Below are 53,913 nucleotides of genomic sequence, written 5' to 3' on the forward strand. Positions count from 1 at the left end.
CTGGTGGGACCACCTGGCCGCGGTGGCCGACACCAACCGCGACGACCGCGTCGACATGGACGAGATGCTCGCCCTGGTCGACCAACTCCCCACCATCCGGGGCACGGTGACCGCCACGGCGGACACCGTCTTCGACGCCGTGGACGAGAACGGGGACGGCCGGATCTCCCGCGAGGAGCACCGCCGGCTCATCGACGTCTGGCACGGCCGGACGGTGGAGACCGAGGACGTCTTCGACCACCTCGACCTGGACGGGGACGGTTTCCTGAGCCGGCCGGAGTTCGCCCTGCTCTGGGCGCAGTTCTGGATCAGCGCCGACCCGTCGGAGCCGGGCAACGTGATGTGCGGGCGGATTCCGGCGCAGTAGTCCCGGCTGTCCCGACCTGGCCGACCGGCGGCTGCCGCACAATGGGTGGGAGGCAGGGGCGGGGGCGAGCGGGTGCCAGGGGGCAGCATGATGATCGGCGACCAGTTGAGGCGTACGGCAGAGGGCCTCGGAGTCGTACTGCCCGAGCCGGATCCTGCGTTCTCGGGCATCGCGAAGTACGGCGACGAGGGGACCGGCCGACAGGTGACGGTGCTTCCGCCCTGCGAGCCGATCGAGGGCTCACGACGGCGGGAGACGTATCCACCCGGTGAACAGGACGGGGGCTTCTGGACGGCCCTCGGGAGCCACGGCGTGACCATGGCCGGTGGATGGATCGCAGAACCGGCCGAAGTGGTCAGGGCGACGGCGGTGTGGCTGAGCGGGGCAGGGCTGGCGGAGACTCGGGCCCGGGCCCCGCGCATCTCGTTCCGCCCGTGGGCCTTGGCACACGAACAGGAGCCGCTCGGTGCGGTCGAGTTGGTGTGGCAGGTCAAGCTCGACAGCCTTCACACCTCGCAGCGGGGCCGGTTCACTCGCCACGGAGCGCTGTTGACGGCGGCATACGCCCAGCCGGCGCTCCGCCGACTGACTCCGATCACCAGCCACTTGAACGTCTGGTTCACCACCAGGATCGAGCCTTCCGACAACAGGCAGGTCGGGTTCGGCCACTGGGGAGGGCTGGTCGGGTGCGGCCTGTTCCCGCACGACGAGCGGCGGTACGGGGTACGTCGCAGCAGCGGGGAGTTGGTCGGACGCACCGAGAGTCCGGAAGAAGCCGTCGCCCTCGTGGTGGCCGGCCTCTCGGAGGGGCTCGGACTGGTGTGACCTTCCCCCCGACCCGGCGAACCGTACCGACGTCCGGTGGGCCCGGTGCTCGGACCGCACGGGTAGCGTGGCCGCATGACGATGCGGGTGGTGTCGCTGGTGCCGTCGTTGACCGAGGCGGTGGCGGCTACGGGGCGGGAGCTGCTGGTCGGGGTGACCGACTGGTGCAGTGAGCCGGCCGACCTCGACGTGGTGCGGGTCGGGGGGACCAAGAATCCGGACGTGGCGCGGATCGTGGGGCTCCGGCCGGATCTGGTGATCGCCAACGAGGAGGAGAACCGCGCGGCGGACATCGCTGCGCTGCGGGCGGCCGGGGTGGCGGTGCGGGTGACCGAGGTGCGGTCGGTGCCGCAGGCGTTCGCGGAGTTGGGCCGGTTGCTGACGGAGGATCTGGGGCTGGGGCGGCCCGGGTGGCTGGCGGAGGCCGAACGCGCCTGGGCGGACCTGCCGGACGACGGGGGCGGCCCCGGGCTGCGGGCGGTGGTGCCGATCTGGCGGCGGCCGTGGATGGTGCTGGGCCGGGACACCTTCGCGGGGGACGTGCTGCGCCGGCTCGGCGTCGAGCTCGTCCACGCCGACCACCCCGAGCGCTACCCGGCCATCCCGGTGGAGCGGCTGCGCGCCGAGCGGCCCGACCTGGTGGTGCTCCCGGACGAGCCCTACCGCTTCACGGCGGACGACGGGCCCGAGGCGTTCCCGGGGGTGCCCGCAGCGCTGGTGAGTGGCCGTCACCTCACCTGGTACGGCCCCTCCCTGGTCGAGGCCCCGGCCGTCCTCACCGCCGCGCTCCGGGGCGCGCGGCCGGCCGGCTGAGGGCCGTCACGTCGGCAGGACCGGGGCGCGCGGCATGCTGACGCTCTGCTCGGTCGGGAAATGGGGGACGTTAGTGGCCGGGTTGCGGTGTGAGGCAGTCCGCTGGGTGGACGACGAGCCGTGGCCCGGGGTGGTCGAGTCCGGTTCACCGCTGCGGCGGGGCAGCGCTGGTCACTGGTTGATGAGGCCCCGATCTTCGCGGCGACGGGTGGGCTCGGCCCCGACACGGCGTATCCGGTGGCGGTCACCGTGGCCTGCACCGTCGCCGAGGACGACGGCCTGACGGGGAGCGGTGGGCTGGTCACGTCTCCACCTCGCCGCACGGGGTCGGCACGCCGGACAGGCGCGAGGAGTTCACGGTGAGCAGCTCATCCCTGAGCGCGGGGCCGTGGTCGCGCCGACCGGCGGGGGCGGGCCCGGCGGCCGGGGGCGGGACGCCGTGGGCCAGAATCGAGAGCATGGACGTCCCCGAACTGCTGGAAGCAGCCTCCCTCCTGGTGCCCGAGCGGATCGCCACCGAGAACGACCTCACGGTGGGCGACGTCTGGGAGTACCTCGCCCACGACGAGTGGGAGGTGGCCCTCGGTCTGCTGGAGGAGCTCGGCGACGTCCACGCGCTGCCGCCCGGATTCTGGGAGGGCCTGGCCACCGCCGCCGAAGAGCTGCGGCTGGAGCGGAGCACGGCCTGGTGTCACTGGCGTGCGTACGAGGCCCGCCACGGGATCATCCGCGCCCGCCTCACCCTCCGCCCCGCCGCCGAGGCGACCCGGCGCACGCCCGTCGCCGGGGCCGGGGTGCTGCGACCGATGTGGGACATCGGTGACCGGTCCGCCGACGGCGGACCGGTGCTGCACATCGCCCGGCTCTGGGTGGAGTACGCACCCGAGCTGGAGCCCGGCGGGCAGGCCCCGGTGCGGCTCGCACCGCTGGACGCCGCGCGGTGGCGGCGGCTCCGGCCCGGTCAGGAGATCACCATGCACGAGGTCCGGTCGGTGGCGGGCACGGCCGTCATCCTGGAGGCCGGGCCGCCCCCGGCCACCTCGGCCGGGTGAAGGCGGGCCACCGAGCAGCAGCCCCTTCGGCGGGGCACGATCACCCATCCCAGGAAGGTGCCGCACCGCATGAACGCCACGACCGCAGCCGACCCCACTGAACCGCCGATCCGGATCGGCGCGCTCGCGCCGCTCTCCCGCCCCGGCTGGGTCGAGGCGGGCCGGCACCTGATCGCCGGAGCCGAACTCGCGGTCGAGGAGGTGAACGCCACCGGCGGAGTCCGCGGGCGGCGGCTGGAGTTGACGGTCCGGGACACCGCAGCCGACCCGCAGCGCGCGGAGGCCGCGGTGACGGAGCTCGCCGGGCTGGGGGTGACGGCGATCGTCGGCGAGTACCACAGCGTGGCCGCCCGGGCCGCCGCCGCGCGGGCCGATCGGCTCGGTGTGCCGTTCCTCTGCTCCTCGGCCGTGCTGGACGCGCTCACCGACGGTCCGACCGACTGGGTGGCCCGGCTCGCGCCCGCACAGTCGCACGCGTGGCGGGTGTACGGGGATCACCTGCTCGCCGCCGGGCACCGTCATCTCGCCGTGGCGGTCGAACCCAGCGTCTACTGGGCCGCCGGCACCGCCCTCCTGCGCACCGCGTTCGAGCAACGCGACGGCGTGGTGAGCGAGTTCGACGCCCGCGCGCTCGACCTCACCGCCGTCGCCCGGAGCGGCGCCACCGCCCTGCTGCTGCTCTGTGGCTTCCCCGACCCGGCGGTCCCGGTCGTCCGCGCCGTCCGGCGGGACCCCCGTCTCGCCGGGCTGCTGATCGGCGCACCGGCTGGGCAGCCGGAGTTCGCGGAGTGGGCCGGGCTACTCGGCGCGGACGGTGACTCGGTGCCCTTCCTGCGCTACCTGCCCGAGCGTCCCGGCCCCCGGCAGGCGAGGGTCGAGTCCACGCTCCGTCAACGGCTGGCTGCCGCACCCTCGTTCGTCGCCTTCGAGGGCCACGACGCCGTCACCGTCCTCGCGGGAGCGCTCCGTGGCCACGGGGCGGACCGCGCCACCGTCGCCGCCGGGTGGTCGGGGCTCGCGGTGGACGGCACGCGCGGCACCGTCCGGTTCTCCCGGGTGCCCGGCGTCGGCGTCCGCCAGTGGGCCTGGCCGCCGGTACAGGTGGCGGAGCGGGACCCGGCATTGCCCGACGGCTTCCGCGTGCTCCGCACCGGCTGAGCCGCAGGACCCGGGCCGCAAGAGCCGGGCCGCCGGACGAACGGGCCGCCGGTCGAGCGGGCCGCCCGGCAGCAGCTCTGACGGTCGGTGAGGCGCCCTTGACGGGCGGACGGTCGAGGGTGGAACGTCGGGCGGGCTGCCCGTCCGGGCGGGGCCGCAGCGGGAGGGGACACCGTGGAACGCGAACCGATGGACGTGGCCACCTACACCGAGAACGCCCGGCGCGGCCCCTGCTTCATCTGCCGGTTCGTCGCCGGGGACCCGGAGTACGCGCACGAGGTCGTCCACGAGGACGAACACCACCTCGCCTTCCTCGACAAGTGGCCCGTGCTCCCGGGCAAGTTGCTGGTGGTGCCGAAGCGCCACCTGGAGCACGTGGTCACCGACCTGAGCGAGCGGGAGTACCTGGATCTCCTGGCGACCGTCCGGCTGGTGGCGCTCGCCGCCGAGGAGGTCCTCGGCGGCGAGCGCACCTACCTGTTCTCGCTCGGCTCACAGGACGGGAACAGCCACCTGCACTGGCACATCGCCCGGCTCCCGCACGGAGTGCCGTACGAGCGGCAGCAGTTCGAGGCCCTCGGCTTCGAGAACGGGGTGCTCGCCTACACCCACGACGAGCGGGCCGCCCTCGCCGAGCGGCTGCGCAGCGCCGTCGCGGCCCGGCGGTGAGCCGGGCGCTCGGGCTCAGAAGGTCAGCACCGTCCGGTGGTGGCCGCCGGGGACGGCCTGGTAGCCGAGGGTGGAATTGACGGACAGCATCGGTGAGTTGGCGGCCTCCACCTCGGTCCTGATCCGGCGGACACCGGCCTCGGCGAGGTGGTGGGCAGCGGTCAGTTTGAGCGCGCCGGCCAGGCCCTGGCCACGCCAGGATCGCCGGACGGCGGTGTACGAGACGTGAGCCAGGCCTCGGGACTCGGTCTGCTCGACGACGGTGGCGCCCGCCAGGCCGTCCTCGGCCAGGCCCAGGAAGATCCAGTCGGGGCGGTGGCCCGGACCGTCGAGCACCTCCTCGCGCCAGTCGGCGAAGTCGGGCAGGGCGTCGACGAAGCCGGGGTTGTCGGGAAGGGTCTCCAGGTAGAGCCGGTGGAGGGCCCGGGCCGCCCGCTCGGGGTCGGGTTCGGCGGCGAGGGTGGTCAGTCGGACGCCCGCCGGGGGCGGAGGCAGCGGTAGGCGCAGCGGATCGAGCACCGCCTCGGCGACGCGGCGCCTCGCTCCCCCCGCTCCGGCACGGACCCCGATTCGACCACCCGCGGTCACGGCCGTGTGCCGCACCGCGCTGCGCTCCGGACCGCTCGGCGGACTTCCCGGTGGACTTCCCGGCGGACCGCTACGGCGCGAGCGGTTCGAGCAGCCGCTCGCGCAGGGCCGCCACGTACTCGTCCCCGAGACCGAGCGGCCCGGCCAGGTAGCCGGCCACGGAACCGTGACGGGCCGTCAACTCGGCCAGGAAGGACCGGATCAGCGCGGCGGGCGCCTGGCCGTAGCCGGGCCAGAGCGGACCCGGGCCGTACTTGGCCTGCCAGTCGGCCGCCAGGGCGTCGGTGGCGAGGTTGGTCAGGGCGAAGTCCTCCTCGACGGTGGCCGGGGGGACACCGAGCACGGTGAGCACCAGGGCACCGACGATGCCGGTGCGGTCCTTGCCGGAGGCGCAGTGGAAGACGGTGCGGCCGGCCGCCGGGTCGGCGATCACCTGGAGGGCCCGGCGCAGTTCGGCGGTGCCCTCCTCGGCCACCTCCAGGTACTTGTCCACCAGGTAGACGGCCGGGTCCACGTCGGCGCCCAGGGCCGCCTGGTCGTAGGGGTGGTGCTCGATGCTGTGGTTGTGGAAGGTCAGCCCGGGGAAGTCCGGGACGCGGCCACCGCGCTCGATCTCCCAGGGGTAGCGCAGGTCGATCACGGTACCGATGCCGAGGGCGGCGAACCGGGCCAGGTCGGCTTCGGTGGTCAGCTTGCCGAGCGAGTCCGAGCGGTAGAGGGTGGCCGGCCGCACCCGTCGGCCCTCGGTGGTCGTATAGCCGCCGAGGTCACGGAAGTTGCGCAGCCGGTCGAACTCCAGGTGTCTGATCATGGTCCCCACCCTAGGGGCCACGGCCACCGACCGGCAGGGTGCGGAAAACCGGACGACACCGCCCGAACCGGGGTGTTAGCGTCCGAACCCATGGACCCACTCACCGAGCCGCAGATCCGTGCCTCCTTCGTCAACTGCACCAAGGGGGAGGCGGGTCGGCTCAACCTGCCCCGGGGGCTGGCCGAACTCCCCTGGGAGCACCTGGACTTCCTCGGTTGGCGGGACCCGGGCGCGCCGGACCGGGCCTATCTGGTGGCCCCGTCCGAGGACGGCCCGGTCGGCGTGACGCTGCGGGTGCCGACGGTGCGGCGCTCCTCGCTGAAGAGCAACCTCTGCTCGCTCTGCCTGACCTCGCACACCGGAACCGGCGTCGCCCTGCTCGCCGCCCGCCGGGCCGGGGCGGCCGGGCGGGAGGGCAGCACGGTCGGCACCTACGTCTGCGCCGACCTGGCCTGCTCGCTCTACGTCCGGGGCCGCAAGCGCACCGCCTCCGCCGAGCGGGTGGCCGAATCGCTGACCGTGGAGGAGCAGATCGCCCGGACGGTGGCCAATCTGGACGCCTTCCTGGCCCAGGTGCTCCGGGGCTGAGCCCCCGCTCCGAGCGGGCCGGTGACCACACTCCTGACCTGGGGCGTCGTGATCCGGGGGTCCGGCACCCGGCCGCCGGGCGGGCCGATAGGGTACGGGCACCACGACCCATTCCAGGAGGGGCAGACATGGCTGACATCGAGAACGCCAAGCAGGTCTTCGCGCGCTTCGACGCGGACGGCGACGGTTTCATCACCGCTGCCGAGTACAGCAAGGCGATGGCCGAGCTCGGTGACCCCTACGTCACCGAGACGGTCGCCCAGGCGGTCATCAACAAGGCCGACACCAGCAAGGATGGCCAGCTGAACTTCGAGGAGTTCTGGGCCGCCCAGCAGGCCTGAGCCCACGCGTGAGCGCCCGGGCCCCGAGGCGTCGAGCCTGGGGCCGCGGGCGCACGTCACGTCCGGCGGTGCTGTCGGCCTCACTCCTGCACTCCCCCTGGGCGCAGCGGGGGCCGACCGTCCGTCAGCCCAGCGCACCCACCGGTGTGCCGGGCAGTCCCGCCACTGCGGCCGGGCCGGTCTCCCGGCCGCTGCCCTCGGCCGGGGCGGCCCCGCGCAGCACGTAGTACTGCGGTGCCATCGCCGTCTCCCGCCCCGGGAGCGCGGCGACCACCGCGCGGTGCACCTTGGCCGGGGTGAGCGGCCGGTCACCCGCGTCCAGCCAGGCCGTCAGCCGGCCGTCCCGGACCGCCACCTCGGCCGCGAGATCGGCACCCAGGGCGTCCGCGAGCAGGGTGCGCACGGCCGCCAGGTCGATCCGGCTGCCGTCCACCTCCTCCCACTCCCCCACCCGCACGCGGCGCTCCAGGCCGGTCAGCTCGGTCAGCCGGGAGAGCTCCACCGGGCCCTCGGCCACCGCCGCGACCAGCTTCAGCAGGCCGCAGGCGAAGAGCTCGCTCTCCTGCCGGTCGAGCACCTGCGGGCAGGTGTGCAGGGAGATCTCCACCACCTCGCTGACCCGCCAGATGTTCATCATCACCCGCACCGGCACCGGCTCGTCCGGGTACCAGCTGAGCTCCGGCTCGGCGGTCGGCAGCGGCCTGGCCCGGGCGGCGGCCTCGGGGACGGTCAGGCTGAGGTCGTTCACCACCACCTGGCGGTTCCACCGGGCGCCGCGCTGGTGGGCCGCGTCCTCGACCAGCTCCCAGATCCGGGGCGCGTCCAGGGTGCTGTGCCAGTAGCCGGCGAAGGCGGCGGCCTTGGTCCGGCCGATCAGCTCGTCCAGGTCGCCCACCCCGGCGTCCAGGGCGATCAGCGCGTCCTGGGCCAGGGTGCCGACGTGGGTGGCGAGTTGGGCCCGGTGCCGGTTGGCCGAGAGGGCCGCCATGGCCAGCTGCGGCTGGTCGGCCCGGTGCGCGACGAGGGCGGCGAAGACGCCGAGCAGCACGCTGGAGTGGCTGGCCCCGGTGCGGGCGCAGGCGGCTTCGAGCTGCCGGGCGGCCTCCTGGGACCGGATCGCCAGCGTGGCCAACTGGTCGGCCGGGCCGGTCAGTCCGGAGTCGGCGAAGACCGCCGCCGGACTGGTCAGCAGGATCTTCTCCCAGTGCTTCAGCGAGGCGGCGGTGCGGCGGCGCCCGGCCGCCGAGTGCTCCGCCTCGGCGATCTCCAGCGGGGTGGGCGCGCTCAGCGCGGCGAGCTCCGCACCGGAGAGCAGGGTGTACCACTCCTCGAACAGGATCGAGGTGGCCGCCCCGTCCGCGCTGGTGTGGCAGACCACCACGGCCAGCCGGGCGGGCTGCCCGTCCTGGGTCAGCAGGGTGAAGCGGAGCGGGAAGTCGGCCGCCAGGTCGAACGGCCGGGGCCGGTCGAGCCGCGCCAACTCGTCTGCCTTCGCGTCGAGTTGGTCATCCGGGCCGGCCTCCACCAGGGTGACCTCGAAGCTGCCGGCCGCGTGCACCGCCTGCCGGCCGTCGACCGCGAAGGTGGTGCGCAGCGACTCGTGCCGCTCGGCGAGGCGGCGCAGCGCGCCGAGTGCCTCCGGGACGGTCGCGCCCGGCGGGACGGGCCACACCGCGTGCTTGTTGATCTGGTCGGGGTCGTCCCGGCGGATGCACAGGATCATGTTGGCCTGGCCGAGGGTGACCGGCCCCTCGCCGGTGCTCGTGCCGTCGTACCGGACGGTGACCACGGTCATCGGTCGGCCCCGGCGGCCTGAGCGGTGGCGGACACCGCGCCGGTGAGCACGGCGCGGACCGGCGCGGGCCAGTCGGCCGGGTGCGGGCCGTGGGCGTGGATCAGGGCGAGCGCGATCCGCTCCAGCCCGAAGGCGGCGCAGGCGGTGTGGCCGGCCTCGCCGTCGGCGGTGAAGGAGAAGACGGTGCCGAAGGTGTCCTTGTGGCAGTTGGCGGAGGCGATCGCCTGGACCAGCCCGTCGGCCACCTCCACCCGCAGCTCGTACTTCAACTCCTGGGCGCGCTGGGCGGCTTGGAAGACCTTGCGGGCCCGGCCGAAGAACGGGTCGTCGGCCACCTCCACCGAGACCTTGAGGTCCATCGCGCGCAGCCACTCGGCCACCCGGGCCAGCCAGGCGGAGCGCCAGTCCTCGCAGTGCTGCTGGGTCCCGGCGGTCACGTACTCGGACATCCGGAAGCTGCGCAGTCGGCCGGGCTCGGCGCTGCCCTCCTGGCGGAAGCAGTGCGCGGAGACCGCGAAGCGGGCGGGAGCCGCCAACTCCCGTCCCTCCAGGGTCGCGTAGACCGGGTAGCAGGCGGCGGGGAGCAGCACCAGGTCGCCGATCCGCTGCTCGCGGTGCCAGTCGGGGGTCTCGGCCAGCTCGCGCCACTCGGCGGGGGTGCCGGTGAAGCTGTGCACGGTGCCGAGCAGGTGCGGGAAGGCCTTGGCGTAGCCGGCCCGCTCCACCAGGGCACGGGAGATGACCGGCGGGATGGCCAGCCGTTCGAAGGGCTCGTCGGCGCCGAGCGCCTCGATGCCCAGGCGCAGGTCGGCGATCAGGCGCTCGAAGCCGGCCGAGTAGAGCACCACACCGGGGGTGTCGGTGGGCAGCAGGGTCGCGGCTTCCGCCGTCCGAGGGTCAGCCGTCCGAAGGTCAGTCATCCGCTGTACCTGTGTTCCTGATTGGGGTGCGGTCGGGGAAGTGGAGCGGGAACGCTCCGCCGTGGGCTCCGGGACGGGGCCGACGGCGCGGGGTTCACGGAGCGCGGTTCACGGCTCGGGGTTCACGGCGCGGGGTTCACGGCTGGTGGAGCTCGGCGGTGCGGCCGGTGCGGCGGTCGGTGCCCCGGACCAGCAGCGGGCCCTCGCCGTGCCAGCCGGCGAGCACCGCCGTCCAGGCTCCCGTGAGCGGCTGGCCGGTGGTGGCGTCCGCCGGGGGCGGCGGCTCGGGGTACGGCCAGGACGAGCGCCAGGCCTCCGGACCCGGCGCCGGCGCCGGCCTCGGCGCGGACTCGCTCTGATCGACCGTCAGGGTCCTGGTGTCATCCGTCTGTTCACAGAGCAGCAGGACCCCCTCCGCGTGCTCGGGCAGCTCGACCGGCCCGGGTGGCCGGTAGTGCAGTGCGGGTTGTTCCAGCAGCAGCACCAGGGCGCGTTCGCAGGCGCCGGTCCGGGCGTAGCGGTCGGCGATCCGTAGGGCGGTGAACGGGCTGAGCGGCCCCTGGTCGCCGATCGCGAAGGCGAGCGGCTGCCCGGGGCAGGCCCGGCTGAGCCGCAGGGTGTTGGCCAGGCCGGGCTGGACGTCGGGGACGTCGAAGGCGAGCAGCAGCAGATCGGCCGGGCGGTCCTCGGTCAGCCGGTCTCCGGTCAGGGCCAGGTCGTCGAGCAGCGCCTCGCCCATCTCGGCGTAGGTGTGGCCGACGCCTTCGGACAGCAGGTCCTCACGGAGCGCCAGCCCGTAGGGGCGGGCCTGGTCGGCGGCGAACCGTCGGAGGTCCGGATCGAGCGAGGCGGCCGAGCGGCCGTCGAAGCGGCGGTGCACGGCCCGGCTGATCCGCAGGCCGCCCCGGCCGGTCGGGCGCGGCTGCACGGCTCAGTCCTCGGTGATGGTGTGGCCGGCCACGAAGTCGGCGAGGCTGGCGACCGAGCGCAGGTCGTCCTCGCCGATCTCCTCGACGTCCACCTGCACGTCCAGGGCCTCCTCCAGTTCGAGGATGAGCTCCAGGGTGCCGGCCGAGGTGAGGCCCAGGTCGTCGAACAGGCAGGCGTTCTCCGGGATTTCGGTGAGCTCGCGGCGGAGCACCCGGGGCAGCAGGGTGCCGATGCTCTCCAGCACCCGGCCGCGCAGGACCGGGTCGAGGGCGGTCGTGGTGTCGTCCATCGTGTACATCCCATCGGAGGTGGCGGAGCAGCGCGGTGTGGTCAGCGCGGGCGGACGTGGGAGCACCCGGAAGTGAAGGGGCTCGGCCGGTCGGTGGCGGACGACCGGCACCGGGCGGGCCGGTGCCGGGCGGTCAGTGCCGGACGGTCATCGCCGAGAAGGTGGCGCCGAGGCCGGAGGCCGCGATCATGTACCGGTCACCGGGGCGGAGCAGGCCCTTGGCGACGGCGGTGTGAAGGTTGATGAACCCGTCTGCGGCGAAACTGTGCCCGACTGTGGGCACGTTGTCCAGCAGTACCCGCTCGATCGGCAGCTTCAACTCCCGGCTCAGGCGCCGCCAGGACACCTGGTTGACGTTGTGCGGCAGGATCAGCGCGAGCTCGTCGAGCTCGATGCCGGCCCGCTCGGCGGCGGTCCGGATCACCTCGGCCATGGTCTCGGGGTAGGCCCGCTGGTAGCGGCTGAGCAGCTCCGGGTCCTCGGCGAAGCGGCCGTCGAACTCGCCGAGCTGGCGCACCGCGTAGGACAGCACCTCGCCGGGTCCGCCACCCGCCCGGACCAGGCAGGCCGCCGCACCTTCGGCGAACACCGCCGTCTCCGGCACGAGTTGGGCGTCCGGAGTGAAGGTCTTCTCACCCGTCAGCACCAGGGCGAGGGCCTGCGGGTCCGGGTCGGCGGCCAGCAGGCGGCCGGCCAGGTCCACCGCCAGCAGGCTGCCGGCGCAGGCGTGGTGGGAGATCGAGAAGTGCTCGGCGTGGCCGAGCCCGAAGCGGCGGAGCAGCTCGGGCATCGGGTCCAGCGGGTACGGGAGGGCCACCGGCATGCTGCGGGCGTACAGCACGTGGCGGACCAGGTGTTCCCGGCCGCGCAGTTGGGTCAGGGCGCCGAGGGCGCCGGCCAGTAGGTCGTACAGCGTCCCGTCCGGATCCAGGCACACCTGGTCCAGGCCGTGGAAGCGGCGGAAGAGGGAGATTTGGCGCGGGGTCAGTCCGATCCGCTCCCCGACCGCCTCCAAGGGCACGGCCGGGCCGGGTAGGTGGACGGCCACTGCCTCCAGTGCGGTCACCGGGCTAGTATTCCCACGCCCCGCGAGCCGCACAAGATGTGTTTCGACTCTTCGGCCGGAGCCCCCCAACCCCCGGAGACCTTTCTGATGGATCGTCATACCCCTGTGACCAGCAGCTTCCTGTTCGTCGTGCCGCCGTTGGCGGGGCACGTGCTGCCCACGATTGGTCTAGGCCGCGAGTTGGCCGAGCGCGGCCACCGGGTGGCCTGGGCGGGCTCCGAGCTGGTGCTGCGACCGCTGCTCGGACCGGACGCCCGGGTGCTGCGCACCGGGTCACGGCTGTACCGGCCGCAGGGCGGCTCGGGGCGCGAGGCCCTGGAGTCGCTCTGGGACGGCTTCGTGGTGCCCTACGCCCGCTTCACCGCGAAGGCGCTGGACGCGGCGGTGCGCACGGAGCGGCCGGACGTGCTGGTGGTGGACCAGCACGCCCCGGCAGGCGCCCTGACGGCCCATCGGCACGGGCTGCCCTGGGCCTCGCTGGCACCCGGGCTGATGGAGCTGGGGCGGCCCTTCCCGGAGGCCGAGCCGTGGATCGGGGAACGGCTGCGCGGCCTGTGGCAGCGGGCCGGCCTGCCGGCCGGGGAGTACCACGACCCGCGCTTCTCCCCGGACCTGCTGCTGGCCCTGACCGGCGCGGCCCTGGTGCCACCGGCCGCCACCGCCCCGGGCGAGGCCGCCCCCGTGCTGGTCGGCCCGGTGCTGTCGGCCCGCCCCGCGCAGACCGACTTCCCGTGGGAGCGGCTGGACCCGACCCGCCGTCACCTGCTGGTCAGCACCGGCACGCTGGCCGACGACGTCTCGGTGGACTTCCTGCACCGGGTGGCCGCCGCGCTGCACCTGCTGGGCCCGGAATGGCCGGCCGTGGTGGTGGCGCCGCCGGAGCTCTGGACGCTCTTCCCGGCCTGGTCGGTCCCGGTCGAGCGGGCCCCGGTGCTCGAACTGCTCACCCGGGGGCGGCTGTCGGCCCTGCTCGGCCACGGCGGGCTGAACACCACCGGCGAGGCGCTGGTCCACGGCCTGCCCGTGGTGCTGGCACCGATCCGGCACGATCAGCCACTGGTGGCCGAGCGGGTGGCGGCGGCCGGCGCCGGACTCCGGGTGGACTTCGCCAGGGCCACCCCGTGGCAGCTGGCGGAGGCGGTCCGCGCGGTCCACCAGGAGCCCTCCTACCGCGCGGCGGCCGGGCGCCTCGGCCACGAACTGCTCGCGACGGGCGGTGCCCGCACGGCAGTTGACCACCTGGAGCGGCTGGCGTCCGACAGGCGGGATCCGGCCACCGACCTGGTCCAGACCATTGTGGCGGGCCCGGCCGACCCCCTAGGGTGACGCCCGGGGCCCGCTCCCCCGGCCGCCGTCGCGCTGCCCGGGTGTCCGGCCTGCCCCGGCGTCGGCCGCCCCTGCACGGCCGACCCCCTCCACACCCTGTCGGCCCACCCCTGTACGGGAGTTCTGGCTTGATCGAGACCACGGGGCTGCGCAAGTCCTACCAGTCCCGCAAGGCCGCCGCCGTCGACGCCGTGCGCGGCCTCGACCTGTCGGTGGCGGCCGGCGAGATCTACGGCTTCCTCGGGCCCAACGGCGCCGGGAAGACCACCACCCTGCGCATGCTGGCCACCCTGATCCGTCCCGACGGCGGCTCCGCCGTCATCGCCGGGGCCGACCTGCGGGCCGACCCGGCCGGGGTCCGCCGCCGGATCGGCTACGTCGCCCAGGGCGGCGGCACCGCCGACACGGTGACCGGCCGCGAGGAGCTGGTGCACCAGGCCCGGCTGTACGGCTCGTCCAAGGCCGAGGCCCTGAAGCAGGCCGAAGGGGCGCTCGCCGCCTTCGAGTTGGCCGACTTCGCGGACCGCCCCTGCCAGACCTACTCGGGCGGCCAGCGTCGCCGGGTGGACATCGCGCTCGGCGTCATCCACCAGCCCGCGGTGCTGTTCCTGGACGAGCCCACGGTGGGCCTCGACCCGGCCAGCCGGGCGGGCGTCTGGGAGGAGATCCGCCGGCTGCGGGCCGAGGGCATGACGGTCTTCGTCACCACCCACTACCTCGACGAGGCCGACGCCCTCTGCGACCGGATCGGCATCATCGACCACGGCGGCATCGTCGCCGAGGGCACCCCCGAGGAGCTCAAGCAGGAGGTCTCCGGGGACGTGGTGGTGCTCACCGGCCTGGACGCCGACGACGCCGCCAAGGCGCTGGCCGACGCCCCCTACCTGCACCGCACCGAGACCCCCGCCGAGGGCGGCCTGCGGCTCTACGTCCGGGACGGCGCCACCGCCATCCCGCAGCTGCTGCCCGCCCTGGCAGGGGCCGGTCTGACACCCGCCACCGTGCAGCTCCAGCGCCCCAGCCTGGACGACGTCTTCCTGGCCCGCACCGGCCGTTCCCTGACCTGATCCCGACCGCACCTCCTGGAGCCCTTCCCCGATGAAACTCGCGCGTGACACCTGGCTGGTGTTCCAGCGTCAGGTGCTGCTGATGTGGCGCACCCCGGTCTGGCTGGTCGTCGGCATCGTCCAGCCGCTCTTCTACCTGCTGCTCTTCGCCCCGCTGCTCAAGGGCGCCCTGGGCGCCGGGAGTTACGCGGAGGCCTACCGCGTCTACGTCCCCGGTCTGCTCGCCGTGCTGGTCATCTTCGGTGGCCTGTTCTCCGGCTTCAGCCTGCTCGGCGAGCTGAAGGCGGGCATCGTCGAGCGCTCCCGGGTGACCCCGGTCAGCAGGCTCGCCCTGCTGCTGGGCCGGGCCATGCGCGAGGTCGTGGCGCTGCTGGCCCAGGCGGTGGTGATCACCCTGCTGGCGCTGCCGTTCGGTCTCACCGTGGGCCTGCTGGACCTGCTGCTGGCCTTCCTGCTGCTCGGCCTGCTGGCGCTGATGACCTCGGCGATCTCCTTCGGCATCGCCCTGCTGGTGCGCAACGACGCCGCGCTCGCCCCGGTGGTGAACACCGCCGCACAGCCGATCGCGCTGCTCTCCGGCACCCTGCTGCCGCTGGCGCTCGCCCCGCAGTGGCTGCGGTCGATCGCCGAGTGGAATCCCTTCTACTGGGCGGTGGAGGGCATGCGCTCGCTGTTCTCCGGCGCGGTCGGCGACGCGGTGGTCTGGCAGAGCATCACGGTGATCGCTCCGCTGGCCGCGCTGGCGGTCTGGTGGTCGGCCCGGCTGTTCGCCGAGCGGGTGCGCTGACCCGAGTCGTGCCATGACGGAGGGGGTGGGAGCCGATGGCTCCCACCCCCTCCGTCATGTCCTTCAGGCACCCGCCTCGGCGCGGACGAAGTCGGCCAGCCGGGCCACCCCGTCGGTGATCTGATCGGCCGTCAGCGCACTGATGGAGAGCCGCAGACGGTGCTCACCGCCGCCGTCCGGGTAGAAGTCGGCCATCGGGGTCCAGAGCACGCCGTACTGGGCCGCGCAGCGCTCCATGGCCGCCGTGTCGGCGGTGAACGGGACGGTGAGGACGGTGAAGTAGCCGCCCTCCGGCTCGTTCCAGCCCACGCCCAGCCGTTCGCGCTCGGCGGCCGGGAAGTGCCGCTCCAGCTCGGCCAGCAGCCGGTCCAGGCCGGCCGCGTAGTGCGCCACCGCCCCGGCGTTGGCCTCGCGCAGGCGGAAGTCGTGGGCGATCAGCAGGCCGCCGATCACCGCCTGGCTGAGGGCCGGGGTGTTCACGGTGGTCATGCTCTTCAGCTTGGCCAGCTGGTCGGCCAGCAGGGTGGTGGAGCCGTCCGGGGCCCGAACCACCTGATCGGCGATCAGGTAGCCCAGGCGGGCGCCGGGGAAGCAGGTCTTGGCGAAGGAGCCGAGGTGCACCACCCGGCGGTCCCGGTCCAGTGCCTTGAGGGTGGGACGGCGCTCGCCCGTCCGGGAGAAGAAGCCGTAGGGGTCGTCCTCCAGGACCAGCAGGTCCTGCTGTCCGGCCACCGCGAGCAGCTCCTCGCGGACGGACGTGGGGAGGCTGGTGCCGGAGGGGTTGGCGAAGTCCGGCACCACGTACAGCGCCCGGGGCCGGCGGCCCTCCGCCCGCAGCCGCCCCGCGATCGCCGCCAGCGCCACCGAATCGCCCTCCGGGACCGGGACGGTGGCGATGTCCAGCAGCCGGGCCGCGCCGGTCACGCCGACGTAGCAGGGCGAGCTGACCAGCAGCACGTCCTGCGGGCCGGCGCAGAGGGCGCGCAGCACCAGCAGCATGCCCTCCTGGGCGCCGACGGTGACCACCACCGAGGCCGGCTCGACCGTCAGGCCCTCGTCGTTGGCCAGCGTGCGGGCGATCAGGTCCCCGATGATGCCCTTGGTCGGTCCGTACTGGAACAGCGCCGTGCGCACCTGCGCCTCCGTCAGACCCCGTCCGCGCAGGTGGTCGAGGTAGACCTCCAGGTGCTTGGCGACCTGGTCGGTCTCGAAGAAGCCCTCGTGCGGGCGGCCGGGGGCGAAGGAGAGCGCGTCCGGGTAGCGTTCGGTGACCTCGTTCAGGAAGGTCATCGCGTCCAGCAGCGGATCGGCGAGCGAGCCGTGCAGCTCGCCCGGCAGCAGGTCCCCGCTCATGCCAGCGCCTCCCGCAGCCGCTCCGCCGCCCACTCCTGCGCATCGCGGCCCGCGTCCAGCACCCCCGCCATCGCGAAGAAGCCGTGCACCATCCCCTCGTAGCGACGCAGCTCCACCGGCACCCCGGCCGCGCGCAGCGCCTCGGCGTACGCCTCGCCCTCGTCCCGCAGCGGGTCGTACTCGGCGGTGATCACCGTGGCCGGCGGCAGTCCTGACAGGTCGTCGGCCCGCAGCGGTGAAGCCAGCGGCGAGTCACCGTCGGCCTCCGCCTTCAGGTAGTGGCCCCAGTACCACTCCACCGAACGGCGGTTGAACAGCAGTGGGTCCTCGCTCTCCAGCAGCGAGGCGGTGGCGGCGTGCCGGTCGGTGTTGGGGTAGACCAGCAGCTGGTGCCGGAGGCCCGGTCCGCCGTCCGCGCGGGCCAGAAGCGTCAGCGCGGCGGCCAGATTGCCGCCCGCACTGTCTCCGCCCACCGCGATCCGGGCCGGATCGACACCCACCTCGGCGGCGTGCTCCGCCAGCCAGCGGGCGGCGGCGGCCACGTCCTCGACGGCCGCCGGGAAGGGGTGCTCCGGCGCCAGCCGGTAGCCGACACCGACCACGACGCAGCCCACCGCGTTGGCCAGCCGGCGGCAGATCGCGTCACCCGTGTCCAGCGATCCCAGCGTCCAGCCGCCCCCGAAGAGGTAGAGCAGCGCGGGCAGTTCGGCCGCCGTGCTCGGGCGGTAGAACCGCAGCGTGAGCGGCCCGCCGGGGCCCGGCACGGTCAGCTCGCCGACCTCGTGCACGGCCTCGGGGCTGCCGCCCGCCGCCTGGATCGAGGCGAGGTCGGCGGCCCGGGCGGTGGCCAGGTCGAGCGTGTAGAGAGGGGGGGTACCGGCTTCGGCCCGGCGGGCCCGCAGGGCCAGGACTTGCGGGTCGAGTGGCATCGCTTCGCCCAACCTTCCTTCGGGGAAAGGGAACTGACGGGAAGTGGGGACGGGTTCGTCAACGGCGGGGCCGCTTCTCCGTCAACTCCGTCGCTGCACCTCGACATAGATGGTCTCGTCACTGCGGAACGCGGTGTCCAGATCGGCGATTTCGGTGAGCAGTCCGACACGGTACGCGCACAACCGGACGGCTTCGGCGTCGAATCCCGCCTCGGTCAGCACGTAGGTCAGTTCCGCCTGGTCGTAGATCCACCGGTGACCGTAGTAGGCGAAGATCTGGTTGATCAGGAACGCCTTGCGGTCGGGCATCGGCGGACCGAAACCGAGCTTGCTCAGCCGGCGGCGGTGGCGGGTCAGGAAGCCGTCGTCCTGCACGTAGGAGGTGAGGTACTTGGCCAGGTCAGGGGTGGTGATCCGGAGCAGCCCGCCCGGGGCGAGCACCCGGTGGCACTCCTTCAGCCAGTACAGCGCGACGTTCAGCGGCACGTGCTCGATGAGGTGTTCGGCGTAGATCCAGTCGACCACGCCGTCCTCGAAGGGAAGAGGTCGGGAGATGTCGAGTTGGGTGAAACAGCGATCGCCGTCCACCCGGTAAAGGGTGCCCGACTCACTCACTGCCGTGGCACTGCGCAGTGGCGTGAGATCGGAACCGAGCCCGTTCGGGTGATCAGTGCGGAAGGCGGCGAATTCGATTCCGGTGAGCCCGAGCTCCTGGAATTCCGCGCGGGTGCGCGGAATTCCTTCCGCCATCGGTTCGAGTTTCTCGCAGACCGCCACTCCGGCGCTGAATCCGTCCAGGGTGACCGCCAGGGTCTCCGGATTCTCCCAGTCCCAGCCTGCAAATCGGTTCACGGTGGTTCGCGCCTCTCCTGCTCTCGACGGGCCGTCAGCCATGCACAGGTCAAGCCGGGTGCGAGCCACTGACGGGGCGGGGTCGCCGGAACGGCGGCAGCACGGCTGCGCACGGCGGACCCCGGGCTCGGCAGCGTAGGAGCCGCAACCCCCATTGGTATAGACCTTGACCCGGTCAATCGTCCTGTGCCAGGGTCAGGGATCGCGGAATTCAGTCCGTCGAAAGCGAACCGCTGCCAATCTTGTCGCCCCGATTCGTGGAGTGGCGTTGTCCGGTTTCTCCACCGATACACACCCGCATTCCGATGCACCGGAAGGCTGGGTCGATCGCTTCCTATTGGCCGGCCCCGGTCAAGAAGTCTGTCTCCGGTTCGAAAAGCCGGTGACCCGTACCACCCTGCGCTCGCTGGTCGAGCTCCGGCAGGCCGAACTGGCCGCCGCCGGACTCGGTGCCGGCGGTTCGGTGGCCCTGCGGCTGCCGCCCTCGCTCGGGTACGTCAGCGTCCTGCTGGCCGCCTGGCGCCTCGGCGCCCAGGTGGCCCTGCTGGACCACCGGCTGACCGAGCACGAGACGGCGGCGGCGCTGACCCGCCTCGCCCCTCAGGTGCTGGTCGAGGCGGACCGGCCACCGGCGGCGGGGCTGCGCGGCTTCAGCGAAGCGGAGCCGGTCGTCACCACGCGACCGGACGGCCGCGCCGCGCAGTCACCGCACGCGCTGGTCCAGTTGAGCTCCGGCTCGACCGGCCCGTCCAAGGTGATCGCCCGCACCGCCGGTGACCTGCTGCGCGAACTCGACTGCTACCGAACCCTGCCGGACTTCCCGAAGGCGGGCAGCCGCACCGTGCTGCTCTCCTCCGTGGTCCACGTGCTGGGCCTGGTCGGCGGGCTGTTGCACAGCCTGCACGCCCGGGTCCGGCTCACCGTCCCGGAGCGGATGACGGCGGCCGGCATCCTGGCCGCGATCGCCGAGGAGGACCTGCCGACCACCGTGATCGGGGTCCCCTTCCACGCCGAACTGCTCGCCGGGGTACGCGTACCCCGACCGCTGCCGCACCTGACCAGGATCGTGGTCGCGGGCGAGCTGACCAGGCCCGGCGTGGCCGAGGCGGTCCGCGACCGCTACGGTGTGCCGCTCGGCACCATGTACGGGATGACCGAACTCGGCGTCATCGCCACCGATCTGACGGGCACTCTTGCCCCGAGCGTACGCCCGGTCCCCGGACTGGAGCTGCGCACCGAGGGCGGCGAGCTGCACATCCGCCGCCCCGACTCCCCCTACCTCGGGCTCACCGATCCGACCCGCTGGTCCGACGGCTGGCTGCACACCCGGGACGCCGCCGCGTACGACGCGGCGAGCGGCCTGCTCACCGTGCAGGGCCGCCGCGACTCGCAGGTCTCGATCGGCGGGCTGAAGGTCGACCTCACCGAGGTCGAGCACACGCTGACCGCTCTGCCCGAAGTCCGGGAGGCGGTCGTGGTGTTCGAGCACGGCGCGGTCGAGGCGTACCTGGTCCCCACCGAGGGGGCCGGGGCCGAACAGATCCGCGCGGGCCTGGAGCAGAGGCTCGCCGGATACAAGCGCCCGCGCAGGCTGGCGCTACTGCCGGCCCTTCCCCGTACCGCCACCGGCAAGCTGCTGCGCGACCCAGCCGGGCTGCGCGCCGCCGCCGCGGCGGTCTGACCCACCGCACCGGACCCCCGCCACACCCGCCGCCGCCCGGCCGCCGAGACTGGGCAGTGGCTGGGCAAGTCCTGTGCGTCTCCTGTGAGTTCCCCTGTCCCTCCGATCGTCTACGGAGCCCCCCGATGCAGGACACCATCCGCGAGTTCGTCCTCGCCACGCTCACCGCGATGAACTACGACGTCTCCGAGGTCACCGGCGACACCGACCTCGGCCCGGCCGGCCTGGACCTGGAGTCGCTGGCCCTCGCCGACCTGGCGGTCCAGGTCGAGGAGCAGTACGGCGTCCGCTTCGAGCTGGACGACATGGAGGGCACCGCGCTGATGACCCTCGACGAGTTCACCGCCGACGTGGCCAAGCGCGTCGCCGCTGCCGGCATCCCGGCGTGAGTGCCGCGCCGCCGCCCGACCGGGCGGAGGTGCTGGCCGTGCTGGCCGCCTTCGGCGGCCGATCCCCGGAGACCGTGGACGAGGAGCTGGGTTCGCTCGAACTCACCTGGCTGCTCGCCGAGTTCGAGCAGCGCTACGGCGAGCTGGCGTACTCGGACGAGGCCCTCGACACGGTCCGCACGGTGACCGACGCGGTGGAGCTGCTGCGATCGGCCGTCGTGCCGACCGAGGACGGCCTCGCCCCGGGCGCATCGGCCGAGGGTCTCCCGAGCGAAGGCGTCCCGGCCGGGGGCGTGCGGTCGTGACCGGTACCCAGGTGGCGGTCACCGGGATCGGTGTCCGCTCCGCCTTCGGGGCCGGGCTTGCCCCGCTGGTCGCCGCCGCCACCCGGGGCCTGCCGGCCTTCACCCCGGTCGGCCGCTTCGACGTGACGCACCGCCAGGCCCACCGGGCCGCGCTGGCGCCGGGCTCCCCTGTCCTCGGCGAAGCGCTCCCGGCCGTCCTGACCGAGGCCGTCACACAGGCCGGCCTGCCCCCGCACGAGCCACCCGGCCCGCTGCTGCTGGCCCGACACGGCGACCCCGTGACGGCGGCGGCCTGCCGTCCGGTGCACGAGCGCTGGGGCCGGGGCCGGGTCTACACCGGGGCCTGCACGGCCGCCGGTTCGGCGGTGGCCGACGCCGCCGCGCTGATCACCCACGGCCGGGCCGAACGCGTCCTGGTCGCGGCCGGCTACCTGGTCGAGCCGGACACCTTCGCGGTCTTCGACGCCGGCCGGGCACTGGCCCGGGACGGCGTGGCCCGCCCGTTCAGCTCCGGGCGCACCGGGCTGCTGCTCGGCGACGGCGTGGTGGCAATGGTGCTGGAGTCCGCGCAGGCGGCCCGGCGGCGCGGCACCGAACCGCTCGCCCTGATCGCGGGCTGGGGCCGGGCCGGGGACGGGTACCACGTCTGCCGCCCGGTGCCGGACGGTTCGGGCCTGGCCCGGGCCGTACGGGCCGCCCTGGAGCGGGCCGGTCTGACCCCTGGTCAGGTCGGCTACGTGAACGCCAACGCGACCGGCTCACCGCTGGCCGACCAGGCGGAGGCCCGGGCACTGGAGTCGGTCTTCGGCCCCGGTGGCGGCCCTCCCGTCAGCTCCACCAAGTCGGTGCACGGCCATGCCCTGGAGGCCTCCGCCCTGCTCGAACTCGCCGTCACCATCGGCGCGTTGCGCGAGGGCCTGCTCCCGGTGAACGCCGGGCTGCTCGGGCCGGACCCGGAGTGCGCCCTCGATCTGGTCGGCGAGGGCCCGCAGCGGGCCGCACCGACCCACGCGCTCAGCCTCAACTCCGCCTTCGGCGGCGCCAACACCGCACTCCTGGTGGCCGCCGCGTGAAGCAACTCGCCGAGGGGCGCTGGCCCGAGCCGCAGGACGGGGCACTCCCCCGACTGCCCGGCTTCGCCGACTCCCCGTTCAACCCCCTGGTGGTGGCCGCCGCCGACCGCTGCCTCGGGCAGCACCGCGCGGCGCCGCGCACCGCCCTGCTCCTCGCCAGCCACAGCGGGGACCTGGGCACCGCCGAGGCGATCACCCGCGCGGCGGCCGGCGAGCGCCGGGTGCCCCCGCTGCTCTTCTTCCAGTCCAACCCGAACGCGGTACTCGGCCACCTGGCCGCCCGCTGGGGCCTCACCGGCCCGGTGCTGGCGATCAGCCCGTCCAGCGCCACACCGGGAGAAGTACCGGGGGAGGCACTGGAGTTGGCGGATCTGCTGCTGCTCGACGGCGACGCCGACGAGGTGCTGCTGATCGCCGCCGAGCAGGCCGATCCGGCCGACCCCGGCCACGCGGTGGCCGTCCTGCTCGCCCCCTGAGCCCGACGGCCCGGAGCCACACCCCGCCGGACCATGCAGCACCCCGCCGGACCACGCAGTACCGAGCAGCACGGCACAGCACAGCACCGACCCGAGCAGCCATCAGCAGTCCCGAGTAGTCCCGACCCTCATCCGACGCCGTCCGCCCGGGCGGCACCGCACCCGGTGCTTCCCCCGTGCGCCCGGTGCGGCCTCCAGAAGGGAACCCCTGCCCGTGAGCATTCGCAGCATCCGCGCCCGGCTGGCCGCAGATCCGGCGCTCGGCGCCGGTAACGTGCTGGCCACCCGGATCGCCCTCGGCGAGGGCCTCGACGAGCCGCTGCTGACCTTCGACACCCCGGTCGACGACCACGCGGCCTGGCAGCCCTTCACCCTGCGCGAGCTGGACCTCGCGGTCCGCTCCCGGGCCGCCGCGCTGCACGGCCTCGGCATCGGCCGCCGCGATCCGGTGGTGGTCTGGTCGACCGCCGCCGCCGACCACGTGCTGACCTTCCTCGCGGCGGCCCGGCTCGGCGCCATCCCCGCACTGCTCAACCCGAACCTGGACGGCGAGAAGGCCGCGCTCTACATCCAGCGCCTGCGCGCCGTCGGCATCCTGACCGACGCCGAGCACCGCGAGCGGCTGGCCGGCCGGGACGCGGGCGCCCCGCTGCTGCCGGACATCGCCTCGCTCGGCCTCGGCGACCCGGCGCAGGCCCCCGAGCCGTACCGGCACTGGGGCGGCGACCCGGTCGCGATCACCCACTCCTCCGGCACCACGGGCCTGCCCAAGGCCGTGGTGCACTCGCACGACAGCCTCTACGCGGCGATCCGCTACCGCCTGGCGCTGCCCCGCCCGCAGGGCTCCGAGCGGATGCTCTCCGCGCTGCCCGCCCCGCACGCCGCCACGCTGATCATCTCCAACCTGGTGATGAGCCAGCACGCCCAGCTCGCGGTGCTCTCCAGCCAGACCGGCGCCGGGGTGCTGGACGCCATCGAGCGCTGGCAGCCGGGCGGCGTGATCGGCTTCGCGGCCACCTGGGCCGACCTGGCCCGGCACGACCTGAGCGAGCGTCAGCTGGACTCGGTGGCGCTCTGGTGGAACACGGGGGACTGCGCGCACGAGGCGCACATCCGCCGCCTGATCGCCACCGGCTCCCGGGAGTCCGTCTCCCGCGAGGGCCGGGTCCGCGAGCCGGGCTCGGTCTTCGTGGACGGTCTGGGCTCCACCGAGATGGGCCACTCGCACTTCTTCATCAGCCACAGCAAGGACAGCAACCGCTACGGCCGCTGCGTCGGCCGCCCGCACGCCTTCGTGGACTGCGCGGTGCTGGCCCCCGACGGCTCCGAGCTGGGCCCGCACGAGGTGGGCGAGCTGGGCACCAAGTCGCCCACCCTGGCGCTCGGTTACTGGAACGACTCGGTCACCACCTACCGCACCCGGGTCCGCGGCTACTTCCTGACCGGCGACCTGATGTACCGGGACGAGGAGGGCTACTACTACCACGTGGACCGCGCGGTGGACTCGGTCGACCTGGGCGGCGGGCACCGGCTCTTCACCTCGATGTCCGAGGAGCGGGTGCTCGCCGCCTGCCCCGACGTGCTGGACTGCACCGTGGTCGCGGTCCGCGAGGACGGTGCGGTGGTCACCGACGTGCTGCTCCAACTGGTGCCCGGCGCCGACCCGGAGGCCGACCGCACCAAGGAGGTGACGGCCGCGCTGGAGGAGCACACCGCCGCCACCGTCCGCCGGGTGCTGGTGGTGCCGGACGAGCGGATCCCGCTCGGCCCGACCGGCAAGGTCCGCAAGATCCTGCTGCGCGAGCAGCACCTCGCCGAGTCGGCGGCGGCCTCCGCCGCCCTCGCGGGGAGCACTGCCGGAGCCGCGAGCACCGCCGGGACCGGGAGCACTGCCGGAGCCGCCGAGTGAGCGCCGTCGTCACCGGCCTGGGCCTGGTCACCCCGCTCGGCCGGAAGGCCGACGAGGTCTTCGACGCGCTGCTGGCCGGCCGCAGCGGCATCGTCGCGGTGCCGGAGGGGCACGCCGCGCACGGCTGGCTGCCGTTCGCCGGGATCGCCCCGCACATCGACGGCACCGAGGTGCTGCCGCCGACCGAGATCCGCTGCGTCGACCGCTTCGTCCTGATGGCGCTGGCCGCCGCCGACGACGCGATCGCCGACGCCGGCCTGGAGGTCGGCCGGGACGTGGCGCCGGACCGGATCGCCGTGGTGATCGGGACCGGCGGCGGCGGTCTGGAGACCTTCGAGCAGCAGTCGCACGGGCGCGTGCAGCGCGGCCGGCCCGCCGTCAGCCCGTACCTGCTGCCGGGCATGCTGTCGAACATGGCGGCTGCCCGGGTCGCCATCAAGTACGGTGCCCAGGGCTACAGTTCGGCTCCCGTGACGGCCTGTGCGGCCGGCGCCCAGGCGATCGCCGAGGGCCTGCGGCTGCTCCGGGCGGACGAGGCCGACGTGGTGGTCTGCGGCGGCAGCGAGTCGTCCCTGCACCCGACGGTGGCCGCCGCCTTCGACAACGCCCGGGCGCTGGCCCGGGGTTGGCCGGACCCGGCGCTGGCCAGCCGGCCGTTCGACCTCAAGCGCAACGGCTTCGTGCTCGGCGAGGGCGCCGGGGTGCTGGTGCTGGAGCGGGCCGAGCACGCCGCCGCCCGGGGCGCCACCGCGCACGCCGAGCTGCTCGGCTGGGGCGGCACCACCGACGCCCACCACCCGACCATGCCCCGCCCGGACGGCGCCGGGGCGGCCGCCGCGATGCGGGCCGCGCTGCGCAGCGCCGGGCTGGCCCCGTCCGACATCGGCTACGTGAACGCGCACGGCACCGGCACCAAGCTCGGCGATGTGGCCGAATCCGCCGCGCTGAACGCGGTGTTCGGCGACCACCGGCCCGCCGTCAGCTCCACCAAGGGCGCCACCGGCCACCTGCTCGGCGCGGCCGGCTCGGTCGAGGCGGTCATCTCGGTGCTGGCCGTCGAACGGGGCCAACTGCCGCCCACCGTCAACCTGCTGGAGCCCGACCCGGCCTGCGCACTGGACCACGTCCGGCAGCCGCGCGAGACCCGGGTACGGGCCGCGCTGTCCAACTCCTTCGCCTTCGGCGGGCACAACCTCAGCTTGATCTTCGGCGAGCCGTCCACCACCGGCCGTCATCAGCAGCCTGGAGAGATCCGTTGACCGTCCAGAGCATCGCCCACGTCGAGTTCCACTGCGCGGACGCCGACCGCTTCGCCGCCGATCTGGCCACTGCCTTCGACTTCACCGTCACCCCGGCCCCGGCCGAGCCGGGGGTGCGGCGGATCTGGCTGAGCCAGGGCACCATCCGCTTCCTGCTGACCTCGGCCGAGCAGCCGGACCACCCGATCGCCCGGTACGTGGCGCGGCACGGCGACGGGGTCGCGGTCTTCGCACTGGCCTGCACCGACCCGGCCGCGGCGCTGGACCGGGCGGTCGGCGCCGGGGCCCGGCCGCTCTCCCCCGGGCTGGTCTCCGGCTTCGGTGACGTTTCGCTGCGCTTCGTCCCGGAGAGCGACGAACCCGCCGACGAGCACGGCCTGCTGGGCTTCCTGGACCACGCGGCACTCTGCGTGCCGGCCGGCGAGCTGGGCGCGGCGGTGCGGTTCTGCGAGGAGGCGCTGGGCTTCCGGCGGATCTACGAGGAGTACATCGAGGTCGGCCGGCAGGCGATGGACTCCAGCGTGGTGCAGAGCCCCTCGGGCCGGGTGACCTTCACCCTGATCGAGCCGGACTCGGCCCGGGAGCCAGGGCAGATCGACACCTTCCTAAACAACCACGAGGGCGCGGGCGTCCAGCACCTGGCCTTCCACACCGCCGACATCGCCACCGCCGTCCGGGAGTTCGGCGCACGCGGGGTGGGCTTCCTGTCCACCCCCGACGCGTACTACGAGCTGCTGCCGACCCGGGTCGGACCGACCAGCGTGCCGGTCGAGACGCTGCGCGAGCTCGGCGTCCTGGTGGACCAGGACCACGGCGGCCAGCTGTACCAGATCTTCACCCGCTCGGTGCACGAGCGGCGCACCTTCTTCCTGGAGCTGATCGAGCGTCAGGGCGCGGAGACCTTCGGCTCCGCCAACATCAAGGCCCTCTACGAGGCCGTCGAACGCCAGCACGCCACCACGGCCAACTGAGAGGAGCCGGAGCCATGACCGACGCCACCGCGCACGAGTTCAGCCTCACCGAGGCGGAGCGCGCCCTGCTGCCCACCCCGGAGGAGCTCGACCACTACGCCGAGCACGGCTGGTACCTGTCGAAGAAGCTCTTCACCGACGAGGAGCTGGACCTGCTCCAGGACGCCACCGACAAGTACTACGAGGGCCACCGGGACCGCACCCTGCCGGTCCGGCCGCCGAAGCTGGCCTCCTGGCAGCCCTCGGACGGCCCCGTCCAGCGGCACAACGACTACCTCCACTACGAGAGCGAGACGGCCGGCCGGATCCTGCGCAAGCCGCTGCTCGGCGCGGTGGCCGCGCTGCTGGCCCGCACCGAGGAGATCCGGGTCTTCCAGTCCACCCTGATCCTCAAGCCCCCGGTGGCGGGCGAGCCGAGCAATCTGGTGCCCTGGCACTTCGACAAGCACTACTGGCAGACCAGCACCTCGGACCGGATGCTGACCGCCTTCATCCCGTTCCACGACTGCGGGGTGGAGAACGGCACCATCACCATGGTGGACGGCAGCCACCGCTGGCGGGAGCTGCCGGCCGGCGAGGACTCCAGCCGGCACTTCGCCGAGCGCGACAACTCCGAGCTGGACCAGCTGCTGGACGACAACGCCGCGTTCAACGGCGTCGAGGTGGTCAAGGTCCCGATCGAGATCCCGCGCGGCCACGTCAGCTTCCACCACTGCCGCACCTACCACGGCAGCGGCCCGAACCTGGCCGCGTACCCGCGCCGGGCGGTCTCGCTGCACCTCCAGGACGGCGCCAACGAGTACCGCCCGTGGGCGAAGGCGGACGGCACGCCGGTGGTCTACAACCACGACGTGCTGGTGCGCCGCACCCCGGACGGCCGCCCGGACTACGCCGACCCGGAGTTCTGCCCGCCGATCTGGCAGGGGTCGGTGTGACGACCACGCACCCCCCGGCGGCCACGGACCCCACGACCACCACGGACCCCACGACTGCCGCGCATCCCTTGGCCACCGAGCGGGACCGGTACCGGATGGTCCGGCTGATCCGGGGCTTCGAGGAGCTGGCCCTGGAGCTGGTGCGCACCGGGGACATCGTCGGCGGCACCCATCCGTACATCGGCCAGGAGGCGGTGGCGGTCGGGGTCTGCTCGGCGCTGGAGGCGGGCGACCAGCTCACCTCGACCCACCGGGGCCACGGCCACGTGCTCGCCAAGGGCGCCGACCCGGCCCGGCTGCTGGCCGAACTCACCGGCCGGGAGACCGGGTTGAACCGGGGCCGGGGCGGCTCGATGCACGCCGCCGACCTGTCGCTGGGCATCCTGGGCGCGAACGGCATCGTCGGGGCGGGTGCCCCGATCGCGGTCGGCGCGGCCTGGGCGGCACGGCTGGCCGGGCAGTCCCGGGTGGTGGCCAGCTTCTTCGGCGACGGCGCGCTCAACCAGGGCGTGGTGCTGGAGGCGTTCAACCTGGCCGCGATGTGGCAGGTGCCGGTGGTCTTCGTCTGCGAGAACAACGGCTACGCCACCACCCTGCCCGCCTCGGTGGCGGTGGCCGGCAGCGCGCTCGGCCGGGCCGAGGCCTTCGGCATCCGGGCGGTGGCAGTCGACGGGATGGACACCGAGGCGGTCCGGGAGGCGGCGCTGGACGCGGTCGCGTACGCCCGCTCGGGGGCCGGCCCGGTCTTCCTGGAGTGCACCACCTACCGCTTCGAGGGGCACCACACCATGGAGCGGCGGATGCGGCTCGGGTACCGCTCCGAGGAGGAGCAGGAGAACTGGCGGCTGCGGGATCCACTGCATCACGCCGCAGCTCTGCTCGGCGACACCGGGGAGGTCGACCGCGAGGTGGCCGAACTACTCGCCCAGGCCAGGGAGTTCGCGCTCTCCTCCCCGGCTCCCGAGGTGTCCGGCGCGGCCGACCACCTGTACGCCAGCGGCCTGCGGCCGAGGGCGGGGGCGCTCGGATGAGCTGGCTCTCGTACACCAAGGCGCTCAACCGGGCGCTGACCGACGCGATGGCCGAGGACGACTCGGTGGTGGTGCTCGGCGAGGACATCGGGGCCGGGCTGGCCGGGCCGACGCTCGGGCTGCAGAAGCGCTTCGGCGCGGGCCGGGTGGTGGACACCCCGCTCTCCGAGCAGGGCTTCACCGGGATGGCGGTGGGGGCGGCGCTGGCCGGGCTGCGGCCGGTGGTGGAGTTCCAGATCCCCGCGCTGCTCTTCCTGGTCTTCGAGCAACTGACCAACCAGGCGCACAAGTTCTCGCTGATGACGGGTGGTCAGGCGAGCGTGCCGCTGACCTGCCTGGTGCCGGGCTCGGGCTCCCGGGACGGCTGGGCGGGGCAGCACTCCGACCACCCCTACAGCCTGTTCGCCCACATGGGCGTGAAGACCGTGGTGCCGGCCACGCCGACCGACGCCTACGGTCTGCTCCGCTCCGCGATCGCCGACCCGGACCCGGTGGTGGTCTTCGCCCCGGCCGCCGCACTGGCCGTCCGGGACGACGTGACCGGTGAGCTGCCGGCCGTCCCGCTGGGCTCGGCCCGGATCCACCGCGCGGGCACCGACGTCACGGTGGTCGCGGTCGGCCACCTGGTGCACGACGCACTGGCGGTGGCCGAGGAGTTGGCGGCGGAGGGGATCTCGGCCGAGGTGCTCGACCCGCGCACGCTGCACCCGTTCGACTGGGACGCGCTCGGCGCCTCGCTGGAGCGGACCGGGCGGCTGGTGGTGGTCGACGACTCCAACCGCAGCTGCGGCATCGGCGGCGAGATCCTGGCCACCGCCGCCGAGCAGTACCGGCTGGTGGCCCCGCCCCGGCGGATCACCCGCCCGGACGGCACCGTGCTGCCGTTCGCCCGCGAACTGGACCGCGCCCTCCAGCCGGGCCGGGACCAACTCCGGGACGCGGTGCGGGCGGTGGTCAAGCAGGAGGCTTCCCGACTGCGGTGAGACCGGGGGCGGGCGCGTCCGCACTCTGGACAGATACTGACGGGTACATGTACAAAAGCTGTCCCGGCTGCGTCCGCCCCCTCGCCCTCACCCGTACAGCGCGCCCCTCCGCCGTGCCCAGCGCCACCGTGCACAGAGCACCACCATGCACAGCACCACCATGCCCGGCACCACCGTGCCGTCGCGCCACCGGTCGCCGCCGAAGCTGCACACTGCCCCCGCGTCCCGAGGAGCACCATGCACTTCCGCACGCGTACCGCCGCCGTCGCCACCGTCGTCGCACTGGCCGCCGGCGCCATCACCGCCGCCGCCCCGGCCACCTCCGTGAGCCGGGACGGCGGAGCCACCCAGGCCCGCACCGTCCGTGACGTGATCACCGACGCGGACGGCACCCGGCACGTCCGCTACGACCGCACCTACGCCGGACTCCCGGTGCTGGGCGGCGACTTGATCGAGCACCTGGCCCCGAGCGGCGCACTGCGCTCCACCGACCGGGCCACCGAGGGGTCGATCGCGGTCGCCTCCACCACGCCGAAGGTCTCCGGCGAGAGCGCGGGCTCGCAGGCCGTCCGCGAGCTGTCCCGGGCAGCCGGTGCCGAGGGGAAGGCGGTGGGCAGGGCCCAGGCCCAGCCTCAGCTGGTGATCGACGCGCTGCACGGCGCACCCCGGCTGGCCTGGCAGACCACCACCACCGGGCAGGACTCGCTGGGCAATCCGGTCTCCCGCACCGTTCTGCTGGACGCCCGGACGGGTGAACAGATCGACGCCTGGGACGCGTTGGAGACCGCCGCCGGCGACGGCCAGTCGCTGTACAGCGGCACCGTGCCGCTGCAGACCACCGTCTCCGGCTCGACCAACCAGCTGAAGGACCCGACCCGGGGCAACACCTACACCGGCGACGCGGCCAACAAGACCGACCTGTGCTTCGGGTCCATCTGCTTCAGCCGGGCCCCCGCGACGCTGTTCACCGACGCCGACAACCACTGGGGCAACGGCGCCACCACCGACCGCGCCTCGGCCGCGGTGGACGCCCAGTACGGCACCAACGTGACCTGGGACTACTACAAGACCGTCCACGGCCGCAACGGCATCGCCGGCGACGGCAAGGGCGCCTACAACCGGGTGCACTACGGCAGCAACTACAACAACGCCTTCTGGGACGACAGTTGCTTCTGCATGACCTACGGCGACGGGGACGGCAACGTCTTCGGCCCGCTGGTCGCCCTCGACGTGGCGGGGCACGAGATGTCGCACGGCGTCACCTCGCGCACCGCCAAGCTGGTCTACTCCGGCGAGTCCGGCGGCCTCAATGAGGCCACCTCGGACATCTTCGGCACCCTGGTGGAGTTCTACGCCGGCAACGCCAACGACCCCGGTGACTACCTGATCGGCGAGGAGATCGTGAAGCCCGGCTTCGGCAAGGCCGCGCTGCGCTTCATGGACAAGCCGTCCAAGGACACCAAGTCGGCCGACTGCTGGAGTTCGAGCGTCGGCAACCTGGACGTGCACTACTCCTCGGGCGTGGCCAACCACTTCGCCTTCCTGCTGGCCGAGGGCAGCGGCGCGCGGGTGGTCGGCGGCGTCTCCTACGACAGCCCGACCTGCAACGGCTCGACCGTGAACGGCATCGGCCGGGACAAGCTCGGCAAGATCTGGTACCGCGCGCTGACGGTCTACATGACCTCCGGCACCACCTACGCGGGGGCCCGCACCGCCACCCTGAAGGCCGCCACCGACCTCTACGGGGCCGGCAGCACCGAGTACGCCGCGGTGGCCGCCGCGTGGTCCGCGGTCGCGGTCAACTGACCCTGCTGCGGCACCCGATCGGCCCGGACCGGCTCGCGGTCCGGGCCGAAGTGCTCGGTCAGGCGGTCCAGCAGACGCTGGAAGTTCACGGTTTCCTGCTCGTTCAACGTATCGGTCCGCATCCCTGAGGGTTCGTTCGTTCGACCCTGCGATGCTCTCCCGAACGGCTCAACAGCCGATAAACGACACGCCGTTCGAACCGGAACCGATCAATCACACATCAGAACCGGCCGAGCACCCGGTCGACCGCGATCTCGATCGCCACCCGGGCCGGGTTCTCCCGGGGCGCCCGGTACCGCGCGGTGTACCGCGCCACCGCCTCGGCCACCGCCTCCGGTTCGTCGCGCACCACCGCCCGGCCCTCCAGGGTGCACCAGCGGGCACCGTCCACCTGACAGACCGCCACCCGCAGCCCGGCCGGACCGGCCGCCAGCACGTTGCGCACCTTGCGGCTGGAGCCGCTGCTGATCACCCGGGCGGTCCGGGTCTCCGGGTCGTAGGTGACGCCCACCGGGGCCACGTGCGGCGTGCCGTCGGGGCGCAGCGTGGTGAAGGTGGCCAGGTGCCGCTCGGTCCAGAACGGGAGGAAGCCGTCGCCCAGCGCGGCGAGATCGTGAGACATGCTCCGCATGCTACGGGGCCGCGCGCCGTCCGGGTCGTGACACCCCTGTGGCAGCTCCGTTGCAGCTCAGGACTGCTCCCCGGGCCCTGCGCAGGGTAGCGTCTGCTCGTCACCCGCGCTGTGCGGGCGGCGCCGGCGCCGTCGGGCGCCACGGGGAGCCGGGCGCGGGAGTGCCACGGGGAGGAGACACGGTGCGGGAGTTCGCGGTCGAGGGGTTCGCGGCCTGGCCGCCGCAGGGCGGGGCGAAGCGGCGCGGCAGGGACCTGCGGGAGAAGACGCCGCGCGAGGCGCACGCCTGGTTCGAGCCGCCGGCGGACCGGCCGTCGGTGGTGGAGTCGGTGGAGTCGGCCAACGCCGGACGGCTGCAGTCGCTGGTGCCGATCCGGGTTGGCCGGATGGCCGCCTCGCCGTTCGCCTTCCTGCGCGGCTCGGCCGGGCTGATGGCGGCCGACCTGGTCTCCACGCCCACCAGCGGCCTGACCGCCCAGCTGTGCGGGGACGCGCACGCGGCCAACTTCGGCCTGTACGGCGACGCCCGGGGCCGGCTGGTGATGGACATCAACGACTTCGACGAGACCGTGCCCGGCCCCTGGGAGTGGGACCTCAAGCGCCTCGCCGCCAGCCTGGTGCTGGCGGGCCGTCAGGCCGGGGCGGACGAGGACGCCTGCCGCCGGGCGGCGTTCGACGCGGCCGGGTCCTACCGGCGCACCATGCGCCTGCTGGCGGGGCTGCCGGCCATAGACGCCTGGAACGCGGTGGCCGACGAGCACCTGGTGACCTTCGCCGAGGCGCAGGACCTCCGGGTGGTGATCGAGGGCGTGGCGGAGAAGGCGCTGCGCAACACCAGCGCCCGCTTCGCCTCGAAGTCCACCGTCCAGGAGCCGGACGGGCGTTCGCGCTTCGTCCCGGCGCCGCCGGTGCTCCGGGCGGTACGCGACGAGACCGCCGACCTGGTCGCGGCCTCGCTGTCCGGCTACCGGGAGACGGTGCCGGTCGAGCTGCACCCGCTGCTCTCCCGGTACAGCGTCCAGGACGTCGCCTTCCGGGTGGTGGGCACCGGCAGCGTCGGCACCCGCTCGTACGTGGTGCTGCTGCTGGACCAGCGCTCGGAGCCGCTGGTGCTCCAGGTGAAGGAGGCCCGCCCGTCCGTGCTGCTGCCCCACCTGGCGCGCGCGGGCTACCCGGTGACCACCCGGGTGACGCACGAGGGCCAGCGGGTGGTGCTCGGCCAGAAGCGGATGCAGGTGGTCACCGACGTGCTGATCGGCTGGACCACGGTGGACGGACTCCCGTACCAGGTACGGCAGTTCCGCAACCGCAAGGGCAGCGTCGACCCGGCCGCGCTGCAGCCCGCACAGCTGGACGACTACGGCCGCCTCACCGGCGCGCTGCTGGCCCGGGCGCACGCGCACACCCTGGACGCGGCGGTGGCCGCGGGCTACTGCGGCAAGAACGAGGCACTGGACGAGGCGGTGGCCGCGTTCGCGGTGGCCTACGCGGACCGGACCGAGGCGGACCACGCCGAGCTGCTGGCGGCCGTCCGCTCGGGCCGCCTGGCGGCCGAGACCGGCATCTGACGACCTCCCAGCTCACCGTGGGGGCACACCCGTTCGCAGGTGCGCCCCCGCGGCTTGTCCCCAGCGCGCGCTTGGTGTTCTTCGACAGGTGACCTTGAGCGTTTGGCAGGCGATCTTGACCGTCAGGAGGTTTCTGCTTTTGACCGGATCGGGGCGTGGCGGGGTTCCTGCGCGGGCGGAGGGCGGTGCCGTGCCGGCGGACCAGGGATGGGACGGCCCCTGGTACCGCGTCCGCACGGACCGCTTCGAGGCGTCGTTCCTGCCCAGCACAGGCGAGGCCCTGGACGGCGTCTGCAACGCCGACGTGGAGGTCCGGCTGACAGCGGACGGCTCACGCTGGAGCGCGACCGTGTTCACCCTCGCCGAGGTCGGACGCCTCGTGGAGAGGTGGTCCCGGACCGGCGAGGCGCTGGAGGGCCGCTCCTTCTGGTGCTCCGACGGCCTCGTCGTCCGGGAGCCCGGCATCGACAGCAAGACGCAGGTGCTGGCCGGCCTGCTCGACGACGGTGAGTTCACCCAGGTCCTCCAGCGCCTCCACGACGAATGACCCCCACGCTCAGTCGGCCGGATGGGCGGTCACGATCTTCTGACACTCGGTCAAGATCGCCTGTCAGAGGGCATCCGATGCCGTGTGACCGTCTCATCGAGGTTTGATCCGTCTCATCGGGGTTTGACGGCTGGGGGTTTGTCTCATCGAAGGTTGATATGGCAGTCCGGGTACGGTACGGGGATGATCGAGGATCTTCCCGCTGGTGACGGTGAGCCGGATGGGCTGCTGCTGGCCGGCTACTTCGTCGCGGTGCCGGCGTCGTCGAACGGTTCGGCCGTGCCCCGCAGGCCGGGGCTGACGACGGCGTCCGACTGCCGGGCTGAGCGACTGCCGGAGGACGGGCGCTGGTTCGCCAGCGCCCCTGAGGCGCTGGCGGCCTGTCGGCTCCTGCCGGTCCCCGAAGGAGCCCGCCTCTACGCCCTGTTGGTGCCATCCGGTCACGCCGACGGCCTCACGGCCGACATCCGCGCTGACGGCACGGACGAGCCGGTGCTCCTCGGAAACCTCGGCCGCCACTGCCGTGTGCCGGCCGGGGAGCTCGCCGAGGGCGGGCGCGAGATCGGCTGGGAGGTGCTCAGCTACGACCTGGGCCAGGTTCACACCTGGCTGTGCAATGACCTGCAGCAGGACGGCGCGCGCGAACTCGGCGTGACGACCGACCCCGACCGTGTCCTGCTGCCCGACCGGGAAGCCGCCGCTCTGGTCGCCGCCTGGGCCAACGCCCGGGGTGACACACCCGGCACCTGGTACCCCGCCGCCCTGATCGAATGGGAGTCCCCCGTAGTGGGCCGGGAGTCGACGGGCGCAGACGCCCCGACGCCTGTCGGCTCCCGGCCCTGGTGGCGCCGGATCTTCTAGAGCCCGGCCCAGCCCGAGCGACGTGGCGGAGGGCGGTCCGTCCCATGGGAGTTGGACCGGTTGGTAGGGCTGCTCGTCGTGGCTGACGTGGAGGGACCGGCCGGTGAGCCGCCAGCAGATGCTGTGCCTGGTCAGTGCCCACACAGTTGGACGGCTTGGATTCGGTGCGGACGTGCCGATGTGACGATCAGTGACTCGCCGCTGGGGACGGGTACGGGCGGGCGCAGCCTGCCCTCGTGTCGCTCAGGGCAGTCGTACCGCCTCGACAACGGTGTCGTTCAGCAGCGCCTCGATGAGGGCCGGAGGCCCGGCGACCTTGGTGGCCCACAGGTCGTAGTCGGTGCACAGGACCCATGAGCGGTCTTCGGCCCAGAGGTTGGTCGGGCTGAAGTCGGCCAGGTCGGCCTCGGGAACGTCGTAGAGGAGCTTGGCGTCACCGAGACGCCCCACCCGCACATGGAGGTTGTCGAAGTCTTCGGCTCCGAGCGTCAGCGGGTTGTAGTAGATCAGGCAACGGGTGTCCGGGCCTGCGGGACTGTGCGCGGTGAGGATGTCGATCAGCCGGATCCAGCTCTCACGGTCCAGGCTCCCCTCGGTGGGAGGGGCGATGCCCAGCGGCCAACTGCCGTTCCTTTTCACCGAGGGGAAACAGCGGAAGCAGGGCCGCAGCCCGTCGGGGACGACGGGGTCGCCGGTCCGCCGGGCGAGTTCCGCCCAGCGCAGCCGCCGCCAGCCGGGGCCGGGGTGCTCGGCGCGGCCCAGGCCGCCTCCCGTGGCGACGCCCACGGCGTCGAGGTCGATGCCCGCGACAGTGTCGCGCGGCGCGCTCCCGTCCGCCAGGCGTGCCTGGCGGTACTCGTGGTGCGACACGTCGCCCGGCCCGTGCTCGTGTTCGTACATGGCATTGAGCACCCAGGCCGCATCGGGCATCGCCGGCGGCATGAACCCGGTCAAACCGTCGCCGCACAGCTCAAGCAGCCAGTCCGTCGCGCCGATCGGCGCGAGCGGCCACATGTCCGACAACAGGTTCGATTCCGCAGGCATGGGTTCATGATCTCAGGTGCGGCCACGGGCCACGCGAGCCACCAAAATCATGCCGCTGCCCCGCCACTGGGCACGTTCCCGTGTACGTGGCCGGGCGCCGGGAGGTGCACCTCGACTGACCGGCATGTTCGAGGATGAAGGCGCCTGAACGGGCGGTCCAACTCGCCTGCCCATCAGTCAAGGCCGTCCGTCAAAGGTCACCGGCGTCCTCTGGCAGGCGATCTTGACGGAGCCCGTCGGCGCGCGCGGGCTACCCGGTGACTGCCTGGGCGACGCACGAGGGCCAGCGGTTGGTGCTCGGCCAGAAGCGGATGCAGGTGGTCACCGACGCGCTGAGCGGCTGGGCCACAGCGGAGGCGGACCACGCCGAGCTGCTGGCGGCCGTCCGCTCGGGCCGCCTGGCGGCCGAGACCGGCATCTGACGACCTCCCAGCTCACCGTGGGGGCGCACCCGTTCGAAGGTGCGCCCCCGTGGCTAGATCCCAGCGCGCGCTTGGCTGGTTCGCCCCCTACCTGACACGGTCTACGGGGCCTACGGTCAGTGGTGGCCCGGACCCGCTCCGTATCAGGGAGTACACCCCCCATGACCACTGCACCCCTCATCCCGCTGCACTGCCTGCGCCACCTCGAAGCGGGGCCGCCCCGCCAGGCCGCCCTGCCGACCGGCACCCCGGTCTGGCTCTGCACCCGGCACGCGGACGTCCGCCAGGCGCTCACCGACCCCCGGCTCGGCCGCGCCACCCTCTACGCCGAGGACGCCCCGGCCGTCACCCTGACGCCGAACATCCTCGACGTGCCCGGCACCCTGATCAACCTGGACGGCCCGGAGCACCAGCGGCTGCGGCGCACCGTGCAGCGGGCCTTCACTCCCCGGGCGATCGAGCGCTGGCGCCCGTGGGTCACCTCGGTGATCGACGGCCTGCTGGACGAACTCGCCGCCCAGGACGGCCCGGTGGACGTGATCGGGGCCTTCACCCGGCCGCTGCCGGTCGCGGTGATCAGCCGGCTGATGGGCCTGGACGGGCTGGACATGAGCCGGCTCGGCCACTGGAGCGACCACGCGCTCTCCGCCTCCGCCTACACGGCCGAGGAGATCCAGACCGCGATGGGCGAATTCGCGGGCTTCTGCCACCAGTTGGTGACCGACCGGCGGAAGAACCCGGGCGACGACCTGGTCAGCAGCCTGGTGCAGGCGGCCGACGAGACCGAGGGCGTCACCGACGAGCAGGTGATCATGCTGGTGCTCGGCCTGGTGGTGGCCGGCCACGAGACCACCATGACCACCCTGGGCAACGCGCTGGTCTACCTGCTCGGCCGGGACCGGGACGCCTGGGCGCGGATCGCGGAGAGCCCGGAGGCCGCTGCCACCGCCTCCGAGCAGGTGCTGCGCACCATCCCGCTGGGCGACCGCGACAGCTTCCCGGGGCTGCTCCGCCGGGCCACCGAGGAGTTGGAGATCGGCGGGGTGACCATCCCGGCCGGGGCGATCGTGGCCGCCGACACCGGCTCCGCCAACAACGACCCCGCGGTCTACCCGCCGCTGCCCGAGGACGGCAGGCGCGACCTGTTCTCCCCCGTCGGCACCCCGAGCCTGACCTTCGGCGCCGGCCCGCACCACTGCCTGGGCGCCTGGCTGGCCCGGATGGAGCTGGAGGACGGGCTGCACCGCCTGGCCGCCCGCTTCCCGGCCCTCGAACTGGCCGTCACCGAGCCGGACATCGACTGGCGCACCGGCCTGCTCACCCGCAGCCCGAACACCCTCCCGGTCACCTGGTGACCGCCGCCACCGGCCCGCTGGAGACCCGGGTCGACCGCACCCGCTGCGTCGGTACCGGCGCCTGCGCGGCCACCGCACCGGCCGACCTGACGCTGACCGCCGACGGCCGGGCCCAGACCCTGCGCCGCTCCCCGAGCGACCTCGAACTCATCACCGAGGCAGCCGAGTTGTGCCCGGTGGAGGCCATCACCGTCCACCGCGCCGACACCGGCGAGCAGGTCGCCCCGCTGTACTGAGCCGAAACGCGCCGGGCCGACCGCACCGAGCCCGGCGCGTTGAGCCGGCTTCACCGAGACGAGCGCGGTGGCTCCGGTGTGCCCTGCGGCGCACCGGAGCCACCGCGCTTCGCCGTTCCCGGCCCGACGGCCCCACCGACCGGATACCGTGCCCGCATGACCGTGAGCTTCGAACCGGCCGTCCGTGAACGGCTGCTGGCCCCCCACTTCTGGTACGTCGGCACCGTGAACGCCGACGGCTCCCCGCAGGTCAGCCCGATGTGGGTGGACCTGGAGGGCGACGGCGAGCTGACCTTCAACTCCTCGGCCGGCCGGGTCAAGGAGGAGAACCTCCGCCGCGATCCGCGCGTCTACCTCTCGCACGCCGACCCGGCCGACCCCTACGACCGGATCCAGATCAGCGGTGTGGTCAGCCGCTTCGTCGAGGGCCCGGAGGCCGTCGAGCGGATGGACCGGCTGGCCCGGAAGTACCTCGGCACCGAGCGGTACGAGTGGCTGGTCCCCGGCGAGCGGCGGGTCGCCGTGGTGGTCCGTCCGCTGAAGGTCCGTCACATCGTCGGGGTGGAGCCCTTCCGCGCCGGCCACGGGCAGGCCTGACCGCACGAAGCGGTCTTCCGGGAACTCGTGAGGCGGCCGTGACCGCAGGCCCCGCGCGCCTCGGTGAGGTCCCTCAGCCGGCCGTCACCAGCGCGGCCAGCGCCTCCGGGGCGCCGCGCCCGCCCCGGATGCCGGGGAAGGCGTTGACGTCCACGATGACCGGCTCGCCCGCCACCTCCAGCACGTCCACGCCGTAGACGGTGAGGCCGAAGGCCGGGCCGCAGCGCAGCGCCAGCTCGGGGTAGCGGGGCCGGTGGTCGACGGACTGCCGTGCCCCGGGGGCGAGTTCGGAGCGGCGCAGCTCGCCAAAGACCTGCTCGCCGACCACCCAGAGCTTGTGGTCCCAGCCGTCGCCGGGCAGGAAGGGCTGGTGCACCACGGGCTCGCCGGGCCAACGGGCCGTCAGCTCCGCCAGCTCCCCCGCGTCCCGGGCCTTGGCGACCAGGTCCAGTTTGCGGCTGTACCGGCTCTTCACCACCAGCGGGAAGCGCGGCTCCGCCAGCGTCTCCACGAACGGCAGCCCGGCCGCCGTGGCGGTGGCCGCCATCCACTCCCGGTCCTGGCAGTTCCCGGTGGCGGCAGCCGGGTTGACCACTCGGGCGCCGGCCCGCTCCAGCTCCCGGGCCAGCCCGAGCGCCGCCGGGGTGCGCGCCTTCAGCAGGTAGACCTCGGCCGGATCCGCCGGGTCGGGCGCGTCCCACTCCACCCGGTGCCCCGCGGCGGTGAGCAGCGCCGCCGTGCCGGTCAGCAGCGGATGCTCCGGATCCCGGCAGATCACCCCGATCCTCACAGCAGGGCACCCGCCACCGGGACGACCGCCCGGGGTGCCGGCACGGAGGACCCGCGCCGGGCCAGGCCGAGGATCGCCCGGGCCACCCGGGGCACCGCGTCCGGCACCTGACGGAAGCTCGGGAAGTCGTTGACGTCCACCACCACCGGGCCGTCCGGGCCGAACACCACGTCCACGCCGAACAGGTCGAGCCCGTACAGCTCCCCGATCCGGTGCACGATCCGGGCCACCTCGGCGCTCAGCGGCACCGCCCGCTCGCGCTTCTCCCCCGCCACCAGCGGGGAGGTCCGTTCGGTGGCGAACAGCTCGCCGTCCAGGCTGTAGACCTTGAGGTCGATCCCGGAGTTGCGCACCCAGGGCTGCGCGATCAGCATCCCCTCATCTGCGAACTCGGCCTCCAGCTGGCCGAGTTGGTCGATCGAGTCGACCCGGCGGACCGCCCGGCCCCGGCTGCCCTCGGCCGGCTTGACCACCAGTGGGTAGTAGTCGCCCGGGATGCCGGCCAGGTCGGACGGCCGGGCCGCCGCCCAGGTCGGCGGCACCGGCAGGCCCTGCCCGGCGGCCCGGATCGCGGCCGAGACCTTGTCCCGCACCACCCGGATCGCCCGGGCGTCGTTCACCGTGGTCAGCCCCGCCGCCGCAGCCGCCTCCAGCAGGCCGAGGCCCGGTCCGCCGGAGACCGTCTTCAACACCCAGAGGTCATGGCTGCCCGCCCGGACCAGCCCGTCCAGCGCCAGCAGCGAGCCGCTGGGCCGCAGCACGTCCACCCGGTGCCCCCAGTCCGCCAGTTGCCGGACCACGTCCCGGGGGATGCCGTCGTTCCGGTACAGCTCCTCCACCAGGAAGCAGATCCTCATCCGCCTCGCCCCCTACCCGCCAGCCGTCTCGTCGTCAGAGAACGCCCAGCTTGCCATGAATCGGGCACCCCAAGATCATTCACCCCGTAAGGAATCGGCCACAGACCTGCCACAGTCCGCCCTCCAAGGTCACGGCTTCGTCCCGAGCCGACCCCGTTCCGGGCTGGTCAGTGCCTGCTGTCCGCCCCGCCCATTACCCTTTCTTGGTAATAGGCCCACCTCCGGCACCTGCCCGCCGGCCGGGGCGAGGGGGAGGGCCGTGAAGGAGGGTCAGTGCGCGAGACCGTCAGCCCGGGTCCGGTCCGGCCGGATCCGACCGGGCACCGCGTGCCGGCGCAGCAGCCCGCAGCGCCCCGTGCGCACACCGGGAGCGGTGTCGTCCTGCGCCCGCACGACCTGCACGACCTGCGGGCCCTGCCCGTCCCCGGCGTGCTCAGCTACCCCGCCGCCGACCTGCTGGTGGTCTCCGGCCTGCCCGGCAGCGGCAAGTCCACCCTGATGGGGCGCTGCGCGATAGCCCCGGTGATCGACTCCCAGCACAGCCGGGAGCACTGGGCCGCCCGGCTGCCGTCCGCCGTCCCGTACGCGCTGTACCGGCCGCTGGTCCGCGCCCACCACTACCTCCGGCTGCGCCGCGCCCTGCTGGCCGGCGGCCCGCTGGTGGTGCACGACTGCGGCACGCTGCCCTGGGTCCGCGCCTGGCTCTCCCGCACCGCCGCCCGCCAGGGCCGCCGCCTGCACCTGCTGATCCTCGACTCCACCCCGCAGCAGGCCCGTCAGGGCCAGCTCGCCCGGGGCCGCCGGGTCTCCGCCTACGCCTTCGCCCGCCACCGCCGCGCCACCACCCGGCTGCACGCCGCCCTCGCCTCGGGCCCGCTCCCGGGCTGCGCCTCCACCGTGCTGCTCTCCCGCCCGGGCGCCCTCGCCCTGGACCGCATCACCTTCACCGACTGACCCACCGTCACCCGAACCGCGGCCCGCAGCCCGCAGCCCGCAGGCGACCGGTCCTCCCGCCTCCTCCCCGTCCACCCTCCCGCCCGTTCCGTCAGGTACCCGTCCGTACCACGCCACGCACGGCAGGACGGGTGATCCGGACGGCGGGTCGCCGGGCCGGGACGCGGTCCGTCGCTAGGGTGCGGGCATGACGGACACCCTGCGTGAGGCACGTCTGCGGCGGCTCGCCGAGCGGCTCGGCACCGAGCACCGGACGACCTTGGAGCCGCTGTACGACCCGGCGCGGCAGAGCTGGACGCTCCGCTGGTACGACGGCCCCTCGGTGGCCGAGGTACGGGCCGCCCTGCACCGGGAGGAGCCGGACCGGACCGCCGTGCTGACCCGACGCCACCTGACGGTCCGCGCCCTGGCGCTGGCCGCGATCCGGGAGACCAGGGATGGCAACCTGCGCCGCTGGGTGGGCAGTTGGGGTCAGCGCTACCACCTGGAGCAGATGATCGGCGACCGCCCGCACCCGGACCGCCCGGCCGGCCCCCGCGAGGAGGCGATGCTCGCCCGGCTGCTCGCCGCCGCCACCGCCGGCACCGGCGACTGGGCCGTCCCGGACGAGCACCGCGTCTTCGACCTCGTCGCCCGCCAGGGCATCGCCTGGCTGCTCCCCTCGCACGAGCTCGCCCCGCCCGGGGACCAGGCCGACGGCACGGCCCTGACCCCGCTCGAGTACCTCACCTCCCGCTACGCCACCGGCGAGCACCGCACCGCCTGGGAGACCTCCCTCACCCCGCTGCCGGTCGACGCCGCCGTCACCGCCGCGCGCACCGACCCCGAACCTGCCTCCGGGAGCACCCGCGCGGCACTCCTGCTGCTCCCCGCGCCCGACGTACCGGCGGCACCGGCTCACCCCTGCGGGGAGCCCGGCGGACAATGACCCGGCCCGGCCACGGGCCGCCCCCGAGGGCGGTTCCGGGTGCGTGGACCGGAACCGCCCTCGGGGTCGGCGGCGCTGCGGGACGGTCAGGTCAGCAGTTGGTGGACCACCAGGAGGCCCGGCTGCCGTGGTCCGAGTAGAGGCAGTACAAGGTGCTGCCGCTCCACGACCCGATGGTGTGCCGGTTGGGCCAGGCCACCCCGTACTGCAGGTTGAGGTTGGCCCCGCCCAGGCTCACCCACGGCCCCCACGCGCCTCCGGCGGTGGTCTGGATCGTGGTCCAGACCGCGCGGTCGGCGCCGAGTCCGCTGATCTCCTTGCGGCCGTCGGTCCACGTCACAACGGTGTACTGGCTCGCGCAGAGCAGCTGCCGGGAGGCGGCTCCGGCCGGGAAGTACGTGGTGCAGGCGCTCGTCCCGTCGTACCAGCCGGGGGCGCTGGCGGTCTCGATGTCCACGTAGCCGCTGCCGGCGGCGTTCGCCGTCCCGGCACCGCCGAACACCCCGAGGAGGACGGCGAACAGAGCGATCATCAGACGTAGCTTCTTCAAGGAGTTCTCTTCCCGCTCATCCCGGGGGACCTCCGCCGGGGCTCAGAGTCTGCCGGAGCGGATTCGAGGGCTCGTACCCCTGTGGGGGTAACTGTGCCCGCCCGGCAGGGACCCCCAGCCGCCCACGGTGCGCCCCCGGGCCGACTTCCCGGAGTACGGTCCGGAATCCCTCCCGGTCCGCCGACCAGGGCCCAACTGCGGCCACACCCTTGACTGTTCGTTGACCACCCCGCTGGGATGGGCCCCGTGAGCGACAAACGGAACCTCAGCCTCGGCCGCCTCTCCGGCTGCATCGCCCTCGTCCTGGTGACGGCCGCCCTGGTCGCCCTCCTGGTCTGGGTGCTCGGCAGCACCAGCGGCACCATGCACTGACCCGCTCCCCCGGGCCTGCCCGGGAATCAGCGGAGCCCGCCGTTCGCTGACCGTGGCACACCCCACGGGAACCGGACAGGAAGGGCCACACCGCATGAAGAGCCTGGTCGTCGGCGCAGGTGCCACCGGCGGATACTTCGGAGCCCGACTGGCCCGGGCCGGCCACGACGTGACCTTCCTGGTCCGCCCGGCCCGCGCCGAGCACCTCCGCACGCACGGCCTGCGGATCACCGGCCTGACCGAACTCCACCTACCCGAGCCGCAGTTGGTCACGGCCGACGAGCTGACGGCAGCCGACTTCGACCTCGTCCTGCTCTCCGTCAAGGCCACCGCCCTCGACCGGGCCCTCGACGACCTGGCACCGGCCGTCGGCCCCGGCACCGCGATCGTGCCGCTGCTCAACGGCCTGGCCCACCTCGACGTGCTCAACGCCCGCTTCGGCCCGACCGCCGTGCTCGGTGGCGTCGCCAAGGTGGTGACCACGCTCGGCCCCGAGGGCGAGATCGTCCAGCTCGCCCCTCCCGTCAACCTCACCCTCGGCGAGCAGGACGGCCACCTCTCCGAGCGCGTCACCGCCCTCCGCACGGCGCTCACCGAGGCGGGCGTGCCCACCGATCCGACACCCGACGTGCTCGCCGCGATGTGGCACAAGTGGGTCTTCATCACCACCCTGGCCACCGTCACCGGCTTCCTGCGCGGCACCGTCGGCGAGGTCGGCGCCGTGCCGGGCGGCACCGCCTTCGCGGAGGCCGTGCTGGCCGAGTGCTCCGCCGTGGCCGAGGCCGCCGGCCGCCCCGTCCCAGCCGCCGAACTCGCCGCCACCCGCGCCGTGGTGACCGCCCCCGGCTCCCCGCTCACCGCCTCGCTGGCCCGCGACGTGCTGGCCGGCCGCCACACCGAGGTCGAGCACCTGCTGGGCGACCTGACCGCCAGGGCCCGCACCCTCGGCGTCCCCACCCCGCTGCTCGACGTCGCCACCCTCCACCTGAGGGTCCACCAACTCCGGGCCGGGGCAGGGTCCTGAGGCCGGACGGGTGCGAAGCTGCCTCCGAGCGGGTATCCCCGGTTCGGGAGCGGGCACGGTGCTCGGGGAGGCAGTGGTGGGCAGGGCCGGAGTCATCGCCTGGGCGGCAGCCGCGACGTCGACTGTGGGCCTGCTCCTGATGTCCGTCGTCGACGGCGATCGGCCCTTCCTGGTGCGCCTCCTCCCGCTGCTGCTGTGCGTCTCGGGACTCGTCACCTTCTTCGCCGTGGCCAGCACGATCCCGGGCGAGGGCGGTGACGTCGGCGGGAACGGGTACGGCGGCTACGGCCCGGTCGGCGCGCTCTGACAGCCGGCCACCACAGCTCGGGGGAAGCCATGAGCAGGTCCAGGGTCATCACCGGATGGGCGGTGGTGGTGACGTCCTTCGCGGCGGGCGTGGTGGTCCGGGCTGCCGACTGGCCCCGGTGGGCGATCGGCGCCTGCGTCGTCGCGAGCCTCTTCGGGGTGCTGGCCGGCTTCCTCGTCATCGACGGCTTCGGACCCGCCGGCGGGGACGGCAGCGGCTCGGACGGGGGTAACGGCCCGGGCGGCGCCATCTGACACCCCGCCACCGCACCCCGCCGGGTGCCGGACGGCCGCCGACGGGGTGCACCCTCATCGTCGGAACGGATCTCCGCACCGGGGGAAGCCATGGAGACCAGACGGGTCGCGGGTGGTGTGCTGCTGACGGCGGGGGTGGTGAGCCTGGGCCTGTACCTGGCGCTCCACGACTCCGCGCCCGGCTGGCTGCTCACGGTGCTGCTGCTCATCGCAATCGCCGCGGGGGGCACCGGCTACGGCCTGCTCTTCGGCGACGCCGGGGGTGGCGGCGGCGGTGGCGGCTCGAACATCGGGGACGGGGGCTACGGCCCCGGTGGCGGCGGTCTCTGACGCACCGCCACCGCACCACCACCACCACTGAGCGGCTCAGCCCAGGTAGTCGTCCAGCCGGGCCAGGGCGAAGCCCTGTTCGGTGGCGGTGCGGATCACCAGCCGGGCCAGGTCGGTCATCGAGCCGCCCCACTGCCCGGCGCCCCGGAAGTGGGTGAGGATGATGTCCCCGGGGTGCAGCCGCTGGTCGAGGTGGCGGTACTCCATCCGGTCGGGGAACGCCTCCTCGTTCCAGAGCGGCATCGCGGTGATGCCGCAGTCCTTGGCGGCCCGCAGGGTGTCGGCGTTGAACTCCCCGTACGGGGGCCGGAACAGTACCGGCCGGGGCCCGACCTCGCGGACCAGCTCGTCCTGCTGGCCGCAGATCTGCCGGCTCTGCTGCTGCCGGTCCAGCCGGCGCAGGTCCTTGTGGTCGAGGGTGTGGTTGTTCACCCGCACCCCCTGGTCGTTCAGCTCACGGAAGTAGCCGTAGTCCGACCGGGCCAGGTAGCCGGAGACGAAGGCGCTGAACGGGACGCCGAGTTCGCGCATCATCCGGTTGAACCGGCGGTCCTTCTCGAGGCCGTCGTCCACCGTGAGGAAGACCACCTTGTCGGTGGTCGGCACCCGCCGCACCCGGGCCGGCAGCCCGTCCCCGGAGAGCTGCACGTGCGGTCCGTTCTCGCGCAGCTCCGGCTTGACGGCGGGCGGCGCGGGCGCCGGCAGCGGCGGCGCGTCGAGACCCCAGGCCCTGGCCAGCTCGGTGAGCTCGGAGCCGGTGAGCGGCGCCGCCCGCACCCGGGGTTCGGCGACCGGGTGGTACTCCTGCTCCGAGGCCCGACCGGGCAGCACGGCTGCGGCGGGGTTCGCCACGGCGGCAGCGGCGGCCGGGGGTGGAGCGGTGTCCCGCCCGGGCTCGGACGGGAGCGAACCGCAGCCGGCTGCGGTGACGGCCAGACAGAGCCCGGCCAGGAGGCGGCTCCGGGTGATCCGAGATGATCCGATGGACATACCAGTACATCTTCCGCACGGAACGCCCCGCACCACCCTGCCGCGCCGTCGGGTCCACCGAATGCCGCACTCCGTCCCCTCCTCCGAGCCACCGACCAGCCGACCAGCCGACCAGCCGCCCCGCCCGACCCACCGGCCGGGGTGTGACGGCCCGTCACCCGGCCGAGGCAGGCGCCACCCGGCTCCACCCCGCCTCGCGACTTTCGTCGCGCCCGCGCCGCGACCATCGCCGACTCCCGTCCGGCCCGGCCCGTCGTCTAGCCTCGCGAGCGTGAGCGAGCGCACTGCGGAACACCCAGGCAGCAACCCCGGCACGTCCCCCGGCGACGACGCCGACAGGGGGCGGCGGACCGCGCGGACCCGGTGGGAGCACCTGGTCCGCACCGTCCTGCCCGGGCCCTGGGACCGCCGCACCGTCCGGAACGAAGCCGTCGGCACGCTGCTCGCCGCCCTGCTGGCCGCCGGGCTCGACGTGCTGGGCGCCGGTTCGCCGCTCCGCACCGTGCTCGCCTCCGGCGGCGCGGCCCTGCTCTTCCTGCTCCGGCGGGGCCTGCCCCGCACCGTGCTGGTGCTCGCCGCGTTCGGCTGCGGCCCGCTCTCCGCCTGGCTGCCCACCCTGATCGGCTCGGCCTGGTCGCTCGGCCGCCGGGTGACCCGGGCCCGGGACGCGGTGATCGCCACCGTCGTGGCGTTCGCGGCGATGATGACCTACGACCTGATCGCCGACCGGCACGCCCTGTCGCTGCCCGCCCTGCTCGGTCTGAGCACCGGCGCCTTCCTGGTGCTCGCGGTGCTGCCGGCCGTCTTCGGCCGGTACCGGGCCCAGCGCCGGGCCCTGCTCACCGCCCTGGAGGAGCGCAACGCCCAACTGCTCCGCGAACGGGCGATGATCGCCCGCCAGGCCCGGCTGCGCGAACGGCACCGGATCGCCCAGGACATGCACGACAGCCTCGGCCACCAGCTGGCCCTGATCTCGGTGCACACCGGCGCACTGGAGGTGGACCGCACCCTGACCGACCGTCAGCGCGAGGCGGTCGGAGTACTGCGCCAGGCGGCCGTCGGCGCGATGCGGGAACTGCGCGGGGTGATCGGCCTGCTGCGGGAGGACGACCAGACCGAGGAGGAGCAGTCCGGCGGCCTGGCCGAGATCCCGCGTCTGGTCGAGGCGTCCCGGGCCGCCGGTGCGCAGGTGACGCTCACCCGGCCGGACGACGCGCGCACCGTCACCACCGCCACCGGCCACGCCGCCTACCGGATCGTCCAGGAGGGGCTGACCAACGCGCACAAGCACGCGCCCGGCGCCCCGATCACCGTCGCGCTGCGCTTCGAGCCGGACGCCCTGCTGGTCGAGGTGGTCAACTCCCCCTGCCCGCCCGGTGCGCCGGCGACGGTCAGTGGTGGCCAGGGCCTGACCGGGCTGCGCGAGCGGGCCCGTCTGCTCGGCGGCATGCTGCACACCGGCCCGACCCCGGACGGCGGCTACCGCCTGGCCGGCGTCCTCCCGTACGACGGCACCGGCCGCCCGGCCGGCGAGGACCTGGAGGCGGACCTCGGGCTGGCACTGCCCGGCGGGGCGTCGCCGCTGAAGCGGCGCCGTCCGGCGCTCGGCTGCGCGGTGGCGGTCGGCGCGGTGGCGCTGGTCCTGATCGGCCTGCTGGTCTGGGGCGGCGTCAAGTTCGTCCAGTCGCTGGAGGAGACCACCCTCCTCCAGGACCGTTACGTCTCCTTCCAGATCGGCCAGCCCGAGGACCAGGTCCGCCGCCAACTCCCGCACGGCAGCGGCTTCCTGACCGAGGGCTTCGAGCGCCAGGGGCCGGCCGTGCCGCCCGGGGCGACGTGCGTCTGGTACCTCTCCGAGGACCAGCCCGACGGGCTGTCCACCAGTGAGGTCTCCCGGCTCTGCTTCCGGGACGGCGTGCTGATGGAGAAGGTGCAGTACCGTGCGGACGGATGATCACGGTGAGGGCCACCGCGATCCGGGAGGGAGGACGGCACCGTGATCCGAGTCCTGGTCGCCGACGACGAGCCGCTGATCCGGGCCGGCATCCGGATGATCCTCGGCAGCGAGACGGACATCGAGGTGGTCGCCGAGGCGGGCGACGGCCGTGCCGCGCTCGAACTCGCCCGCGAGCACGCGGTGGACGTCCTGCTCCTCGACATCCGGATGCCGGTGCTCGACGGGCTCGGCGCGCTGGCCGAGCTCCCGCGCTACGCGCCGAGCGCACGGGCGCTGATCCTCACCACCTTCGGCGAGCGGGAGAACGTCCTGCGGGCCGTCACCTCCGGCGGGGCGGGCTTCCTGCTCAAGGACACCGCACCGGCCGAACTGATCCAGGCCGTCCGGGCCGCCGCCGTCGGGCACGCCTTCCTCTCCCCCGCCGCCACCCGCCACATCGTCGACAGCCTGGCCGCCTCACCCGCCGCCGACGCCCGCGCCGCCGACGCCCGGGCCCGGCTCGCCACCCTCGCCCCGCGCGAACGCGAGGTCCTCGACCTGCTCGGCGAGGGCCTCTCCAACGCGGACGCCGGTGCCCGCCTGCACATGAGCGAGGCCACCGTGAAGACCTACGTCAGCCGCATCCTGGCCAAGCTCGGCTGCGACAACCGGGTCCAGGCCGCGCTGCTGGCCCGCGACGCCCGGGGCTAGCGCCCGGGACCGCGCGGTGACCGTCCCCGCAGGGTGCCCGCCGGGGGACCGCGCACCGAGCTCCGGCGGCCGACGCACCGGACCAGCGGCCACCCCGGCACCGCTCCGGACTCCTCCGGACGGGGCTCGTGGAGCTGCACACTCTCACCTTCGAGGTGACGGGCCGGGCCGGGGTGACGGAGGGCCGACCCCGAACGATGGCCGTCGCCGCACCGGCACCGGGCCCGCCGAGGCCTCCGCCGACCGGCTGACCCGGCGTCAACCGGGCACCCGGGGCCACCCTCCGGTCTCAGCGCAGGCGGGTGCGGGTCCCCGGGCCGGAGCCCGCGCGGCTGGGGCGGCGCGCGCGGGTGCGGCGCGCGCCCTCGGTCTCGGCGGCGGCCTCGGCTGCGGCCCGCGCGGTCCGCAGCGCGAACGCGGCCGCGAACGCGGGCTCCCGGATGCCGAGTTCGGCCATCCGGCCCTGGCAGGGGGAGCACCAGAGCGCGCTCGCCGCGCTGCCGTCCCCGTACCGCAGATCCTCCGGCGGCAGGTAGTGCACCCCGCACTCCTGGCAGACGAAGACCAACCGCATCAGCCCCACACCTCCCCGGTACCGCCGCAGCGTCCGCACGGCGAGAGGTACCGGTACTCGCGGGCGACCTGGTCGCCCCGGCTGTCGGTCTCCACCGTGTGCTCGGTCTTCTCGGTCACCCGGCCGCCACCGCAGCCGGGGCAGAGCTGAGGCTCAGCCACCTTACCGTCACCTCCCGTGCACGCAACGTACCGACGGTACCGTGTGTCGCGCATGATCGGTGCCGATCCGCCGTACCTCCGGCCTGATCCAGTGTCATATTCCTCCCCGTCATCTTCCCCACCGGGCGCCTCGGCATGCGCATGTTGACCGACTCGACCCGTCATCCCTATGCTGCGGCCCTTCCGAGAACACGTTCCACTCCGGGAAAGGCCCCTCCCATCACCAGCGCAGCACAGGAGCGGGACACCGACGCTCCCCGGCCGACCGGCCGCCGCCGTTTCCTCACCTACCTGGTGGCCGCCCCCGCCCTCGCGGTCGGTGCCCAACTGGCCCTGGACGCCGGGCCGGCCGAGGCCCTGGTGGGGGTGCCCGGCATCCCGGGACTGCCCGAGCTGGCCGACCTCGGGGACGTGCTGATCCTGGCCGGGCTGCCGACCGCGCACCTGCTGGTACTGGAGGTGACCGAGGCGGGCCGGGCGGTGCTCCACCTTCCGCGCCTGGAGGTCGGCCAGGGTCTGACCACCGCGATGGCGATGCTGGTCGCCGAGGAGCTGGACGCCCGGCTGGCCGACGTCGAGGTGCCGCTCTCGCCGGCCCGCCCGGAGCTGCTGTTCGCCCAACTCACCGGCGCCTCCAACTCGGTGCGCTCGCTGTACGGGCCGGTCCGGGCCGCCGCCGCAGCCGCCCGGGCCAGGCTGGTGACCGCCGCCGCGCTCCGCTGGCAACTGCCGGCCGACAGCCTGCGCACCGCCGGGGGCCGGGTCACCGCGCCCGACGGACGCTCCGCCGGGTACGGCGAACTCGCCCTGGCCGCCGCTCAGGTGACCGTCCCGGCGGTCTCCACCGCCCCCAAGCCGGAGGCGGCGCAGCGCCTGGTCGGCACCCCGACCGGCCGGATCGACGCCCGGGACATCGTCACCGGCAAGGCCCGGTACGCGGGCGACCTGGACGTGCCGGGCGCGGTGCCGACCGTGGTGCACCGCCCGCCGACCATCGGCGGCACCGTCCGCTCGGTGGACGACGGCGCCGCCCGGGCGATGCCGGGGGTGCTGGACGTGGTCCGCATCCCGAGCGGCGTGGCCGTGCTGGCCGAGACCTTCGACCAGGCGCTCAAGGCCAAGGCCGCGCTCCGGGTGGACTGGCGTCCGGGCCCGCTGGCCGGCGTCTCCGACGCCCAGGTGAAGGCCGGCCTGCGCGCGGTCAACGCCCCTTTCCTGGTACCGCCGTTGCTCACCCTCTCACTGGACGCCGAGTTCGACTTCGCGTTCGTCAGCCACTCGCCGATGGAGGTGCTGACCGCCGTCGCGGACGTCCGCGCCGACCGGGCCGAGATCTGGTTCGCCGCGCAGTCCCCGATCGCCGCCCAGGAGCAGATCGCGCTCGAACTCGGCCTGCCCGTGTCGGCGGTGACGGTGCACGTGGTCCGGGCGGGCGGCTCCTTCGGCCGCCGGCTGTTCCACGACGCGGCGCTGGAGGCGGCCCGGGTCTCCCGGGCGGCCGGACGGCCCGTCAAGTTGATGTGGACCCGCAACGACGACCTGCGGCACGGCCGGTTCCGTCCCGCCAGCCACCACCGCATCCGGGCCACCCACGCACTCGGCCAGGTGCTCACCTACGAGCACCGGGTGGCCACCGTGCGGACCGACTTCGGCCACGGCCTGGGCGAGTTGCTGACCGCTGCCGGGGCCAGCCTGCCGATCGGCGACGCGCTGTTCTCCCAGACCTTCTTCGACCTCACCCAGGAGATCCCGTACGACCTCGGGGTGACCACCCAGCTGCTCTCCGAGCTGCCGCTGGAGATCCCCACCAGCAGCTGGCGGTCCGTCTACTCGGGTCTGGTCCGGGTGGCCGACGAGGTGATGCTGGACGAGCTGGCCCGCACCCTGGGCCGCGACCCGGTGGCCTTCCGGCGGGCCCGGCTGACCAGTGCCACCGGCCGAGCGGTGCTCGACAAGGCGGCGCAGGCCGGGAGTTGGGGCCGCCCGATGCCGCCCGGCCACGCCCAGGGCTTCGCCTACCACGCCGAGTACCGCTCGGCGGTGGCCTGCCTGGTCGAGCTGGACGCCACCGACCCGGCCAACCCCCGGGTCACCAAGGCCGTGACGGCCGCGGACGTCGGCCGGGTGATCAACCCGCGCGGCCTGGAGGCCCAGCTGCTCGGCGCCGTCACCGACGGCATCTCGGTGACCCTGCGGGCCGGGGTGCACCTGGACGACGGGGCGATCCGCGAGGGCAGCTTCGCCGACTTCAAGTACGCCCGCCAGCGGCACAGTCCGCTCTCCTTCGAGGCGCACTTCCTGCCACCGAGCGGTCCGCCCGGCGGGGCCGGCGAGCTCGGCTTCCCGGCCGCGGCCGCCGCCGTGGCCAACGCCTACGCCCGCGCGACGGGCACCAGCCCCCGGCGCTTCCCGATCGCGTTCTGACGTCGCCCTTCCGTTCTCCTCCAAGGACCTCCACGTGCCCAGCTACCAGTTCGTCCTCAACGGCTCTCCGGTGACGGTCGACGCCCCCGCCGACATGCCGCTGCTCTGGGTGCTCCGCGACAAGCTCGGGGTGACCGGCCCCAAGTACGGCTGCGGGGTGGGCGTCTGCCGCGCCTGCACCAGCCACCTGGACGGTGCCGAGGTGCAGCCCTGCGTGGTGCCGGTGGCGGACTGCGCCGGACGCACCGTCACCACCATCGAGGGCCTGGCCGACGGCGACCACCTGCACCCCGTCCAGGAGGCGTGGCTGGAGTGCGACGTCGCCCAGTGCGGCTTCTGCCAGCCGGGCCAGATCATGACCGCCGCCGCGCTGCTGCGCACCAACCGCAACCCCACCGACGCCGACATCGACCGGATCGAGAACGTCTGCCGCTGCGGCACCTACGCCCGGATCCGCGAGGCGGTCAAGAAGGCCGCCGCCAGGATGCCCTGACACCCCGGCGGCGGCTGCACCCTCCGGTTCGGTGCGGGCCGGTTCGGTGCGGGCCGAGGCGGTACGGTTCGAGTCAGTGCAGGCCGGTACAGGTCAGCGCGTCGCTGTCCTGCGGGCCGACGCAGGCCCGGGCGGTGGCGTTCCCGTTCACCATCGGGGTCCAGACGTACTTCTTGGCCCCGTCGGTCTTCCGGACGTGCTTGACCGTGTAGTCCCGGTTCGCCACCATCACCGCGCCACCGCTCGGTGCGTCCACGCTCCGGGCCCACTTCGCCTTGCAGGCCGCGCTGGAGTACAACTGCACCTTGACGTTGCCCGGCTGTCCCCAGGTCCTGCTCTCCAGCAGCTTCCCGTCCCGGGCGCAGCCGGTGGCCTCCGGGTCCTTGCCGTTGCACCCCGCCCCGGTGCAGGCCGCCGCCACGGCCGGCTGGGCGGGAGCGACCGCGAACCCGGTGGCGGTCAGCGCCAGCGAGGCGGTGAGCACGGCGAGCAGTCGGGCGGGGGCGGTGGGCTTGGACACGGGGTGACTCCGTTCGTGAGGGGAAACTCCGTGTCCGGACTACCAGTTGGGCGGGCCGCCCGGCCTGCCGCCACGCGGCGGTTCAGCAGTTCGGGTGACCGCGCACCAGTCTTTCACCGGGGCGGGCGCCACCGGCAGGACGTCTCGCCCCGGCGCGCTCTCAGGCCGGGGCCAGGCCGTGCAGGACCCTGTCGTGGCCGACGAAGACCCGGCGGCCGTCGGTGGCCACCCGCCAGTACTGGACGCCCGGTTCGGCGTCCCGGAGGGTCCAGCGGATCGCGCCGGTGCGCTCGTCCAGCGCGCAGACGCCCCCGGCCAGCGGGCCGGGCACGAAGAGGGATCCGGCCACCGCCACCGGACGGCAGCGCCAGTCCAGGCGGAACGGCAGCCGGGCGGCCCAGAGTTCCTCCCCGGTCGCCTCGTCGTGCCGGGTCACCAGCCCGGTGTCCCAGAGCAGGTAGGGGCCCGACGCGTGCGGCCGGAGCGGGCGGGCGCCCTCGCGGCCCTCCACCGTCCAGCTCACGCTGCCGTCCAGCAGCGACAACGCCCGTATGCCGGTGGCCCGGTTGGCCACGTAGACCTGCATGGACCCGACCTCCCGCCAGCTGAGGCCCTGGTCGGCCGGCGCCGTCCAGAGCAGGTCACCGTTGAGCGGGTGGACGGCGACCACCTCGTCCCGGGTGCTGCGGGCCAGCAGCACACCGCCGTGCTCGGCGGTCTGCAGGTCCGTCAGGAAGCCGCCGCCCGGGTCCACCGCCGGGCGGGTCCAGAGCAGCTCCTGCTTGCTCGCGGACATCGCGAACAGGACCGGCTCGGTCCCGAGGGCGGACCGTCCGTAGAGCGCGTCCCCGTCCACCGCGTGCAACTGCCAGCTCTCGCCGAGCACCGGAGGGAGGAAGACCTGCATCGGGACGCCGTAGCCGAGCACCGAGAACTCGCCCGCCCTGGGCCGGTAGAGCAGGTCACCGGCCGCCACCAGCGTGTCGTCCGGGCCACCGGGCAGGCTGATCCGCTTCGCCACCGCGCCGGTCTCGGGGGTGAGCAGGGTCAGCTCGGACCCGCTCGCGACCAGGGGGAGGACCGTCCGCCCCGTCACCCGCTCCGGTGCCTGGGGCTCCTCGGCCCGGAAGGTC

General features: G+C 74.0%; 62 protein-coding genes and 1 pseudogene (2 of these 63 running past the window's edge). 41 read left to right on the forward strand and 22 right to left on the reverse strand.

Going from position 1 to position 53,913, the window contains the following annotated elements; translation table 11 throughout:
- From ACIRBX_RS02090 to ACIRBX_RS02100, 3 genes are all read left to right on the forward strand, one after another.
- A protein-coding gene (locus ACIRBX_RS02090; RefSeq protein WP_402293181.1) for an EF-hand domain-containing protein crosses the window boundary here: on the forward strand, positions 1–367 show its 3' portion. The gene continues 176 nt to the left of window position 1, outside the view; 367 of the gene's 543 nt are visible here — the last part of the coding sequence; its start codon lies beyond the left edge, outside the window; the stop codon is at positions 365–367.
- 90 nt (positions 368–457) lie between these two features.
- Positions 458–1,192, forward strand: a complete 735-nt coding sequence (locus ACIRBX_RS02095) for a DUF6193 family natural product biosynthesis protein (RefSeq protein ID WP_402293182.1) — start codon at positions 458–460, stop codon at positions 1,190–1,192.
- Positions 1,193–1,267: 75 nt separating this feature from the next.
- Positions 1,268–2,005, forward strand: a complete 738-nt coding sequence (locus tag ACIRBX_RS02100) for a helical backbone metal receptor (protein WP_402293183.1) — start codon at positions 1,268–1,270, stop codon at positions 2,003–2,005.
- 301 nt (positions 2,006–2,306) lie between these two features.
- On the opposite strand, the gene ACIRBX_RS02105 is transcribed toward ACIRBX_RS02100, so the two are convergent.
- Positions 2,307–2,465, reverse strand: coding sequence for a hypothetical protein (locus tag ACIRBX_RS02105; RefSeq protein ID WP_402293184.1), 159 nt, complete (start codon positions 2,463–2,465; stop codon positions 2,307–2,309).
- Here ACIRBX_RS02105 and ACIRBX_RS02110 point away from each other — a divergent pair.
- From ACIRBX_RS02110 to ACIRBX_RS02120, 3 genes are all read left to right on the forward strand, one after another.
- Positions 2,464–3,057 (forward strand): hypothetical protein, encoded by a 594-nt coding sequence (locus ACIRBX_RS02110; protein ID WP_402293185.1) that lies wholly within the window; start codon positions 2,464–2,466, stop codon positions 3,055–3,057. The two genes, ACIRBX_RS02105 and ACIRBX_RS02110, sit on opposite strands and share 2 nt — an antisense overlap.
- A gap of 69 nt (positions 3,058–3,126) precedes the next feature.
- On the forward strand, positions 3,127–4,215 hold the full coding sequence (locus tag ACIRBX_RS02115) for an ABC transporter substrate-binding protein (protein ID WP_402293186.1): 1,089 nt from the start codon (positions 3,127–3,129) through the stop codon (positions 4,213–4,215).
- Positions 4,216–4,389: 174 nt separating this feature from the next.
- A complete protein-coding gene (locus ACIRBX_RS02120; protein ID WP_402293187.1) occupies positions 4,390–4,884 on the forward strand; it encodes an HIT family protein in 495 nt (164 codons plus the stop codon).
- A 15-nt stretch (positions 4,885–4,899) separates the two neighbouring features.
- On the opposite strand, the gene ACIRBX_RS02125 is transcribed toward ACIRBX_RS02120, so the two are convergent.
- Together ACIRBX_RS02125 and ACIRBX_RS02130 are read right to left on the reverse strand one after the other, a co-directional pair.
- Positions 4,900–5,403, reverse strand: a complete 504-nt coding sequence (locus tag ACIRBX_RS02125) for a GNAT family N-acetyltransferase (RefSeq protein ID WP_402293188.1) — start codon at positions 5,401–5,403, stop codon at positions 4,900–4,902.
- 139 nt (positions 5,404–5,542) lie between these two features.
- Positions 5,543–6,283: a tyrosine-protein phosphatase gene (locus ACIRBX_RS02130; RefSeq protein WP_402293189.1), complete on the reverse strand. Its 741-nt coding sequence runs from the start codon at positions 6,281–6,283 to the stop codon at positions 5,543–5,545.
- 90 nt (positions 6,284–6,373) lie between these two features.
- On the opposite strand from ACIRBX_RS02130, the gene ACIRBX_RS02135 reads away from it, so the two are divergent.
- Positions 6,374–6,871, forward strand: a complete 498-nt coding sequence (locus ACIRBX_RS02135) for an FBP domain-containing protein (RefSeq protein WP_402293190.1) — start codon at positions 6,374–6,376, stop codon at positions 6,869–6,871.
- Between the two features lie 128 nt (positions 6,872–6,999).
- Positions 7,000–7,212: an EF-hand domain-containing protein gene (locus ACIRBX_RS02140; RefSeq protein WP_402293191.1), complete on the forward strand. Its 213-nt coding sequence runs from the start codon at positions 7,000–7,002 to the stop codon at positions 7,210–7,212.
- A gap of 124 nt (positions 7,213–7,336) precedes the next feature.
- Here ACIRBX_RS02140 and ACIRBX_RS02145 read toward each other — a convergent pair whose 3' ends face one another.
- From ACIRBX_RS02145 to ACIRBX_RS02165, 5 genes are all read right to left on the reverse strand, one after another.
- Positions 7,337–9,007, reverse strand: a complete 1,671-nt coding sequence (locus ACIRBX_RS02145) for a condensation domain-containing protein (RefSeq protein ID WP_402293192.1) — start codon at positions 9,005–9,007, stop codon at positions 7,337–7,339.
- Complete coding sequence (locus ACIRBX_RS02150; RefSeq protein ID WP_402293193.1) at positions 9,004–9,927, reverse strand: hypothetical protein; 924 nt, start codon at positions 9,925–9,927, stop codon at positions 9,004–9,006. The genes ACIRBX_RS02145 and ACIRBX_RS02150 overlap by 4 nt, the downstream gene beginning before the upstream one ends.
- Positions 9,928–10,063: 136 nt before the next feature.
- Positions 10,064–10,855, reverse strand: a complete 792-nt coding sequence (locus ACIRBX_RS02155; RefSeq protein WP_402293194.1) for a hypothetical protein — start codon at positions 10,853–10,855, stop codon at positions 10,064–10,066.
- Positions 10,856–10,858: 3 nt separating this feature from the next.
- Positions 10,859–11,146 carry a phosphopantetheine-binding protein gene (locus tag ACIRBX_RS02160; protein WP_402293195.1) on the reverse strand — a complete coding sequence of 96 codons (288 nt, stop codon included), beginning with the start codon at positions 11,144–11,146 and terminating at the stop codon, positions 10,859–10,861.
- A 133-nt stretch (positions 11,147–11,279) separates the two neighbouring features.
- Positions 11,280–12,212, reverse strand: coding sequence for a 3-oxoacyl-[acyl-carrier-protein] synthase III C-terminal domain-containing protein (locus ACIRBX_RS02165; RefSeq protein WP_402293197.1), 933 nt, complete (start codon positions 12,210–12,212; stop codon positions 11,280–11,282).
- A gap of 105 nt (positions 12,213–12,317) precedes the next feature.
- Here ACIRBX_RS02165 and ACIRBX_RS02170 point away from each other — a divergent pair, with 105 nt between their 5' ends.
- From ACIRBX_RS02170 to ACIRBX_RS02180, 3 genes are all read left to right on the forward strand, one after another.
- Entirely contained in the window at positions 12,318–13,538 is a 1,221-nt protein-coding gene (locus ACIRBX_RS02170; protein ID WP_402293198.1) for a glycosyltransferase, read from the forward strand.
- Between the two features lie 128 nt (positions 13,539–13,666).
- A complete protein-coding gene (locus ACIRBX_RS02175; protein WP_402293200.1) occupies positions 13,667–14,605 on the forward strand; it encodes an ATP-binding cassette domain-containing protein in 939 nt (312 codons plus the stop codon).
- Positions 14,606–14,636: 31 nt separating this feature from the next.
- Positions 14,637–15,392 carry an ABC transporter permease gene (locus tag ACIRBX_RS02180; protein WP_402293202.1) on the forward strand — a complete coding sequence of 252 codons (756 nt, stop codon included), beginning with the start codon at positions 14,637–14,639 and terminating at the stop codon, positions 15,390–15,392.
- Between the two features lie 63 nt (positions 15,393–15,455).
- Here ACIRBX_RS02180 and ACIRBX_RS02185 read toward each other — a convergent pair whose 3' ends face one another.
- The 3 genes from ACIRBX_RS02185 to ACIRBX_RS02195 form a co-directional block, all read right to left on the reverse strand.
- On the reverse strand, positions 15,456–16,745 hold the full coding sequence (locus ACIRBX_RS02185; RefSeq protein ID WP_402293204.1) for a PLP-dependent aminotransferase family protein: 1,290 nt from the start codon (positions 16,743–16,745) through the stop codon (positions 15,456–15,458).
- Positions 16,742–17,674: an alpha/beta hydrolase gene (locus ACIRBX_RS02190; RefSeq protein WP_402293205.1), complete on the reverse strand. Its 933-nt coding sequence runs from the start codon at positions 17,672–17,674 to the stop codon at positions 16,742–16,744. Before ACIRBX_RS02190 ends, ACIRBX_RS02185 begins: the two co-directional genes overlap by 4 nt.
- An 81-nt stretch (positions 17,675–17,755) precedes the next feature.
- Positions 17,756–18,568, reverse strand: a complete 813-nt coding sequence (locus ACIRBX_RS02195; RefSeq protein WP_402293206.1) for a class I SAM-dependent methyltransferase — start codon at positions 18,566–18,568, stop codon at positions 17,756–17,758.
- Between the two features lie 340 nt (positions 18,569–18,908).
- Between ACIRBX_RS02195 and ACIRBX_RS02200 the strand changes: the two genes are divergently transcribed.
- The 12 genes from ACIRBX_RS02200 (at position 18,909) to ACIRBX_RS02255 (ending at position 31,344) form a co-directional block, all read left to right on the forward strand.
- A complete protein-coding gene (locus tag ACIRBX_RS02200) occupies positions 18,909–20,207 on the forward strand; it encodes a class I adenylate-forming enzyme family protein (RefSeq protein WP_402293207.1) in 1,299 nt (432 codons plus the stop codon).
- 125 nt (positions 20,208–20,332) lie between these two features.
- Positions 20,333–20,596: a phosphopantetheine-binding protein gene (locus ACIRBX_RS02205; protein WP_402293208.1), complete on the forward strand. Its 264-nt coding sequence runs from the start codon at positions 20,333–20,335 to the stop codon at positions 20,594–20,596.
- Positions 20,593–20,901 (forward strand): acyl carrier protein, encoded by a 309-nt coding sequence (locus tag ACIRBX_RS02210; RefSeq protein ID WP_402293209.1) that lies wholly within the window; start codon positions 20,593–20,595, stop codon positions 20,899–20,901. Before ACIRBX_RS02205 ends, ACIRBX_RS02210 begins: the two co-directional genes overlap by 4 nt.
- Positions 20,898–21,974: a beta-ketoacyl-[acyl-carrier-protein] synthase family protein gene (locus ACIRBX_RS02215; RefSeq protein ID WP_402293210.1), complete on the forward strand. Its 1,077-nt coding sequence runs from the start codon at positions 20,898–20,900 to the stop codon at positions 21,972–21,974. The genes ACIRBX_RS02210 and ACIRBX_RS02215 overlap by 4 nt, the downstream gene beginning before the upstream one ends.
- Positions 21,971–22,450 (forward strand): hypothetical protein, encoded by a 480-nt coding sequence (locus tag ACIRBX_RS02220; protein ID WP_402293211.1) that lies wholly within the window; start codon positions 21,971–21,973, stop codon positions 22,448–22,450. The genes ACIRBX_RS02215 and ACIRBX_RS02220 overlap by 4 nt, the downstream gene beginning before the upstream one ends.
- A 214-nt stretch (positions 22,451–22,664) precedes the next feature.
- Positions 22,665–24,359 (forward strand): class I adenylate-forming enzyme family protein, encoded by a 1,695-nt coding sequence (locus ACIRBX_RS02225; protein ID WP_402293212.1) that lies wholly within the window; start codon positions 22,665–22,667, stop codon positions 24,357–24,359.
- Positions 24,356–25,618, forward strand: a complete 1,263-nt coding sequence (locus ACIRBX_RS02230) for a beta-ketoacyl-[acyl-carrier-protein] synthase family protein (protein WP_402293213.1) — start codon at positions 24,356–24,358, stop codon at positions 25,616–25,618. Before ACIRBX_RS02225 ends, ACIRBX_RS02230 begins: the two co-directional genes overlap by 4 nt.
- On the forward strand, positions 25,615–26,589 hold the full coding sequence (gene hppD / locus ACIRBX_RS02235; RefSeq protein ID WP_402293214.1) for a 4-hydroxyphenylpyruvate dioxygenase: 975 nt from the start codon (positions 25,615–25,617) through the stop codon (positions 26,587–26,589). The genes ACIRBX_RS02230 and hppD overlap by 4 nt, the downstream gene beginning before the upstream one ends.
- A 14-nt stretch (positions 26,590–26,603) precedes the next feature.
- Positions 26,604–27,524, forward strand: a complete 921-nt coding sequence (locus ACIRBX_RS02240; RefSeq protein WP_402293215.1) for a phytanoyl-CoA dioxygenase family protein — start codon at positions 26,604–26,606, stop codon at positions 27,522–27,524.
- A 68-nt stretch (positions 27,525–27,592) separates the two neighbouring features.
- Entirely contained in the window at positions 27,593–28,555 is a 963-nt protein-coding gene (locus tag ACIRBX_RS02245) for a thiamine pyrophosphate-dependent dehydrogenase E1 component subunit alpha (protein ID WP_402293217.1), read from the forward strand.
- Positions 28,552–29,538, forward strand: a complete 987-nt coding sequence (locus ACIRBX_RS02250; protein ID WP_402293218.1) for an alpha-ketoacid dehydrogenase subunit beta — start codon at positions 28,552–28,554, stop codon at positions 29,536–29,538. Before ACIRBX_RS02245 ends, ACIRBX_RS02250 begins: the two co-directional genes overlap by 4 nt.
- 237 nt (positions 29,539–29,775) lie before the next feature.
- Complete coding sequence (locus tag ACIRBX_RS02255; protein WP_402293219.1) at positions 29,776–31,344, forward strand: M4 family metallopeptidase; 1,569 nt, start codon at positions 29,776–29,778, stop codon at positions 31,342–31,344.
- Here the strand turns inward: ACIRBX_RS02255 and ACIRBX_RS02260 are convergent.
- Together ACIRBX_RS02260 and ACIRBX_RS02265 are read right to left on the reverse strand one after the other, a co-directional pair.
- Entirely contained in the window at positions 31,278–31,451 is a 174-nt protein-coding gene (locus ACIRBX_RS02260; RefSeq protein ID WP_402293220.1) for a hypothetical protein, read from the reverse strand. The two genes, ACIRBX_RS02255 and ACIRBX_RS02260, sit on opposite strands and share 67 nt — an antisense overlap.
- 113 nt (positions 31,452–31,564) lie before the next feature.
- The gene (locus ACIRBX_RS02265) at positions 31,565–31,966 is read right to left on the reverse strand and encodes a pyridoxamine 5'-phosphate oxidase family protein (protein WP_402293221.1); all 402 of its coding nucleotides are present in this window, start codon (positions 31,964–31,966) and stop codon (positions 31,565–31,567) included.
- A gap of 191 nt (positions 31,967–32,157) precedes the next feature.
- Here ACIRBX_RS02265 and ACIRBX_RS02270 point away from each other — a divergent pair, with 191 nt between their 5' ends.
- The 3 genes from ACIRBX_RS02270 to ACIRBX_RS02280 all read left to right on the forward strand — a co-directional run bounded on the left by ACIRBX_RS02270 (position 32,158) and on the right by ACIRBX_RS02280 (position 34,951).
- Positions 32,158–33,543, forward strand: coding sequence for a DUF2252 domain-containing protein (locus tag ACIRBX_RS02270; RefSeq protein ID WP_402293222.1), 1,386 nt, complete (start codon positions 32,158–32,160; stop codon positions 33,541–33,543).
- A gap of 190 nt (positions 33,544–33,733) precedes the next feature.
- Positions 33,734–34,090 (forward strand): hypothetical protein, encoded by a 357-nt coding sequence (locus ACIRBX_RS02275; protein ID WP_402293223.1) that lies wholly within the window; start codon positions 33,734–33,736, stop codon positions 34,088–34,090.
- 183 nt (positions 34,091–34,273) lie between these two features.
- Positions 34,274–34,951, forward strand: a complete 678-nt coding sequence (locus ACIRBX_RS02280; RefSeq protein WP_402293224.1) for a hypothetical protein — start codon at positions 34,274–34,276, stop codon at positions 34,949–34,951.
- 243 nt (positions 34,952–35,194) lie between these two features.
- Here ACIRBX_RS02280 and ACIRBX_RS02285 read toward each other — a convergent pair whose 3' ends face one another.
- Positions 35,195–35,995, reverse strand: a complete 801-nt coding sequence (locus ACIRBX_RS02285; protein WP_402293225.1) for a hypothetical protein — start codon at positions 35,993–35,995, stop codon at positions 35,195–35,197.
- A 242-nt stretch (positions 35,996–36,237) separates the two neighbouring features.
- On the opposite strand from ACIRBX_RS02285, the pseudogene ACIRBX_RS02290 reads away from it, so the two are divergent.
- From ACIRBX_RS02290 to ACIRBX_RS02305, 4 genes and pseudogenes are all read left to right on the forward strand, one after another.
- Positions 36,238–36,417: pseudogene (locus ACIRBX_RS02290) on the forward strand (DUF2252 family protein); the annotation flags it as partial.
- 161 nt (positions 36,418–36,578) lie between these two features.
- Complete coding sequence (locus ACIRBX_RS02295; RefSeq protein ID WP_402293227.1) at positions 36,579–37,772, forward strand: cytochrome P450; 1,194 nt, start codon at positions 36,579–36,581, stop codon at positions 37,770–37,772.
- Entirely contained in the window at positions 37,769–38,008 is a 240-nt protein-coding gene (locus ACIRBX_RS02300; RefSeq protein WP_402293228.1) for a ferredoxin, read from the forward strand. The genes ACIRBX_RS02295 and ACIRBX_RS02300 overlap by 4 nt, the downstream gene beginning before the upstream one ends.
- Positions 38,009–38,164: 156 nt before the next feature.
- The gene (locus ACIRBX_RS02305; RefSeq protein WP_402293229.1) at positions 38,165–38,605 is read left to right on the forward strand and encodes a PPOX class F420-dependent oxidoreductase; all 441 of its coding nucleotides are present in this window, start codon (positions 38,165–38,167) and stop codon (positions 38,603–38,605) included.
- A 73-nt stretch (positions 38,606–38,678) separates the two neighbouring features.
- Here ACIRBX_RS02305 and ACIRBX_RS02310 read toward each other — a convergent pair whose 3' ends face one another.
- Entirely contained in the window at positions 38,679–39,395 is a 717-nt protein-coding gene (locus ACIRBX_RS02310; protein ID WP_402293230.1) for a RimK family alpha-L-glutamate ligase, read from the reverse strand.
- On the reverse strand, positions 39,392–40,252 hold the full coding sequence (locus ACIRBX_RS02315; RefSeq protein ID WP_402293231.1) for a RimK family alpha-L-glutamate ligase: 861 nt from the start codon (positions 40,250–40,252) through the stop codon (positions 39,392–39,394). Before ACIRBX_RS02315 ends, ACIRBX_RS02310 begins: the two co-directional genes overlap by 4 nt.
- A 273-nt stretch (positions 40,253–40,525) precedes the next feature.
- On the opposite strand from ACIRBX_RS02315, the gene ACIRBX_RS02320 reads away from it, so the two are divergent.
- A complete protein-coding gene (locus ACIRBX_RS02320; RefSeq protein ID WP_402293232.1) occupies positions 40,526–41,206 on the forward strand; it encodes an AAA family ATPase in 681 nt (226 codons plus the stop codon).
- A 187-nt stretch (positions 41,207–41,393) separates the two neighbouring features.
- On the forward strand, positions 41,394–42,134 hold the full coding sequence (locus ACIRBX_RS02325; protein WP_402293233.1) for a hypothetical protein: 741 nt from the start codon (positions 41,394–41,396) through the stop codon (positions 42,132–42,134).
- A gap of 91 nt (positions 42,135–42,225) precedes the next feature.
- Here the strand turns inward: ACIRBX_RS02325 and ACIRBX_RS02330 are convergent, their stop codons facing one another.
- Positions 42,226–42,684 (reverse strand): hypothetical protein, encoded by a 459-nt coding sequence (locus tag ACIRBX_RS02330; RefSeq protein ID WP_402293234.1) that lies wholly within the window; start codon positions 42,682–42,684, stop codon positions 42,226–42,228.
- A 246-nt stretch (positions 42,685–42,930) separates the two neighbouring features.
- On the opposite strand from ACIRBX_RS02330, the gene ACIRBX_RS02335 reads away from it, so the two are divergent.
- The 5 genes from ACIRBX_RS02335 to ACIRBX_RS02355 all read left to right on the forward strand — a co-directional run bounded on the left by ACIRBX_RS02335 (position 42,931) and on the right by ACIRBX_RS02355 (position 44,971).
- A complete protein-coding gene (locus ACIRBX_RS02335; RefSeq protein ID WP_402293235.1) occupies positions 42,931–43,056 on the forward strand; it encodes a hypothetical protein in 126 nt (41 codons plus the stop codon).
- Between the two features lie 94 nt (positions 43,057–43,150).
- The gene (locus ACIRBX_RS02340; RefSeq protein WP_402293237.1) at positions 43,151–44,080 is read left to right on the forward strand and encodes a ketopantoate reductase family protein; all 930 of its coding nucleotides are present in this window, start codon (positions 43,151–43,153) and stop codon (positions 44,078–44,080) included.
- 139 nt (positions 44,081–44,219) lie between these two features.
- Entirely contained in the window at positions 44,220–44,387 is a 168-nt protein-coding gene (locus ACIRBX_RS02345; protein ID WP_402293239.1) for a hypothetical protein, read from the forward strand.
- 29 nt (positions 44,388–44,416) lie between these two features.
- Positions 44,417–44,641, forward strand: a complete 225-nt coding sequence (locus tag ACIRBX_RS02350) for a hypothetical protein (RefSeq protein WP_402293240.1) — start codon at positions 44,417–44,419, stop codon at positions 44,639–44,641.
- A gap of 90 nt (positions 44,642–44,731) precedes the next feature.
- On the forward strand, positions 44,732–44,971 hold the full coding sequence (locus ACIRBX_RS02355) for a hypothetical protein (RefSeq protein WP_402293242.1): 240 nt from the start codon (positions 44,732–44,734) through the stop codon (positions 44,969–44,971).
- Positions 44,972–45,007: 36 nt separating this feature from the next.
- Here the strand turns inward: ACIRBX_RS02355 and ACIRBX_RS02360 are convergent, their stop codons facing one another.
- Positions 45,008–45,961: a polysaccharide deacetylase family protein gene (locus tag ACIRBX_RS02360; protein ID WP_402293243.1), complete on the reverse strand. Its 954-nt coding sequence runs from the start codon at positions 45,959–45,961 to the stop codon at positions 45,008–45,010.
- Positions 45,962–46,232: 271 nt separating this feature from the next.
- Here ACIRBX_RS02360 and ACIRBX_RS02365 point away from each other — a divergent pair, with 271 nt between their 5' ends.
- Both ACIRBX_RS02365 and ACIRBX_RS02370 read left to right on the forward strand, forming a co-directional pair.
- On the forward strand, positions 46,233–47,915 hold the full coding sequence (locus ACIRBX_RS02365; protein WP_402293244.1) for a sensor histidine kinase: 1,683 nt from the start codon (positions 46,233–46,235) through the stop codon (positions 47,913–47,915).
- A 42-nt stretch (positions 47,916–47,957) separates the two neighbouring features.
- Positions 47,958–48,608, forward strand: coding sequence for a response regulator (locus ACIRBX_RS02370; RefSeq protein WP_402293246.1), 651 nt, complete (start codon positions 47,958–47,960; stop codon positions 48,606–48,608).
- A 289-nt stretch (positions 48,609–48,897) separates the two neighbouring features.
- On the opposite strand, the gene ACIRBX_RS02375 is transcribed toward ACIRBX_RS02370, so the two are convergent.
- Entirely contained in the window at positions 48,898–49,182 is a 285-nt protein-coding gene (locus tag ACIRBX_RS02375; protein ID WP_402293248.1) for a hypothetical protein, read from the reverse strand.
- Positions 49,182–49,343: a hypothetical protein gene (locus ACIRBX_RS02380; protein WP_402293250.1), complete on the reverse strand. Its 162-nt coding sequence runs from the start codon at positions 49,341–49,343 to the stop codon at positions 49,182–49,184. The genes ACIRBX_RS02375 and ACIRBX_RS02380 overlap by 1 nt, the downstream gene beginning before the upstream one ends.
- A gap of 294 nt (positions 49,344–49,637) precedes the next feature.
- Between ACIRBX_RS02380 and ACIRBX_RS02385 the strand changes: the two genes are divergently transcribed.
- Positions 49,638–51,767, forward strand: coding sequence for a molybdopterin cofactor-binding domain-containing protein (locus tag ACIRBX_RS02385; RefSeq protein WP_402293252.1), 2,130 nt, complete (start codon positions 49,638–49,640; stop codon positions 51,765–51,767).
- Between the two features lie 34 nt (positions 51,768–51,801).
- A complete protein-coding gene (locus tag ACIRBX_RS02390) occupies positions 51,802–52,260 on the forward strand; it encodes a (2Fe-2S)-binding protein (RefSeq protein WP_402293254.1) in 459 nt (152 codons plus the stop codon).
- 73 nt (positions 52,261–52,333) lie between these two features.
- On the opposite strand, the gene ACIRBX_RS02395 is transcribed toward ACIRBX_RS02390, so the two are convergent.
- Entirely contained in the window at positions 52,334–52,780 is a 447-nt protein-coding gene (locus ACIRBX_RS02395; protein WP_402293256.1) for a DUF2690 domain-containing protein, read from the reverse strand.
- Between the two features lie 160 nt (positions 52,781–52,940).
- Positions 52,941–53,913 carry the 3' portion of a PQQ-binding-like beta-propeller repeat protein gene (locus ACIRBX_RS02400; RefSeq protein ID WP_402293258.1) on the reverse strand. Its footprint extends 236 nt past the window's final position, so only the last 973 of its 1,209 coding nucleotides appear in the window; its start codon lies beyond the right edge, outside the window — the gene reads right to left on this strand; it ends in the stop codon at positions 52,941–52,943.

Source organism: Kitasatospora sp. NPDC096147 (assembly GCF_044763225.1).
In the GTDB taxonomy this organism is placed as follows: Bacteria; Actinomycetota; Actinomycetes; order Streptomycetales; family Streptomycetaceae; genus Kitasatospora.

Bases quoted from the DNA above. Each gene is read 5' to 3' on its own strand.
- ACIRBX_RS02095 (WP_402293182.1), top strand. From the start codon at position 458: ATGATCGGCGACCAGTTGAGGCGTACGGCAGAGGGCCTCGGAGTCGTA.
- ACIRBX_RS02100 (WP_402293183.1), top strand. From the start codon at position 1,268: ATGACGATGCGGGTGGTGTCGCTGGTGCCGTCGTTGACCGAGGCGGTG.
- ACIRBX_RS02110 (WP_402293185.1), top strand. From the start codon at position 2,464: ATGGACGTCCCCGAACTGCTGGAAGCAGCCTCCCTCCTGGTGCCCGAG.
- ACIRBX_RS02105 (WP_402293184.1), bottom strand. From the start codon at position 2,465: ATGCTCTCGATTCTGGCCCACGGCGTCCCGCCCCCGGCCGCCGGGCCC.
- ACIRBX_RS02115 (WP_402293186.1), top strand. From the start codon at position 3,127: ATGAACGCCACGACCGCAGCCGACCCCACTGAACCGCCGATCCGGATC.
- ACIRBX_RS02130 (WP_402293189.1), bottom strand. From the start codon at position 6,283: ATGATCAGACACCTGGAGTTCGACCGGCTGCGCAACTTCCGTGACCTC.
- ACIRBX_RS02135 (WP_402293190.1), top strand. From the start codon at position 6,374: ATGGACCCACTCACCGAGCCGCAGATCCGTGCCTCCTTCGTCAACTGC.
- ACIRBX_RS02140 (WP_402293191.1), top strand. From the start codon at position 7,000: ATGGCTGACATCGAGAACGCCAAGCAGGTCTTCGCGCGCTTCGACGCG.
- ACIRBX_RS02145 (WP_402293192.1), bottom strand. From the start codon at position 9,007: ATGACCGTGGTCACCGTCCGGTACGACGGCACGAGCACCGGCGAGGGG.
- ACIRBX_RS02150 (WP_402293193.1), bottom strand. From the start codon at position 9,927: ATGACTGACCTTCGGACGGCTGACCCTCGGACGGCGGAAGCCGCGACC.
- ACIRBX_RS02160 (WP_402293195.1), bottom strand. From the start codon at position 11,146: ATGGACGACACCACGACCGCCCTCGACCCGGTCCTGCGCGGCCGGGTG.
- ACIRBX_RS02180 (WP_402293202.1), top strand. From the start codon at position 14,637: ATGAAACTCGCGCGTGACACCTGGCTGGTGTTCCAGCGTCAGGTGCTG.
- ACIRBX_RS02185 (WP_402293204.1), bottom strand. From the start codon at position 16,745: ATGAGCGGGGACCTGCTGCCGGGCGAGCTGCACGGCTCGCTCGCCGAT.
- ACIRBX_RS02190 (WP_402293205.1), bottom strand. From the start codon at position 17,674: ATGCCACTCGACCCGCAAGTCCTGGCCCTGCGGGCCCGCCGGGCCGAA.
- ACIRBX_RS02195 (WP_402293206.1), bottom strand. From the start codon at position 18,568: ATGGCTGACGGCCCGTCGAGAGCAGGAGAGGCGCGAACCACCGTGAAC.
- ACIRBX_RS02205 (WP_402293208.1), top strand. From the start codon at position 20,333: ATGCAGGACACCATCCGCGAGTTCGTCCTCGCCACGCTCACCGCGATG.
- ACIRBX_RS02240 (WP_402293215.1), top strand. From the start codon at position 26,604: ATGACCGACGCCACCGCGCACGAGTTCAGCCTCACCGAGGCGGAGCGC.
- ACIRBX_RS02250 (WP_402293218.1), top strand. From the start codon at position 28,552: ATGAGCTGGCTCTCGTACACCAAGGCGCTCAACCGGGCGCTGACCGAC.
- ACIRBX_RS02255 (WP_402293219.1), top strand. From the start codon at position 29,776: ATGCACTTCCGCACGCGTACCGCCGCCGTCGCCACCGTCGTCGCACTG.
- ACIRBX_RS02265 (WP_402293221.1), bottom strand. From the start codon at position 31,966: ATGTCTCACGATCTCGCCGCGCTGGGCGACGGCTTCCTCCCGTTCTGG.
- ACIRBX_RS02280 (WP_402293224.1), top strand. From the start codon at position 34,274: ATGATCGAGGATCTTCCCGCTGGTGACGGTGAGCCGGATGGGCTGCTG.
- ACIRBX_RS02285 (WP_402293225.1), bottom strand. From the start codon at position 35,995: ATGCCTGCGGAATCGAACCTGTTGTCGGACATGTGGCCGCTCGCGCCG.
- ACIRBX_RS02295 (WP_402293227.1), top strand. From the start codon at position 36,579: ATGACCACTGCACCCCTCATCCCGCTGCACTGCCTGCGCCACCTCGAA.
- ACIRBX_RS02305 (WP_402293229.1), top strand. From the start codon at position 38,165: ATGACCGTGAGCTTCGAACCGGCCGTCCGTGAACGGCTGCTGGCCCCC.
- ACIRBX_RS02315 (WP_402293231.1), bottom strand. From the start codon at position 40,252: ATGAGGATCTGCTTCCTGGTGGAGGAGCTGTACCGGAACGACGGCATC.
- ACIRBX_RS02325 (WP_402293233.1), top strand. From the start codon at position 41,394: ATGACGGACACCCTGCGTGAGGCACGTCTGCGGCGGCTCGCCGAGCGG.
- ACIRBX_RS02340 (WP_402293237.1), top strand. From the start codon at position 43,151: ATGAAGAGCCTGGTCGTCGGCGCAGGTGCCACCGGCGGATACTTCGGA.
- ACIRBX_RS02345 (WP_402293239.1), top strand. From the start codon at position 44,220: ATGTCCGTCGTCGACGGCGATCGGCCCTTCCTGGTGCGCCTCCTCCCG.
- ACIRBX_RS02350 (WP_402293240.1), top strand. From the start codon at position 44,417: ATGAGCAGGTCCAGGGTCATCACCGGATGGGCGGTGGTGGTGACGTCC.
- ACIRBX_RS02355 (WP_402293242.1), top strand. From the start codon at position 44,732: ATGGAGACCAGACGGGTCGCGGGTGGTGTGCTGCTGACGGCGGGGGTG.
- ACIRBX_RS02360 (WP_402293243.1), bottom strand. From the start codon at position 45,961: ATGTCCATCGGATCATCTCGGATCACCCGGAGCCGCCTCCTGGCCGGG.
- ACIRBX_RS02375 (WP_402293248.1), bottom strand. From the start codon at position 49,182: ATGCGGTTGGTCTTCGTCTGCCAGGAGTGCGGGGTGCACTACCTGCCG.